At 68.8% G+C, this 55,047-nt stretch carries 55 protein-coding genes and 1 pseudogene (2 of these 56 running past the window's edge); 23 read left to right on the forward strand and 33 right to left on the reverse strand.

Going from position 1 to position 55,047, the window contains the following annotated elements; translation table 11 throughout:
- From ACU4E7_RS02260 to ACU4E7_RS02270, 3 genes are all read left to right on the forward strand, one after another.
- Positions 1-898: the 3' portion of an acyl-CoA dehydrogenase family protein gene (locus ACU4E7_RS02260; protein ID WP_447020506.1), read on the forward strand. It extends 230 nt beyond the left edge of the window; the window shows 898 of its 1,128 coding nt (coding positions 231-1,128); the start codon falls outside the window, past its left edge; its stop codon occupies positions 896-898.
- A 432-nt stretch (positions 899-1,330) separates the two neighbouring features.
- Positions 1,331-2,512, forward strand: coding sequence for a CaiB/BaiF CoA transferase family protein (locus ACU4E7_RS02265; RefSeq protein WP_447020507.1), 1,182 nt, complete (start codon positions 1,331-1,333; stop codon positions 2,510-2,512).
- 270 nt (positions 2,513-2,782) lie between these two features.
- Entirely contained in the window at positions 2,783-3,430 is a 648-nt protein-coding gene (locus ACU4E7_RS02270; protein ID WP_238120662.1) for an FABP family protein, read from the forward strand.
- 32 nt (positions 3,431-3,462) lie between these two features.
- Here ACU4E7_RS02270 and ACU4E7_RS02275 read toward each other — a convergent pair whose 3' ends face one another.
- The 4 genes from ACU4E7_RS02275 to ACU4E7_RS02290 all read right to left on the reverse strand — a co-directional run bounded on the left by ACU4E7_RS02275 (position 3,463) and on the right by ACU4E7_RS02290 (position 7,497).
- Positions 3,463-4,563 (reverse strand): NAD(P)/FAD-dependent oxidoreductase, encoded by a 1,101-nt coding sequence (locus ACU4E7_RS02275; protein WP_447020508.1) that lies wholly within the window; start codon positions 4,561-4,563, stop codon positions 3,463-3,465.
- A gap of 74 nt (positions 4,564-4,637) precedes the next feature.
- Positions 4,638-5,414 carry an ABC transporter ATP-binding protein gene (locus ACU4E7_RS02280; RefSeq protein ID WP_447020509.1) on the reverse strand — a complete coding sequence of 259 codons (777 nt, stop codon included), beginning with the start codon at positions 5,412-5,414 and terminating at the stop codon, positions 4,638-4,640.
- Positions 5,415-5,416: 2 nt separating this feature from the next.
- The gene (locus ACU4E7_RS02285) at positions 5,417-6,442 is read right to left on the reverse strand and encodes a FecCD family ABC transporter permease (protein ID WP_447020510.1); all 1,026 of its coding nucleotides are present in this window, start codon (positions 6,440-6,442) and stop codon (positions 5,417-5,419) included.
- Positions 6,439-7,497 carry an ABC transporter substrate-binding protein gene (locus ACU4E7_RS02290; RefSeq protein ID WP_447020511.1) on the reverse strand — a complete coding sequence of 353 codons (1,059 nt, stop codon included), beginning with the start codon at positions 7,495-7,497 and terminating at the stop codon, positions 6,439-6,441. The genes ACU4E7_RS02285 and ACU4E7_RS02290 overlap by 4 nt, the downstream gene beginning before the upstream one ends.
- 333 nt (positions 7,498-7,830) lie before the next feature.
- On the opposite strand from ACU4E7_RS02290, the gene ACU4E7_RS02295 reads away from it, so the two are divergent.
- Positions 7,831-9,873, forward strand: a complete 2,043-nt coding sequence (locus tag ACU4E7_RS02295) for a TonB-dependent receptor domain-containing protein (RefSeq protein WP_447020512.1) — start codon at positions 7,831-7,833, stop codon at positions 9,871-9,873.
- A 16-nt stretch (positions 9,874-9,889) separates the two neighbouring features.
- On the opposite strand, the gene ACU4E7_RS02300 is transcribed toward ACU4E7_RS02295, so the two are convergent.
- The 5 genes from ACU4E7_RS02300 to ACU4E7_RS02320 form a co-directional block, all read right to left on the reverse strand.
- Positions 9,890-10,648 carry an iron ABC transporter ATP-binding protein gene (locus tag ACU4E7_RS02300; RefSeq protein WP_447020513.1) on the reverse strand — a complete coding sequence of 253 codons (759 nt, stop codon included), beginning with the start codon at positions 10,646-10,648 and terminating at the stop codon, positions 9,890-9,892.
- A complete protein-coding gene (locus tag ACU4E7_RS02305) occupies positions 10,645-11,628 on the reverse strand; it encodes an iron chelate uptake ABC transporter family permease subunit (protein WP_238120655.1) in 984 nt (327 codons plus the stop codon). The genes ACU4E7_RS02300 and ACU4E7_RS02305 overlap by 4 nt, the downstream gene beginning before the upstream one ends.
- Entirely contained in the window at positions 11,621-12,637 is a 1,017-nt protein-coding gene (locus ACU4E7_RS02310; protein ID WP_447020514.1) for an ABC transporter permease, read from the reverse strand. The genes ACU4E7_RS02305 and ACU4E7_RS02310 overlap by 8 nt, the downstream gene beginning before the upstream one ends.
- A 7-nt stretch (positions 12,638-12,644) precedes the next feature.
- Positions 12,645-13,604: a siderophore ABC transporter substrate-binding protein gene (locus tag ACU4E7_RS02315; protein ID WP_447020515.1), complete on the reverse strand. Its 960-nt coding sequence runs from the start codon at positions 13,602-13,604 to the stop codon at positions 12,645-12,647.
- 366 nt (positions 13,605-13,970) lie between these two features.
- Positions 13,971-14,168 carry a DUF2934 domain-containing protein gene (locus tag ACU4E7_RS02320; protein ID WP_238120652.1) on the reverse strand — a complete coding sequence of 66 codons (198 nt, stop codon included), beginning with the start codon at positions 14,166-14,168 and terminating at the stop codon, positions 13,971-13,973.
- 494 nt (positions 14,169-14,662) lie between these two features.
- Between ACU4E7_RS02320 and ACU4E7_RS02325 the strand changes: the two genes are divergently transcribed.
- Both ACU4E7_RS02325 and ACU4E7_RS02330 read left to right on the forward strand, forming a co-directional pair.
- The gene (locus tag ACU4E7_RS02325) at positions 14,663-15,490 is read left to right on the forward strand and encodes a DUF2092 domain-containing protein (RefSeq protein ID WP_447020516.1); all 828 of its coding nucleotides are present in this window, start codon (positions 14,663-14,665) and stop codon (positions 15,488-15,490) included.
- A complete protein-coding gene (locus ACU4E7_RS02330) occupies positions 15,490-16,119 on the forward strand; it encodes a hypothetical protein (protein ID WP_447020517.1) in 630 nt (209 codons plus the stop codon). The genes ACU4E7_RS02325 and ACU4E7_RS02330 overlap by 1 nt, the downstream gene beginning before the upstream one ends.
- Before the next feature lie 101 nt (positions 16,120-16,220).
- On the opposite strand, the gene ACU4E7_RS02335 is transcribed toward ACU4E7_RS02330, so the two are convergent.
- Positions 16,221-17,015, reverse strand: coding sequence for a TetR/AcrR family transcriptional regulator (locus ACU4E7_RS02335; protein WP_447020518.1), 795 nt, complete (start codon positions 17,013-17,015; stop codon positions 16,221-16,223).
- A 142-nt stretch (positions 17,016-17,157) separates the two neighbouring features.
- Here ACU4E7_RS02335 and ACU4E7_RS02340 point away from each other — a divergent pair, with 142 nt between their 5' ends.
- The 3 genes from ACU4E7_RS02340 to ACU4E7_RS02350 all read left to right on the forward strand — a co-directional run bounded on the left by ACU4E7_RS02340 (position 17,158) and on the right by ACU4E7_RS02350 (position 21,609).
- Positions 17,158-18,354: an acyl-CoA dehydrogenase gene (locus tag ACU4E7_RS02340; protein WP_447020519.1), complete on the forward strand. Its 1,197-nt coding sequence runs from the start codon at positions 17,158-17,160 to the stop codon at positions 18,352-18,354.
- Positions 18,355-18,525: 171 nt separating this feature from the next.
- Positions 18,526-19,746, forward strand: a complete 1,221-nt coding sequence (locus ACU4E7_RS02345; protein WP_447020520.1) for a CaiB/BaiF CoA transferase family protein — start codon at positions 18,526-18,528, stop codon at positions 19,744-19,746.
- 219 nt (positions 19,747-19,965) lie between these two features.
- Positions 19,966-21,609, forward strand: coding sequence for a cisplatin damage response ATP-dependent DNA ligase (locus ACU4E7_RS02350; RefSeq protein ID WP_447020521.1), 1,644 nt, complete (start codon positions 19,966-19,968; stop codon positions 21,607-21,609).
- On the opposite strand, the gene ACU4E7_RS02355 is transcribed toward ACU4E7_RS02350, so the two are convergent.
- A complete protein-coding gene (locus ACU4E7_RS02355; protein ID WP_238120901.1) occupies positions 21,590-22,264 on the reverse strand; it encodes a S24 family peptidase in 675 nt (224 codons plus the stop codon). The genes ACU4E7_RS02350 and ACU4E7_RS02355 overlap by 20 nt on opposite strands.
- A 252-nt stretch (positions 22,265-22,516) precedes the next feature.
- Between ACU4E7_RS02355 and ACU4E7_RS02360 the strand changes: the two genes are divergently transcribed.
- The gene (locus ACU4E7_RS02360; protein ID WP_447020522.1) at positions 22,517-22,858 is read left to right on the forward strand and encodes a DUF952 domain-containing protein; all 342 of its coding nucleotides are present in this window, start codon (positions 22,517-22,519) and stop codon (positions 22,856-22,858) included.
- A gap of 3 nt (positions 22,859-22,861) precedes the next feature.
- Here the strand turns inward: ACU4E7_RS02360 and ACU4E7_RS02365 are convergent, their stop codons facing one another.
- Positions 22,862-24,184, reverse strand: a complete 1,323-nt coding sequence (locus tag ACU4E7_RS02365; RefSeq protein WP_447020523.1) for an MATE family efflux transporter — start codon at positions 24,182-24,184, stop codon at positions 22,862-22,864.
- A 19-nt stretch (positions 24,185-24,203) separates the two neighbouring features.
- Positions 24,204-24,476: a DUF6460 domain-containing protein gene (locus ACU4E7_RS02370; RefSeq protein ID WP_238120643.1), complete on the reverse strand. Its 273-nt coding sequence runs from the start codon at positions 24,474-24,476 to the stop codon at positions 24,204-24,206.
- A 191-nt stretch (positions 24,477-24,667) separates the two neighbouring features.
- On the opposite strand from ACU4E7_RS02370, the gene ACU4E7_RS02375 reads away from it, so the two are divergent.
- The gene (locus tag ACU4E7_RS02375; protein ID WP_238120642.1) at positions 24,668-25,945 is read left to right on the forward strand and encodes a vWA domain-containing protein; all 1,278 of its coding nucleotides are present in this window, start codon (positions 24,668-24,670) and stop codon (positions 25,943-25,945) included.
- 12 nt (positions 25,946-25,957) lie between these two features.
- Here the strand turns inward: ACU4E7_RS02375 and ACU4E7_RS02380 are convergent, their stop codons facing one another.
- A complete protein-coding gene (locus tag ACU4E7_RS02380; RefSeq protein WP_447020524.1) occupies positions 25,958-26,854 on the reverse strand; it encodes a sodium:solute symporter family transporter in 897 nt (298 codons plus the stop codon).
- A gap of 106 nt (positions 26,855-26,960) precedes the next feature.
- Positions 26,961-27,536 (reverse strand): annotated as a pseudogene (locus ACU4E7_RS02385) (sodium:solute symporter family transporter); the annotation flags it as partial.
- A 226-nt stretch (positions 27,537-27,762) separates the two neighbouring features.
- Here ACU4E7_RS02385 and ACU4E7_RS02390 point away from each other — a divergent pair.
- From ACU4E7_RS02390 to ACU4E7_RS02410, 5 genes are all read left to right on the forward strand, one after another.
- Positions 27,763-29,052 (forward strand): DUF2254 domain-containing protein, encoded by a 1,290-nt coding sequence (locus ACU4E7_RS02390; protein ID WP_238120640.1) that lies wholly within the window; start codon positions 27,763-27,765, stop codon positions 29,050-29,052.
- A gap of 177 nt (positions 29,053-29,229) precedes the next feature.
- Positions 29,230-30,777 (forward strand): signal recognition particle protein, encoded by a 1,548-nt coding sequence (ffh, locus tag ACU4E7_RS02395; protein ID WP_238120639.1) that lies wholly within the window; start codon positions 29,230-29,232, stop codon positions 30,775-30,777.
- A 105-nt stretch (positions 30,778-30,882) separates the two neighbouring features.
- Entirely contained in the window at positions 30,883-31,257 is a 375-nt protein-coding gene (rpsP, locus tag ACU4E7_RS02400; RefSeq protein WP_238120638.1) for a 30S ribosomal protein S16, read from the forward strand.
- 248 nt (positions 31,258-31,505) lie between these two features.
- On the forward strand, positions 31,506-33,005 hold the full coding sequence (locus ACU4E7_RS02405) for a leucyl aminopeptidase (RefSeq protein ID WP_447020525.1): 1,500 nt from the start codon (positions 31,506-31,508) through the stop codon (positions 33,003-33,005).
- Positions 33,006-33,092: 87 nt separating this feature from the next.
- Positions 33,093-33,542 carry a DNA polymerase III subunit chi gene (locus ACU4E7_RS02410; protein ID WP_447020526.1) on the forward strand — a complete coding sequence of 150 codons (450 nt, stop codon included), beginning with the start codon at positions 33,093-33,095 and terminating at the stop codon, positions 33,540-33,542.
- A 4-nt stretch (positions 33,543-33,546) separates the two neighbouring features.
- Here the strand turns inward: ACU4E7_RS02410 and ACU4E7_RS02415 are convergent, their stop codons facing one another.
- Complete coding sequence (locus ACU4E7_RS02415) at positions 33,547-34,410, reverse strand: LysR family transcriptional regulator (protein ID WP_447020527.1); 864 nt, start codon at positions 34,408-34,410, stop codon at positions 33,547-33,549.
- Between the two features lie 113 nt (positions 34,411-34,523).
- Here ACU4E7_RS02415 and ACU4E7_RS02420 point away from each other — a divergent pair, with 113 nt between their 5' ends.
- A complete protein-coding gene (locus tag ACU4E7_RS02420) occupies positions 34,524-34,937 on the forward strand; it encodes a VOC family protein (RefSeq protein ID WP_447020528.1) in 414 nt (137 codons plus the stop codon).
- 39 nt (positions 34,938-34,976) lie between these two features.
- Here the strand turns inward: ACU4E7_RS02420 and ACU4E7_RS02425 are convergent, their stop codons facing one another.
- From ACU4E7_RS02425 to ACU4E7_RS02435, 3 genes are all read right to left on the reverse strand, one after another.
- On the reverse strand, positions 34,977-36,509 hold the full coding sequence (locus ACU4E7_RS02425; RefSeq protein ID WP_447020529.1) for an EAL domain-containing protein: 1,533 nt from the start codon (positions 36,507-36,509) through the stop codon (positions 34,977-34,979).
- A 157-nt stretch (positions 36,510-36,666) separates the two neighbouring features.
- Complete coding sequence (pyrC, locus tag ACU4E7_RS02430) at positions 36,667-37,707, reverse strand: dihydroorotase (RefSeq protein WP_447020530.1); 1,041 nt, start codon at positions 37,705-37,707, stop codon at positions 36,667-36,669.
- A gap of 160 nt (positions 37,708-37,867) precedes the next feature.
- Positions 37,868-38,887, reverse strand: coding sequence for a patatin-like phospholipase family protein (locus ACU4E7_RS02435; protein WP_447020531.1), 1,020 nt, complete (start codon positions 38,885-38,887; stop codon positions 37,868-37,870).
- Positions 38,888-39,037: 150 nt separating this feature from the next.
- On the opposite strand from ACU4E7_RS02435, the gene ACU4E7_RS02440 reads away from it, so the two are divergent.
- Positions 39,038-39,898, forward strand: coding sequence for an alpha/beta fold hydrolase (locus ACU4E7_RS02440; RefSeq protein ID WP_447020532.1), 861 nt, complete (start codon positions 39,038-39,040; stop codon positions 39,896-39,898).
- A 7-nt stretch (positions 39,899-39,905) separates the two neighbouring features.
- Here ACU4E7_RS02440 and ACU4E7_RS02445 read toward each other — a convergent pair whose 3' ends face one another.
- Genes ACU4E7_RS02445 through ACU4E7_RS02475 form a run of 7 tightly spaced genes read right to left on the reverse strand, consistent with a single transcriptional unit; the run spans position 39,906 to position 45,550 of the window.
- Entirely contained in the window at positions 39,906-41,588 is a 1,683-nt protein-coding gene (locus ACU4E7_RS02445) for a complex I subunit 5 family protein (protein ID WP_447020533.1), read from the reverse strand.
- The gene (locus ACU4E7_RS02450; RefSeq protein WP_447020534.1) at positions 41,585-43,096 is read right to left on the reverse strand and encodes a complex I subunit 5 family protein; all 1,512 of its coding nucleotides are present in this window, start codon (positions 43,094-43,096) and stop codon (positions 41,585-41,587) included. The genes ACU4E7_RS02445 and ACU4E7_RS02450 overlap by 4 nt, the downstream gene beginning before the upstream one ends.
- Positions 43,093-43,416, reverse strand: a complete 324-nt coding sequence (locus tag ACU4E7_RS02455) for an NADH-quinone oxidoreductase subunit K (protein ID WP_447020535.1) — start codon at positions 43,414-43,416, stop codon at positions 43,093-43,095. Before ACU4E7_RS02455 ends, ACU4E7_RS02450 begins: the two co-directional genes overlap by 4 nt.
- Positions 43,413-44,342, reverse strand: a complete 930-nt coding sequence (locus ACU4E7_RS02460; RefSeq protein ID WP_447020536.1) for an MnhB domain-containing protein — start codon at positions 44,340-44,342, stop codon at positions 43,413-43,415. Before ACU4E7_RS02460 ends, ACU4E7_RS02455 begins: the two co-directional genes overlap by 4 nt.
- The gene (locus tag ACU4E7_RS02465; RefSeq protein ID WP_447020537.1) at positions 44,339-44,680 is read right to left on the reverse strand and encodes a cation:proton antiporter; all 342 of its coding nucleotides are present in this window, start codon (positions 44,678-44,680) and stop codon (positions 44,339-44,341) included. Before ACU4E7_RS02465 ends, ACU4E7_RS02460 begins: the two co-directional genes overlap by 4 nt.
- Positions 44,677-44,985 carry a monovalent cation/H+ antiporter complex subunit F gene (locus ACU4E7_RS02470; protein WP_447020538.1) on the reverse strand — a complete coding sequence of 103 codons (309 nt, stop codon included), beginning with the start codon at positions 44,983-44,985 and terminating at the stop codon, positions 44,677-44,679. The genes ACU4E7_RS02465 and ACU4E7_RS02470 overlap by 4 nt, the downstream gene beginning before the upstream one ends.
- Complete coding sequence (locus tag ACU4E7_RS02475; RefSeq protein ID WP_238120623.1) at positions 44,978-45,550, reverse strand: Na+/H+ antiporter subunit E; 573 nt, start codon at positions 45,548-45,550, stop codon at positions 44,978-44,980. The genes ACU4E7_RS02470 and ACU4E7_RS02475 overlap by 8 nt, the downstream gene beginning before the upstream one ends.
- A 323-nt stretch (positions 45,551-45,873) precedes the next feature.
- Here ACU4E7_RS02475 and ACU4E7_RS02480 point away from each other — a divergent pair, with 323 nt between their 5' ends.
- Positions 45,874-46,401: a DUF1269 domain-containing protein gene (locus tag ACU4E7_RS02480; RefSeq protein ID WP_238120622.1), complete on the forward strand. Its 528-nt coding sequence runs from the start codon at positions 45,874-45,876 to the stop codon at positions 46,399-46,401.
- A gap of 103 nt (positions 46,402-46,504) precedes the next feature.
- Positions 46,505-47,797 carry a nicotinate phosphoribosyltransferase gene (gene pncB / locus ACU4E7_RS02485; protein WP_238120621.1) on the forward strand — a complete coding sequence of 431 codons (1,293 nt, stop codon included), beginning with the start codon at positions 46,505-46,507 and terminating at the stop codon, positions 47,795-47,797.
- A gap of 48 nt (positions 47,798-47,845) precedes the next feature.
- On the opposite strand, the gene ACU4E7_RS02490 is transcribed toward pncB, so the two are convergent.
- The 4 genes from ACU4E7_RS02490 to petA all read right to left on the reverse strand — a co-directional run bounded on the left by ACU4E7_RS02490 (position 47,846) and on the right by petA (position 51,183).
- Positions 47,846-48,382 (reverse strand): adenine phosphoribosyltransferase, encoded by a 537-nt coding sequence (locus ACU4E7_RS02490; protein ID WP_238120620.1) that lies wholly within the window; start codon positions 48,380-48,382, stop codon positions 47,846-47,848.
- A 100-nt stretch (positions 48,383-48,482) separates the two neighbouring features.
- Positions 48,483-49,319, reverse strand: a complete 837-nt coding sequence (locus ACU4E7_RS02495) for a cytochrome c1 (protein ID WP_238120619.1) — start codon at positions 49,317-49,319, stop codon at positions 48,483-48,485.
- A 20-nt stretch (positions 49,320-49,339) separates the two neighbouring features.
- Positions 49,340-50,617, reverse strand: a complete 1,278-nt coding sequence (locus ACU4E7_RS02500) for a cytochrome b (RefSeq protein ID WP_238120618.1) — start codon at positions 50,615-50,617, stop codon at positions 49,340-49,342.
- A 38-nt stretch (positions 50,618-50,655) separates the two neighbouring features.
- Positions 50,656-51,183, reverse strand: a complete 528-nt coding sequence (gene petA, locus ACU4E7_RS02505) for a ubiquinol-cytochrome c reductase iron-sulfur subunit (protein WP_238120617.1) — start codon at positions 51,181-51,183, stop codon at positions 50,656-50,658.
- Positions 51,184-51,442: 259 nt separating this feature from the next.
- Here petA and ACU4E7_RS02510 point away from each other — a divergent pair, with 259 nt between their 5' ends.
- The 3 genes from ACU4E7_RS02510 to ACU4E7_RS02520 all read left to right on the forward strand — a co-directional run bounded on the left by ACU4E7_RS02510 (position 51,443) and on the right by ACU4E7_RS02520 (position 53,176).
- Positions 51,443-51,904, forward strand: coding sequence for a tRNA (cytidine(34)-2'-O)-methyltransferase (locus ACU4E7_RS02510; RefSeq protein ID WP_447020539.1), 462 nt, complete (start codon positions 51,443-51,445; stop codon positions 51,902-51,904).
- A gap of 63 nt (positions 51,905-51,967) precedes the next feature.
- Complete coding sequence (hemF, locus tag ACU4E7_RS02515; RefSeq protein ID WP_447020540.1) at positions 51,968-52,885, forward strand: oxygen-dependent coproporphyrinogen oxidase; 918 nt, start codon at positions 51,968-51,970, stop codon at positions 52,883-52,885.
- Positions 52,886-52,951: 66 nt separating this feature from the next.
- Positions 52,952-53,176 (forward strand): YodC family protein, encoded by a 225-nt coding sequence (locus ACU4E7_RS02520; protein WP_447020541.1) that lies wholly within the window; start codon positions 52,952-52,954, stop codon positions 53,174-53,176.
- Positions 53,177-53,251: 75 nt separating this feature from the next.
- Here the strand turns inward: ACU4E7_RS02520 and ACU4E7_RS02525 are convergent, their stop codons facing one another.
- The 3 genes in view from ACU4E7_RS02525 to ACU4E7_RS02535 are tightly spaced (each overlapping or abutting the next) and all read right to left on the reverse strand, a layout consistent with a single transcriptional unit that may run on beyond the window.
- Positions 53,252-54,490 (reverse strand): CCA tRNA nucleotidyltransferase, encoded by a 1,239-nt coding sequence (locus ACU4E7_RS02525; RefSeq protein ID WP_447020542.1) that lies wholly within the window; start codon positions 54,488-54,490, stop codon positions 53,252-53,254.
- Positions 54,487-54,747 (reverse strand): DUF6111 family protein, encoded by a 261-nt coding sequence (locus ACU4E7_RS02530; protein ID WP_238120612.1) that lies wholly within the window; start codon positions 54,745-54,747, stop codon positions 54,487-54,489. Before ACU4E7_RS02530 ends, ACU4E7_RS02525 begins: the two co-directional genes overlap by 4 nt.
- Positions 54,747-55,047 carry the 3' end of a CoA pyrophosphatase gene (locus ACU4E7_RS02535; protein WP_447020543.1) on the reverse strand. 380 nt of this gene lie beyond the right edge of the window, so the window shows 301 of its 681 coding nt (coding positions 381-681); its start codon lies off the right edge, out of view — the gene reads right to left on this strand; its stop codon occupies positions 54,747-54,749. The genes ACU4E7_RS02530 and ACU4E7_RS02535 overlap by 1 nt, the downstream gene beginning before the upstream one ends.

Below are 55,047 nucleotides of genomic sequence, written 5' to 3' on the forward strand. Positions count from 1 at the left end.
GGAAGGGGCCACCTCCACCATCGTCTCGGTGCATTCCTCGGTGGGCTGCGGGCCCATCGTGAAGTTCGGCACCGAAGAGCAGAAGCAACGCTTCCTGCCCAAGCTCGCCTCGGGCGAATGGATCGGCGGCTTTGCCCTGACCGAGCCGCACACCGGCTCGGACGCCGCCGCCATCCGCACCCGCGCCCGCCGCGACGGCGATTCCTATGTGCTGAACGGCGCCAAGCAGTTCATCACCTCCGGCAAGAACGGCCAGGTCATCATCGTGTTCGCGGTGACCGATCCCGAGGCCGGCAAGAAGGGCATTTCCGCCTTCATCGTGCCCACCGACACCCCCGGCTATGAGGTGGTGCGGGTGGAGGAGAAGCTGGGCCAACATGCCTCCGACACCTGCGCCCTCGCCTTCAACGACATGCGCATTCCCGCCGAGCTGCGGCTCGGCGCCGAGGGCGAGGGGCTGAAGATCGCCCTCGCCAATCTGGAGGGCGGGCGCATCGGCATCGCCTCCCAATCGGTGGGCATGGCCCGCGCCGCGTTCGAGGCCGCCTGCGCCTATGCCAAGGAACGGGTGACGTTCGGCAAACCCATCTTCGAGCACCAGGCCATCGGCTTCCGCCTCGCCGACATGGCCACCCGCATCGAGGCCGCGCGGCAGATGGTGCTGCACGCCGCCGCCCTGCGCGTGGCCGGCCGGCCCTGCCTCACGGAAGCTTCCATGGCCAAGCTGTTTGCCTCGGAAACGGCGGAACAGGTGTGCTCGGCCGCCATCCAGATCCACGGCGGCTATGGCTATCTGAACGATTTCCCTGTGGAGCGGATCTATCGCGACGTGCGCGTCTGCCAGATCTACGAGGGCACCAGCGACGTGCAGCGCATCGTCATCGCCCGCGCCCTCTGATCGCGAGGAGCGCGGGCGCAGCCTGTCATGCGCACCGCCCCTCGCAACCGCGCCCTAAAGCCCTCCCCCGCACGCGGGAGAGGGAGAGCGGCGTCGGGTGGAAGACACGTTCAAAACGAAAGCCACACGGACCGCCCGGAGGGCCTGCCATGACCGACACGCGACGCCAGCGCTGACATCCAACCCAAGGCCGGCGACGGCGCCGCCCCGTCATGCGCGCTGCCGTCGCCACCCCGCCCCAAAGCCCTCTCCCGCCTGCGGGGGAGGGTTGGGAGGGGGAAAGCGACGCTGACGCCCGACCACCGCCGGAGCACGCCGCACCGGCCGGCTGCCCCCTCCCCGGCCCTCCCCCGCACGCGGGAGAGGGAGAGCGGCGGCGGATGGAAGACACGTTCAACTCCCAATAAACATAAGTCTTTCCGAGGACACGCCATGACCGAGACGCCGACGCCCACTCCGACCGTGCCCGTCGTGCCCCGCTCCGGTCCCCTTCAAGGGCTGCGCGTGGTGGATCTCTCGCGGCTGGCGCCGGGCCCCTATTGCACCATGCTGCTGGCTGATCTCGGGGCCGAGGTGATCGTGGTGGGCGGCGGGCGCGCCGGGGTGGCGATCCCCGAATTGTCGCGGGGCAAGCGCTTCATCGCCCTCGATCTCAAGGCCCCGGCCGGCCGCGCCGCGCTCCATGCCCTGGTGAAGAGCGCCGACATCCTGGTGGAGGGCTTTCGCCCCGGCGTCGCCGAGCGCATCGGTGCCGGTTATGAGGAACTGTCCGCCCTCAATCCGAAGCTGGTCTATTGCTCGGTCACCGGCTTCGGCCAGGAGGGGCCGCGGGCGCTGGAGGCGGGGCACGACATCACCTATCTCGCCCTGTCCGGCGTGCTGGGCGGGCTCGGCCCGAAGGCGGCGCCGCCCACCCCACCCCTGAACCTGGTGGCGGATTTCGCCGGCGGCAGCCTGATGGCGGCGCTGGGCATCCTCGCCGCCGTCATCGAGGCGCAGCGCTCCGGCCAGGGCCAGAAGATCGATGCCGCCATGGTGGATGGCGCCCTCTCCCTGATGGCCATGCACTGGCCCCTGTGGCAGACGCCCCACTGGCCCGCCCGCGGCGACGGGCTGCTGGCTGGCGACAAGCCCTTCTATCGCACCTATCCCTGCGCCGATGGCCGCTTCATCGCCGTCGGCGCCCTGGAACGAGGCTTCTTCGAGACCCTGTGGCGCACCCTCGATCTCGGCCCCGTGCCCGACCACATGGCCCGCGCCAACTGGCCGGAGATCGAACGCCGGCTCGGCGAGACCTTCGCCGCCCGGCCGCGCGACCATTGGTCGGCGCTGTTCACCGGCACCGATGCCTGTGTCGCCCCGGTGCTGGAGCCCCACGAGGTATGGCGCGACCCGCATATCGCCGCCCGCCATCCCACCTCCGGCCCCCATGCGGTGCCGGCGGTGCCGGTGCTGTCGCGCACGCCGGCCGTGGCCCACCCGTTGGATGAGACCGACCAGACGCGGGAGGTCCTGACGGCCCTGGGCCTCGCCCCCGCCGTGGTGGAGGCGGCCATCGTCCCGCAGGCCCCCGACCAGCGCACCGGCCTCGACTGGCCGCCCGCCCTGCGCTGACCCGCACCCAGGACGGGCAGCGCCAGAAGACAGACCGGTGCCGGCGCACCATGCCCGCCCGCCATTCGGCAACTCTTGCTTGTATCGACTTTTTCCTGATGGCCGCGGCCGCCCCACCGGCATCGGACGGGTTGTCGGCGCGGGGCTGCACAGCCTAAACAAGCTGAGGCTTGAGCGGATGCCCATCCGCACACGCCTTCACTCGGCAGAGCCACAGGCGCGTGCCCCGGCTCTGGTGAGGATGCCTCAGCTCTTTTGGGATGTTGTTCGATGTCGCAGATACTTGACGACGTTTTCACCGAACCGGATTTCTCGCCCGACACCCTGGCCAACCTCGGCCCGCTGCAGCGCCTGGCCGGCGTATGGCAGTCCGACACCGGCATGGACGTGAACCCGAAGGCCGACGGGCCGGAGCGGCGCGCGTTCAGCGAAGTGGCGAAGATGGAGCCCATCGACCCACAGACCAACGGGCCGCAGCTGCTCTATGGCCTGCGCTACCACATCCACATCACCGCCCCGGGCGAGAGTGGCACGTTCCACGATCAGGTGGGCTATTGGCTGTGGGAGCCGGCCACCGGCCTCATCATGCAGACCATCGCCATCCCCCGCGGCCAGGTGGTGCTGGCGGGCGGCACCGCCAAGCCCGGCGACAAGACGATCACCGTGGAAGCGCGGCGCGGCGACACCCGCTTCGGCATCAGCTCCACCACCTTCCTGGAAGAGGCCTTCCGCACCGATTACTATCGGATCGACATCACCTTCAACGACGATGGTTCGTGGACCTATGTGACCCGCGTCGACCTCGCCGTCCGCGGCCAGGAGCCGGTGTTCAACCACACCGACACCAACACCCTGCGCAAGATCCTGCGGCCGCGCCCCAACCCCATGTCGGCGTCGACCCTGGAAAGCGCGGACTGAGTCCCTTGGCCCCGGCCTTCGACCGGGGCCTTTCAGCCCGCCATTTCGGCCACCCGATCACCGATGGCGAGGCAGCTGGTGAGGCCGGGGGATTCGATGCCGAACAGGTTGATGAGACCGGCAACCCCGTGCGCCTCGGCGCCCTGCAGCACGAAATCCGGCGTCGCGCCCTCCGGCCAATTGAGCTTGGGGCGGATGCCGGAATAGCCCGGGCTCAGATCCTCCGCCCGCAGCTGCGGCCAATAGCGCTGGATGGAGGCGAGGAACGGCCCCTTGCGGGCCGGATCCACCTCATAATCGCGGCTCTCCACCCATTCCACATCGGGCCCGAACCGAGCCTGTCCGCCGAGGTCCAGCGTGAGGTGGGTGCCGAGCCCGCCCGGCTCCGGCACCGGATAGATGAGGTGGCGGAACGGCACCTTACGGGCGCAGGTGAAGTAATTGCCCTTGGCGAACCTCGGCGTCGGCACCTGCCGCGCGTCGAGCCCCGAGATGCGCGCGGCCACCGCCGTGGCGTCGAGGCCGGCGCTGTTCACCAGGAGGCTGCAGCCCAGTGTCAGCGGGTTGTCACCGCCGGCGCGCACCGCGAAGCCCGTGCCCGTCACCTCCGCGCGCTCAAACGGGGCGGCCAGCGCCACCATGCCGCCGGGGGCTTCCAGATCGCCTTGCAGCGCCAGCATGAGGCCGTGGGAATCGACGATGCCGGTGGAGGGGGAGAGCAGCGCCGCATGGGCCGTCAACGCCGGCTCCAGCGCGTGGACCTCGGCCGCGTCGAGCAGGCGCAGGTCGTCCACCCCGTTGGCGTGGCCGGTGGCCTGCAGCTTTTCGAGATAGGCCACCTCATCCGGCCCATTGGCGACGATGAGCTTGCCGAGCCGCGCATGGGGCACCCCATGGCTGGCGCAGAAATCATAGAGCGCGGCCCGCCCGGCCACGCACAGCTGCGCCTTGAGGCTGCCCGGGGCATAATAGATGCCGGCGTGGATCACTTCCGAATTGCGGGCGCTGGTGCCGGTGCCGATGGCGGTCTCCGCCTCCAGCACAATCACCTCCCGCCCCGCGCGCGCCAGCGCCCGGGCCACCGCCAGCCCCACCACGCCGGCGCCGACGACAATGCACTCCACCTGATCCATGCGCCCCATCCGTCTGTGTCACCGGCCCGGCACAACGGGCATGGGGCCGATGTCGCCCACCCGCGCCGTGGCGGTCAAGAGCGATCGGCGCGGGTGAAGCAGACGGTGCGGCCCTCCACCTCGCCCACCACCACGGAGCGGTCGTAGAGGTGACCAAGGGTCGCCGCGTCCAGCACGCGGCCCACCGGCCCGGCGGCCATGAGCACGCCGTCGCGCAGCATCGCCACATGGCTGCCGATGGCGAACACCTGATCGGGATGATGGGTGGAGAACAGCACCGCCAGCCCCTCCCCCGCGAGCTCGGCCAGGAGGCTCAACACCCGGTCCTGATTGGCAAAATCGAGGCTGGCGGTGGGCTCGTCCAGCACCAGGATGCGCGGCTCCTGGGCCAGCGCCCGGGCGATGAGCACCAGCTGCCGCTCGCCGCCGCTGATGGCGGTGAAGGGTCGTTCCGCCAGCGCGCTGATGCCGACGCGGGCGAGCGCCGCATCCGCCGCCGCCAGATCGGCCGCGTCCGGCCGCGCGAACAGGCCGTGGCGGGCCACCCGCCCCATGAGCACCATGTCGCGCACCGGAAAGGCGAAGGCGGCCGGCGCGCTCTGCGGCACGAAGCCGAGCACGCGGGCGCGGCGCGCCGCATCCCACTGCTCGAGCCGGGCGTCCTCCACCCACACGGCGCCCGCCAGCGGCCGGCGCAGCCCCACCAGGGTCTTCAAAAGCGTGGTCTTGCCTCCGCCATTGGGACCGAGCAGGCACAGCACCTCACCGGCATCGAGCGCCAGGTTCACCCCATGCCCCACCGACCGGCCGTCATAACCGTAGGCGAGATCGCGTGCGCGGAGCAGAGCCATGCTCACCCCCATCCCCGGCGCGAGGTGGCCAGCAGCCACAGGAACACCGGTGTGCCCACCAGCGCGGTGAGCACGCCGAGGGGAATCTCCACATCGCTGGCGCCGCGCGCCACCGTATCCACCAGCAGCAGGAAGGCGCCGCCCCCGAGCGCCGCCGCCGGCGCCACCCGGGCAAACGCCGGGCCCACCACCAGACGCGCCAGATGGGGCACCACCAGCCCCACCCAGCCGATGATGCCGGCGATGGAAACGGCGGTGGCGGTGAGCAGGGTGGCGGCGCCGATCACCATCAGCCGCACCCGGCGGGCATCGACGCCGAGCGCCCGCGCCTCCTCCTCGCCCAGGGTCATGATGTCGATGCGCCAGCGCAGCAGCAACAGCGGCAAGAGGCCGATGACGAGCGCCGGCGCCAGCAGCGCCAGCTCCTTCGCCTGCACTCCGGCGAGCGAGCCCAGCAGCCAGAAAGTAATGGCGGGCAACTGGTTATAGGGATCGGCCAGCACCTTCAAAATGGAGATGCCGGCGGAAAACAGCGTGCCGATGACAATGCCCGCCAGCACCAGCACCAGCAGCGGCTCGTGGCCGCGCACCAGATGGGCGACGCCGTAGACGGTGGCCACCGCCAAGAGCCCGCCAGCGAACGAGGTCGCCTCCACGCCGGCCACGGGCAGCGCCAGGAAAATGCCGATCACCGCCCCGAGCGCCGCGCCCGAGGAGACGCCGAGAATGTCCGGCGACACCAGCGGATTGCGGAACAGGCTCTGGTAGGCGGCCCCGGCGGTGGCGAGGGCGGCGCCGACGCCGGTGGCGGCCAGAATGCGCGGCCCGCGGATGTTCTCGATGACCGCCACCACTACCGGCGCCGGCGCGGGGCCGAGGTCGAGCCGCCAGCACGCCCAGGCCCAAAGCCCCGCGCCGCCGATGGGGTAGGCCCCCACCGCGAACGCGCCCGCCGCCAGCAGCGCCAGCCCCGCCGCGCAGCCCACCCAGAGCCAGACCGAGCGCCCGGAGCGCGTCGACAGGCTCATCGAAAGGCGGCCTTCGCCAAAAGCGCATCCAGCTCGGCGCCGCTGAGCGTGTGGTGGTAGAACAGGCGATAGAAATCGCGCGCCTCGGCAGGGATATCGAACCGCATCTGCGCAGGGAACAGCAGCTGCGCCAGCCAGATCACGCCCATGACCCGGTTCACCGAGGGCGGATAATCCACCCAGGGGAATGGCAGCTGCGGGGTCAGCACCACCTTGCCCTCCCGTACCGCGCGCAACGCACCCCACAGGGGATCATCGCCCATGCGGGCGAACAAAGCCGGGTCGAGCACCACGATCACATCGGGATCGAAGCGCAGCAGCTGCTCCATGGAAACGGTGACGAGGCTGCCACCGCCCAGCGCCTCCCCCACCACATTGCGGCCGCCGGCGGCCTCCACCGCCTCCACATTGATAGCCCCGGCCCGGGCGCTTTCGAGCCCGGTGGTGCCGCGCGCCAGATAGACCTTCGGCCGCGCCGCCTCCGGCACCCGCGCCAGCCCGTCCGTCACCGCGCGCAGGCGGTTCTCGATCCACGCCGCCCGCGCCTCCGCCAGCGCCGGCACGCCCAGCGCCCGCCCCAGGGTGCGATAGGAGGCGGGCAGAGCCGCCAGATGCCCGTCGAGCAGCAGCACCGGCACGCCGGTCGCGCCCTGCACCCGTTCGGCCAAGGACACATAGGTGCCCGATGTCATGCCGACATCGACGACCAGATCGGACCTGAAGCGCAGCAGTGTCTCCAGATTGGCATCGCCCCCCCGACCCCCGAGCCAGCCTAGCGACGGCTTATCCGCATGCGGCCCGAGATAGACCAGTGCCTCCGGCGCGGGCGTGCGGGTCCAGCCGAGCAGCCGCTCGGGCACGAGGGAATAGAGCACCAGACCGGCCGGCGGGCCGGCGGGAAAAACCCGCATCACCGGCGCAGGCACCTCCACCCGGCGACCGGCGCCATCCATGAGCTCCAACGCCGCGACGGTCCGGACCGACTCGAGACAGCACAGCAGACCCACGACCGCCAGCGCCACGCCCACCCGCTGGACCCGAGCGAAAATCGCCAAATGACCCTCCACCGCGAAAATGACAAAATTTTATCATTGTTTTACATGTAGATATAAAATTCAGACACAATTGTTACCCCAAGGTTATTGCCCGATGCAAGCGCTTCGCTATATATCATGAAACATAGCGTAGGCCGGAAGTTCGTACCGCGCGACAGGCGCTCCGGTCCTCACCGCCACATCGTGAACATGCGGCTCGCCCCTCTCGACCGCAGTCTTTCAGCTATGGGATTTGGGATGCGAAGGATTGCTCTTTGCGCGTCGGCGTCGGCGCTTGCTTTGTCCGCCTCCTGGACCGCTGCGCATGCGCAGCAGGCGGCGGACACTAACTCCATGGTGTTCGAGCTCGGCCAGATCAATGTCGTCTCCCCCACCAGCAGCGAATATTGGCAGAGTACCGGCGCAGCCATCTCTGAGACCACGGTCACCAACCAGGAAATGTACACATTCAACCGCAATCGACTGGACGATGCCTTGACGCTGGTGCCCGGCGTCACCGTCTCCAGCGGCGGTGCGCGCAATGAGCCCAGCGTCTCCGTGCGCGGCTTCAACATGTGGCAACTGCCGCTCTCCATCGACGGCGTGCGCGTCTACCTGCCCTATGACAACCGCCTCGACATCGGCCGGTTCCTCACTCCCGACCTGTCGGAAGTGCAGGTGGAGAAGGGCTATGTCTCGGTCCTCAATGGCCCGGGCGGCATGGGCGGCGCCATCAACCTCGTCACCCGCAAGCCCACCAAGGCGCTGGAAGGCGAGTTCCGGGCCGGCGTGGGCCTGGGCAATACGGGCGCGTACACGGACTTCAACACCACCGCGTCGCTCGGCACCAAGCAGGAGAAATACTATCTCCAGGCCACCGGCACCTTCGCGGATTCCGACGGCTTCTTCCTACCGCTCGATTTTTCCCCGCTCAATCCTGCGGCGGAAGACGGCGGCCGGCGCGACTTTTCCGATTCCCGGGACTGGCGGGTGAATCTGAAGGCCGGCTTCACCCCTAACGATACCGACGAATACACCCTGAACTATACGGTCCAGCAGGGCGAGAAGGGCAACCCCTACGACATCTACCACAATGTGCGCACGCCCAATGGCTGGGAGGGGCATGCCGATGCCCGCCAGGGCCGCAACTGGACCTGGCCGGAGTGGAATTATCAGACGGTCTATTTTCTCTCCAAGACCGCCATCGGCACCAACACCTATTTCAACACACGCTTTTATTACACCTGGTTCGACAACACCCTCTCCGCCTATGACGATAACGCTTTCCTGACCCAGTCGGCGCGCGGCTTCGACAGCATCTATAATGACGAGAGCTTCGGCACCGATCTGGAGCTGGTGCATCAGATCAATGAGAAGGACACCCTCAAGGGCGTTCTCACCTATCGCCGAGACAGCCATGCGGCGAGCAATGTGAACACTCCGGGCATCGGCACCGCACAGCGGGACCCCACCTACAAGCAGTCCGAAGCGGTCATGTCGGTGGGCGCGGAAAATACCTATCACATCACCCAGAATTTCGATTTCGTGGCCGGCGTCAGCTACAATTACCGCGACCTGCTGCTGGCCCAGGACTATGGCGACATCGACGGCAGCGGCGTGGATGTGCTCTACAATCAGCCCCTGACCAGCGACGACGCCATCGACTGGCAGTTCGCCCTCATCTACCGCTATAGCGACAAGGGGCAGCTGAACGCCAGCGTCTCCAGCCGCACCCGCTTCCCCACCCTGTTCGAGCGCTTCAGCTCGCGCTTCGGCTCGGCCATCTCCAATCCCTATCTGGCGCCGGAACGGGCCACCAATTACGAGATCGGCTGGCACGACACCTTCTATGGCTCCCTCGCCCTCGGCGCCTCGGTGTTCTACAGCCGGGTGGAAGATCTCATCCAGAGCGTGGATACCGACCAGTGGAGCGTCGACAACGACACCTGGATCACCCAGAACCAGAACGTGGGCGACAGCGACAATGTCGGCTTCGAGCTGAAGGCCGAGTGGAAGGCCTCCGACACCCTGCTGATCGGCGGCAATTACACCTTCATCAATGTGGACATCAGCTCGCCCGTCGTCGGCACCCAGCCGCTGGGCACGCCGAGCCAGTACGCCTTCCTTTATGCCAAATGGAAGGCCTGGGAGAACATCACCCTCATTCCCAGCCTGCAGATGTCCTCCTCCCGCTGGACCAACCCATCCTTCGGCGCGCTCAATTACGTGAAGACGGCGGGCTTCACCCTGGCCAATTTCAGCCTGGAATATAATTTCAACGCCAGCACCACCATCTCGGCGGGAATCCAAAATATATTCGACACACAGTATGAGACCGAATGGCTCTATACCCAGGCTGGCCGCAACTACTTCATCAACGGGCGGATCGTCTTCTGATCTCCTGCGACCGCGCTCAGCGGTAATACAGGCCGACCTTGTCGCCGGCCGCCTCCACCACCTGGATCTCCATGTCGTAGATGGCATGGAGCACCTCCGGCCGCATCAGCTCGGACGGCGCGCCCTCAAAGGCCAGCCGCCCGGCCTTCATGGCCACCACGCGATCGGCGTGGCAGGAGGCGAAATTGATGTCGTGCAGCACCACCACCACGGTCTTGCCCAGCTCGTCCGCCGCGCGCCGCAGCAGGCGCATGGTGGCGGCGGCATGCTTCATGTCGAGATTGTTGAGCGGCTCGTCCAGCAGCAGGTAGTCCGTATCCTGGGCCAGCACCATGGCGATGAAGGCGCGCTGGCGCTGGCCGCCGGACAGGGCATCCAGCGGGCGCGCCTTGAGCGCGCCAAGATCCACATAGCCGATGGCGGCGGCGATCTTCTCCCCATCCTCCCGGGTCAGCCGCCCCCGCGAATAGGGAAAGCGTCCGAACCCCACCAGTTCCTCCACCGTGAGGCGCGGCGTGATGGCATTCGCCTGCCGCAGAATGGCCAGCCGGCGCGCCAGCACATCCCCCTTGATGCGGGTCACATCCACACCGTCGAGGCGCACGCTGCCGCCGCTCGCCGGCAGCAGCCGCGCGGCGATGGACAGCAGCGTCGACTTGCCCGCCCCGTTGGGGCCGATGAGGGCGGTGAGCCCGCCCGGCGGCAACTGCAGCGAAACAGAATCGAGCACGCGGGTCGCGCCATAGGATTTCGAGAGATTGCGGATCTCGATCACGCGCGCTCCCTCCGCATGAGCAGGATGATGAACAGAAGGCCGCCCACGAACTCGATGACCACGCTCAAGGTGGCGGCGAGGCCGAGCAGCCGCTCGAGAACCATCTGCCCGCCGGCGAGGCAGATGACGGCGATCAGCCCGGCAGCGGGCAAGGTGTAGCGGTGACGATCGGTGCCGACCACGTGATAGGCGAGGTTGGAAACCAGCAGCCCAAAGAACAGCACCGGCCCCACCAGGGCGGTGGACACAGACACCAGCACCGCCACCAGCGCCACCAGCACCGCCACCATGCGGCGGTAGTCGACGCCGAGATTGATGGCCGCCTCACGGCCCAGCGCCAGCACGTCGAGGGTGGAGGCCAGCCGCAGCGCCAGCGCGCAGGCGGCCAGGATCACCGCGCCGGCCACCGGCAGCAGGCTGGTGTCCACCGCATTGAACTGGGCGAACAGCATGCCCTGCAGCACGGCGAAGGCATTGGGATCGAGGATGCGCTGGAGCAGCCCCGCCAGCGAGCGGCACAGCACGCCGAACACGATGCCCGCCAGCAGCAGCAGGTGCAGGTCGCTGCGCTCGGCGGAGAACAGCACGCGGAACAGGGCCATGGCGGCCACCACCATGAGCCCCGCCACCAGCGCGAACATCAGGCGCGGATCGAGCATCACCGCGCCCTGGGCGCCGAGCACGAAGACGAGGGCGGTCTTCAGCGTCACGTAAAGGGCGTCGAAGCCCATCACCGCCGGGGTCAGGATACGGTTCTGCGTGAGCGTCTGAAACACCACCGTGGAGACCGCAACCGCCAGCCCCACCAGCACCAGGCCCGCCAGCTTGGTGCCGCGGAACGGCAGCACGAACCCCCAATTGCCCTTCACCCCCACGGTCATGAAGGCGACCATGGCAAGGATGGCGAGGGCCGCGAGCAGCAGCAGCATGCGTGCGGGACGGGACAGGGCGCGGACCGGGAGGAGGACGGCTTCAGCCATGTTGGGGGCGCCGCCCGAGCAGCAGATAGAGGAAGACCGCGCTGCCCAGCACCCCGGCCACAGTGCCCACCGGAATCTCATAGGGGAAACGCACCAGCCGGCCGATGATGTCGCAGGCAAGCAGGAAGCCGGCGCCGGAAACGGCGATCCACGGCAGGGTGCGGCGCAGATGATCCCCCAGCACCAGCGCCACCACATTGGCGACGATGAGCCCGAGGAACGGCACCGTGCCGGCGGTGACCACGCAGGCCGCCGTGACCAGCGAGACGATCACCAGCCCGAGGGTCACCACCTTGCGGTAGTCGAGGCCCAGATTGGTGGCGAAGGCATCGCCGAGCCCAGCCACGGTGAAGCGGTCGGCCGCCAGATAGGCGAGAATGGACAGCGGCACGCTGATCCACAGCAGCTCATAGCGTCCCCGCAGCACGCCGGAGAAGTCGCCCGTGGTCCAGGCGGCCAACGCCTGCAGGAGATCGAAACGATAGGCGAGGAAGGTGGAGGCCGCATCGATCACCCCGCCCAGAATGAGGCCCACCAGAGGCACGATGAGGGTGGTGCGCAGGCTCAGCCGATCGACGATGCGCAGGAACAGGAAGGTGCCGGCCAGAGCGAAGGCGGAGGCCACCAGCATCTTGCCGAACACCGGCAGGTCGGGCGCCGCCAGCATCACCACAACCAGGCCGAGGCGGGCGGCCTCGGCGGTGCCGGCGGTGGTGGGCTCCACGAAGCGGTTGCGGAACAGCATCTGCATGATCACCGCGGCGACGCCCATGGAGAGGCCCGCGAACAGCAGCGCGAGGGTGCGCGGCACGCGGCTCGCCATCAGCACCAGCAGCGCCTCCTGGCCCGCCGCATCCGCCGAGAACAGATCCGCCGGCGCCAGATCGCCGACGCCGATGAGGAGGCTCGAGGCCACCAGCAGCGCCAGCACCAGCAGCGCCGCCAGGAACGCCCGCGGGGCCGCCACCGGCGCGAGGAAACCGGCCCCGGCGCGGGCCGCGGGCGCCATCACAGCGCTACCGGGCCTTGGGCGCCGCCTCGAAGGCGGTCGCCAGGTCCTCGATGGTGATGGCCAGCGCCCGCCCGCCGCCATTGGCGATATACCAGCGCGGCGCGTCGAGATAGACGATGTGGCCGGCCTTGGCGGCCCGGGTGGCGGCGACGATGTCGTTGTCGAGCACCTTCTGGGCGGCGGCGGCCGCGCGGCCGATGGCCACGTCGCGATCGAGCACCAGCACCCACTGCGGATTGGTCTTCAGGATGTACTCGAACGAGATCACGTCGCCATGGGTGTCCACGGCCTTGCCCTCGGCGACGGGCTTGAGGCCCAGTTCGTCGAAGATCCAGCCATAGCGCGAGCCGGCGCCGTAGGAGCTGAGCTTGCCACCGTTCACCATCACCATGAGCACCGGCCCGAGATCGGGCGCGACGGCGCGCACCCGCGCTTTGGCGGCTTCGAGCCGCGCATCCAGCGCCTTGGCCTCTTCTTCCTTGCCGAAGATGCGGCCCAGGGTGTCCACATGGGCCTCTGCGCTGGCCAGGAACGACTTGGGATCGATGGTGAGATCAATGGTGGGCGCGATCTTGGCGAGCGCGTCATATTTCGGCGCCGAGCGGCCACCGATGATGATGAGATCGGGCTCCAGCGCCGCCACCGCCTCGTAATCGGGCTCGAACAGGGTGCCGACCTTGGCATAGCGGGCATCCTGATACTTGGCGAGGAAGGCCGGCATGTTGGTGCCGGGCACGCCCGCCACGTCGACGCCCAGGGCATCGAGGGTGTCGAGGCTCGCCACGTCGAAGACCACGACGCGCTTTGGCATCTGCGGCAGCACCAGCTCGCCGCGCGCGTGGCTGACGGTCACCGGCGCGGCGCGGCCGGCCGCCGGCGCCCACACCACCCCCCCCAACAGCAGGGCCAGCCCCCAGGCCAGAACGCGAAATGACTGCGGCAAGGAACGCAGCGCCATACCCATGACATTCATCCTTCACAACCAAGGCCCGCGCCGATGCAATTCAGATCTCCGCACGGGGCTGTCCGCCCGCCGCACGCAACGGCGAGGTTGGGAAATAAAGAAGCAGACCTGAACGCACACTGGCCTGAAATCAGCAAATCACGATCATCAAAAACTCACCACAGCGGCGCCGATCATTTCACCACTGACAAATTTGAACGATTCTAAACAGATGATCCTGAGACGATGATCTCTTCCATCCTCTTCTTATACATCGCCGAGCCCGTCAAGCGATGTGCGGCGGCGCCGCAGCACCGCCGCGCAAACGCAATCGGCCGGGGCGTGTGACGCCCCGGCCGATGAGACGGGATCTGCGATCAGCTGCGCTCACATGTGCGGGCGGGTCTTCAGAACCTCCAGCTCGGCCCGCGCCCACAGCTCGCGATCGCGCCCCTGCGGGCACCCCTCCTCCCACCAGATGGCATGGGCGCGCCGGCGGATCTGATCCCGCTCAAAGGCATTCAGCCCGGCGGCGCCGTCATCGCGCGATCCGCTCACTGTCTTGGCCTTCATGGTCTCGCTCATGGTCGTCCTCCGTCTGCACCTGTCACGACGGGAGCCGGCGCGGAAGCCGCGCCGCCTGCGTCGCCTTGCAGGCGGTCAACGCCGCCATCGGCGCGGTGGTTCCCATCTGCCGGCGGCGCGTGGCGGCACGCCGTCCGCGATCTCGTATTTTTGCGCATTTCGCCCGGCAGAGCTTTGCATTAGCCTATTGGGGTGCGTCGGCGCGATCAGGGCGAAACGGCCATCCCAGGCCACAGAGACGCGACGCACGGATCATCGGTCTCCAAAGGGGGCGGCCATGTTCGTTGCGGAAGCTCGGAGCCATGGGCCGGGCTATCGTCGATCATCATCAGGCGCCACCAGATCACGCGGCATCTGGCGACATGAGATGACGAGACACGGCCGCAACGCCCGTGGACCCTAGCGCCCTCGGTGCGGTCACGTCGCCGGCGTGACCCCGCATCCAGAGCCCACGTCTGTTGCGTTTTCCTTTCCAACAAGAAAGGCCCATCTTCATGCTGTATTCCACTCGCCTGATCAGAGCCGTGGCGGCCATCGCCGTCGCCGGCCTGGTGTCGGGCGCCGGCATCCGCCTGGCAGCCGCCGCGCCGCCCGAGGCGGAAGATCGCGCGGCGACCAGCGTCGACCCCGCAGCCACCGCCGCCCTCACCCGCATGGGGACCTACCTCGCCAGCCTGAAGACATTCGAGCTGACCGCCAAGACCACCATCGAGGTGGTGCTGCGGGCCGGCCATCAGGTGGAGATCGGCGGCGTTGTGCATTATTGGGCCAAGAAGCCCAACATGCTGCGCATCGACAGCGACACCGACACCGTGTCGCGCCAGTATGTCTTCGACGGCAAGACCTTCACGGTGGTGGCGCCGGTCGATGGCTTCTTCGCCCAGGCTCCGGGCCAGGCCGGCATCCGCGAGACGCTGGCCTTCGCCGCCCAGACCCTCAATATCGAGGTGCCGCTGGCCGACCTGTTCGATTGGGGCACCCCCCACGCGCCCCTGAACCTGTTCGACCGCGGCTTCTTCGTCGGCACCGCCAAGATCGAAGGCACCGAGACCGAGCATTACGCCCTGATCGGCAAGGACTTCGATTTCGAGGTGTGGATCCAGCGGGGTGAGCAGCCCCTGCCCCTGAAGATGGCCCTGGTGGACCACAGCACCCCCGGCAGCCCGCGCTTCTCGGCCCTGCTGAGCTGGAAGCCCGACGCCGCCATTGCCGACGACGTGTTCACCTTCACCCCCGGCAAGGATCTGGCGAAGATCGACTTTGCCAAGCCCGCGGCGGCGCCCCCCGCCCAGCCGGCGACGGACAAGAAGGGAGCAAAGTGATGACCTCTTCGCGTTCGCGCACCCCGCGTCACCATCTGGCCACGGCGGCCACCCTCGCGCTCGGCGTCGCTCTGGCCGCCACCGCGGCCGATGCCCGCGGCTTTGGCGGCGGCTTCGGCGGCTTTCACGGCGGCGGCGGCTTTGGTGGCTTTCATGGCGGCGGCGGCTTCGATATGGCCGCGCCCCGCATGAACATGGGACCGCATTTCAATGCCGGCCCCGGCTTCAACCAGCCGATCCCGGCCGGACATCCGTTCGGCCCGCCCGGCCCGATGCCGGGTCCGCACCCCATGCCGGGCCCCGGCCCGGGGCCGCATCCCTTGCCACCGCCTGGCCCAGGGCCGCATCCGCTGCCGCCGCCCGGTCCCGGTCCCTATCCGCCCTATCATCCCGGCTACTGGCCCGGCCCCTATTATCCGGGCGGCTGGTGGGGACCGGCCGCGGCCGGCGCCGCCGTGGGCGCGGCCATCACCGCCGCGGCCATCGGCTCCTACGCCTATTCGCTGCCGGCAAGCTGCGCGCAGATGATCGTCAACGGCATTGCCTACCAGCAGTGCGGCCCCAACTGGTACCTGCCCCAGTTCCAGGGCGGCCAGGTGGTCTATCAGGTGGTGGCGAACCCCAACTGATGCCGACTTGGGTCAAAGACCCGTGTGGACGGCGCCTTCGGGCGCCGTCCACACGGCCTCCCACAATTCGAAGAGACAGCCCCTGATCCGGAACAACGGGCTCAAGGTAGCAAGCCGCGCACCAAGAGGTCGTGATACTCCTGCGCCACTTCCTCGGCGGACTTGCCGCGGCCGGGCTTGAACCAGCGCACCATCCAGCTCAGCAGCGACAGCACCGCGCGGCCCGTCATGGCGGCGCCCACCGGGCGGAACGAGCCATCGGCCACCCCATCGGCGATGATCTGGCGCAACAGGCCCTCATGGGCATCGCGCAAGGCGAGGGCATCGTCCTTCAGCCGGGTGCTGGCCATGCCGGAGAAGCCCACCAGCATGGTGGCGAAGCAATCATAATTGTCGGCCAGGAACCGGGCGTGGGCCATCATGTAGTGGCGCAGCTGCTCCACCGGCGGATCCTTCTTGTCCACCGCCGCGGCGGCGGTTTCATAAAGGCCGGTGAGGGTGAAGATGATGATGGCGTCGTAGATCTCCTGCTTGGAGGAGAAATAATTGTAGATGGCGCCCTTGGAATAGTTCATCGCCCGCGCCAGCTCGCTGAGGGAGCCCGCGGAAAAGCCCTTCTCGGCGAACAGGCGAGCCGCCTGCTGCAGGATCTCGGCGCGGGGGTCGTCGATCATCCGCGGGCGCCCCACCGGGCGGGCCTTTGCCACGGACGGAGCCGCGCGCGCCTCACCCATCTGCGGCTCGTCCGCATGCCCGCGTCGAACCCGCGCCACCGGACGGACCGCCGCGCCGTCTCCGCCGGCACCGGTTCCGCCGGCGACGCGACGCCGCCGCACCGGCGCGACAGCCCGGCCTCCGCGCGCCGCCCGTGCCGGCTTTTCGGTGTCTTCGCTCACCCGCTTCCTCCCGGTGCGGGCCGTTCGCCCGCCATCATTTCTCAAGTGTTCATTTTGAGGACTTGACCGGCGCCGTCAAGTTATATACCGACTGGTCGGAAACTAAATCACGCCAACCCAGATCCGCGAGGAGGCACGTCCCATGGCCGCATCGTCCGCCAAGCCGAAGTTCGATTGGAACGACCCTTTCAATTTCGAGAGCCAGCTCACCGAGGAAGAGCGGCTGGTCCGCGACACCGCGCGCGACTATGCCCAGGAAAAGCTCCTGCCGCGCGTGACCTCGGCCTACCTGGAAGAGCGGTTCGACCGCGAGATCATGAACGAGATGGGCGAGCTCGGCCTGCTCGGCTGCACCATCGCGCCGGAATACGGCGGAGCCGGCCTCAACTACGTGTCCTACGGCCTGGCCGCCCGTGAGGTGGAGCGGGTGGACAGCGGCTATCGCTCAGCCATGAGCGTGCAATCCTCGCTGGTGATGCACCCCATCAACGCCTATGGCACCGAGGAGCAGAAGAAGAAGTATCTGCCCAAGCTGGCCACCGGCGAGTGGGTCGGCTGCTTCGGCCTCACCGAGCCGGACGCCGGTTCCGACCCGGCCGGCATGCGCACCCGCGCCGAGAAGATCGACGGCGGCTATCGCCTCAAGGGCGCCAAGATGTGGATCACCAACTCCCCCATCGCCGATCTCGCGGTGGTGTGGGCGAAGTCGGCGGCCCATGATAATGCCATCAAGGGCTTCGTGGTCGAGCGCGGCACCAAGGGCTTCTCCACCCCCAAGATCGAGGGCAAGCTCTCCCTGCGCGCCTCCATCACCGGCGAGATCGTGCTCGACGACGTGGAGATCCCGGAAGAGAACCTGCTGCCCAACGTCTCCGGCCTCGCCGGCCCGTTCGGCTGCCTCAACCGCGCCCGCTACGGCATCGGCTGGGGCGCCATCGGCGCGGCGGAAGCCTGCTACGTCCAGGCCCGCCAGTACACCCTGGACCGCAAGCAGTTCGGCCGCCCGCTGGCCAACACCCAGCTGGTGCAGAAGAAGCTCGCCGACATGGCCACCGAGATCGCCCTCGGCCTCCAGCTCGCTCTGCGCGCCGGCCACCTGATGGACGAAGGCCAGCTGCCGGTGGAGACCATCTCCTTCCTGAAGCGCAACAATTGCGGCAAGGCCCTCGACATCGCCCGGGTGGCCCGCGACATGCACGGCGGCAACGGCATCTCGGCCGAGTTCCACGTGATCCGTCACGCGGCCAACCTCGAGACCGTCAACACCTATGAGGGCACCCACGACATCCATGCCCTCATCATCGGCCGGGCCATCACCGGCCTGCAGGCGTTCTTCTGAGCGCCTGATTATCCTCAAGTCCCCCTTGTGCCCTCTCCCCCTCCCGGGAGAGGTTCGGGTGAGGATGGCGCCGCCCGGTTGAGCGCACCCTGCGCTCCGGCGGCCCGCCTCGCCCCACTTCCCCCTCTCCCTCCGGGGAGAGGGGCTCTTCTTCTGTCCTGGAAAAGTGCCATGTCCGCTGCTGAGTCTTCTCCTGCCTCCTCCGCCGCCGATACCCCCGCCCCGCTCGCGGGCCTGCGCGTCCTTGAGCTTGCCCGCATCCTCGCCGGCCCCTGGTGCGGCCAGATGCTGGCGGATCTCGGCGCCGAGGTGATCAAGGTGGAGCGTCCCGGCGCCGGTGACGACACGCGCACCTGGGGCCCGCCCTTCCTGAAGGGGGCCGACGGCGCTGATCTCGGCGCGGCCTATTTCCACGCCACCAATCGCGGCAAGCGCTCCGTCGCCGTGGATTTCGAGACCCCCGAAGGCCAGGCGGTGATCCGCGCCCTGGCCGCCCGCTGCGACGTGGTGATCGAGAATTTCAAGCTCGGCGGCCTCAAGAAGTATGGGCTCGATTACGAGAGCCTGAAAAAGGTGAACCCGCGCCTCGTCTATTGCTCGGTCACCGGCTTCGGCCAGAACGGCCCCTATGCGCCACGCGCCGGCTATGACTTCCTGGTGCAGGGCATGGGCGGCATCATGGACCTGACCGGCGATCCCGAGGGTGAGCCGCAGAAGGTGGGCGTGGCCTTCGCCGACATCTTCACCGGGCTTTACGGCACCATCGGCGTGCTGGCGGCGCTGCGGCGGCGCGAGACCACCGGCGAGGGCGGCTATGTGGACATGGCCCTGCTCGACACCCAGGTGAGCGTGCTCGCCAACCAGGCCATGAACTATCTCGCCTCCGGCAAGGCACCCAAGCGCATGGGCAATGCCCATCCCAATATCGTGCCCTACCAGGTGTTCCCCTGCGCCGACGGCTATTTCATCGCCGCCGTGGGCAACGACGGCCAGTTCACCCGCTTCTGCGGGGTGCTGGGCGCCCCCGAGCTCGCCACGATCCCGGATTTCAAGACCAATCCGGAACGGGTGGCCCATCGCGCCACTTTGGTGCCCCAGCTCTCCGCCCTCACCTCCAGCTTCAAGCGCGACGAGCTCCTGGCGGCGCTGGAGAAGCAGGGCGTGCCGGCCGGCCCCATCAACACCGTGCCCCAGGTGTTCGCCGATCCGCAGGTGGAGTATCGCGGCCTCAAGGTGGACCTGCCCGAGGCGGGCGGCGGCACCGTACCGACCGTAGCGAGCCCCATCGTGTTGGACGGCGAGCGGCAGGTGGCCAAGACCGCCAGCCCCCGCCTCGGCGCCGACACCGAGGCGGTGCTGGCCCTCATCAAGGACCAGATCGGACAAGTCTGAACTGCAAGGGCTGACCGGCCGGGGCTGGGGCCAAAGGCTTGAGCCTTTCTCATGGGCCGTTGGACCAGCCTGCGCGGCCCTTGAGCGAACCCGGTTGGGACAGGTCGAAGACCGGGACCGATGGTCTGACGGCATGCGAACGGCCCCCGCGCGGGGCCGTTCCGCTTTGGGGCTGCCGCCTTGCTCCGGCCACCGGAAGGTGAGAGGGGTAAGGTTCCCATGAACCGCTTCGCCGCTCTCATCGACCGGCTCGGCTACGAGGCCGGCCGCAATGCCAAGGTTCGCCTGATGGCGGACTATTTCCGCGCGACGCCCGATCCCGAGCGGGGCTTCGCTTTGGCGGCCCTCACCGGCGCCTTCTCCTTCGCCAATGCCAAGCCGGCCCTGGTGCGCGCCCTCATCTCCGAGCGCACCGACCCGGTGCTGTTCGACCTCTCCTATGATTATGTGGGCGACCTCGCCGAGACCGTCGCCTTGATGTGGCCGACACCCGAGGGGGCCTCGGCCCACGCCCCGCTGCTGTCCGAGATCGTCCACGACCTCTCCACTCTGTCCAAGAGCGCCCTGCCCCGGCATCTGGCCGGCTGGCTCGATGGCCTGGACGAAACCGGCCGCTGGGCGCTCCTGAAGCTCATCACCGGTGCCCTCAGGGTGGGCGCCTCGGCGCGGCTCGCCAAGACCGCTGTGGCGAGCCTCGGCACCCTCACGCCAGACGATGTGGAGCTGGTGTGGCCGGGCCTCACGGCGCCCTATGGGGATTTGTTCGCCTGGGTGGAGGGCCGCGGCCCGCGGCCGGAAACCACCAATCCGGCGCCATTCCGCCCGGTGATGCTGGCCCATGCCATCGAGGAGGCGGATTTCTCCACCCTCGCCCCGGCCGACTTTCGCGCCGAATGGAAATGGGATGGCATCCGCGTGCAGGCGGTGGCCGGACGCGGCGACGCCGGCGAACGGGTGACGCGGCTTTATTCCCGCACCGGGGAGGACATCTCCGCCGCCTTTCCCGATCTTCTGGAGGCCCTCGATTTCGAGGGGGCGCTGGACGGCGAACTGCTGATCGTGCGCGCGGGGCGGGTGGAGCCGTTCAACGTGCTGCAGCAGCGGCTCAACCGCAAATCGGTCACCCCCAAGCTGCTCAACGAATTCCCCGCCCATATGCGCGCCTACGACCTTCTGGCCGAAGGGGCGGAGGACCTGCGCGACCAGCCCTTCACCGCCCGCCGCGCGCGGCTGGCGGCGCTGGTGGCGCGCCTCGCCTCCCCCCGGCTCGATCTCTCCGCGCTGGTGCCCTTCAGCAACTGGGACGACCTTGCCGCCGCCCGCGCCGATCCGGGCGCGGCAGGGGCCGGCGCCGATGGGGATGCGGTGGAAGGGGTGATGATGAAGCGGGCCGACAGCCCCTATCTGCCCGGCCGCCCCAAGGGCCCGTGGTGGAAGTGGAAGCGCGACCCGCGCACGGTGGATGCCGTGCTCATGTATGCCCAGCGCGGCCACGGCAAGCGCTCCTCCTTCTATTCCGACTACACCTTCGGGGTGTGGACGGCGGGCGAGGACGGCGATGTTCTGGTGCCGGTGGGCAAGGCCTATTTCGGCTTCACCGACGAGGAGCTGAAGGCCATCGACGCCTTCGTGCGCAAGTTCACCATCAACCGCTTCGGCCCGGTGCGCGAGGTGGTGCACGAGAAGGAGGCGGGGCTGGTGCTGGAGGTGGCGTTCGAGGGCATCGGCCGCTCGCCGCGCCACCGCGCGGGCCTCGCGCTGCGCTTTCCCCGCATCGCCCGCCTGCGCTGGGACAAGCCGCCGGGGGAAGCCGACCGGCTGGAGGCGCTGGAGGCGCTGCTGCCTACTGGCTCGCCCAGATGATGCGGGCGATCCACTCCACCTGATCCAGCGGAATCTGCCGGTCCTCATGGGCCGGATTGAGCGAGCGCAGCTCGATATGGCGGGCGGTGCGGCGGGCCAATTCCTTGGCCATCACCTCCCCACCGCGCGTCTTCACCACCACCCGGTCGCCCTTGCGGATGGAAGCGCCGGGGGAGACCACCACCACGTCCCCGTCGCGATACACCGGCTGCATGGAATCACCGGCGATCTCCAGGGCATAGGCGTGCTGGTCCTCCACCTCGGGAAACACGATCTCGTCCCAGCCGGCGCCGGCGGGAAAGCCGGCATCGTCGAAGAAGCCGCCGCTGCCGGCCTGGGCGAAGCCGATCTGCGGAATGGCGTGCAAGGCCCCCTTCATGGGAGACGGGTCCTCGGCGAAGCCGTCGTCCCGCGCACCGCCCCGTTCCGGCTCCAGCAGCGCCAGGAAATGCTCGACGCTGGCGCCGGTGGCGGTGAGCGCCTTGGCGATGCTCTCGGTGGAGGGCCAGCGCGGCCGCCCGTCGGTGGTGATGCGCTTGGAGCGATTGAAGGTGGTGGGATCGAGCCCGGCCCGCTTGGCGAGCCCGGACGTGGACAGCCCATGCTCGACGGCGAGCTGGTCCACCGCCCTCCAGATCTGCCCATGAGTGAGCATGGTCATGTTGCGTCCTCGCCGCCTCTTGCGCGGAACATAAGAATTTGTTCCCTATTTGTCCAGGAATGAAATCCCCACACAACTCTGATACAATCTCAGGGTGTACACGACCCACAAGCGGGCGTCCGGGCTATGCACCGAAAATTGCGTCACCGGCACGCCGCCGGTGACATCCCCCCGGCAACGGCGCTAAAGCCCTCACGAGGTTCGCCGCGCCGCCTCCATGGTGGCGCCGACATCCGGGAGGCTCTCATGTCCGCCATCTACAAGATCAGCCCCGCCACCCTGTGGGCGACCGCGCAGGCGGAAGGCGTCTTCACCGGCGCGCCGGTGGATGTGGCCGATGGCTTCATCCATTTTTCCACCGCCGCCCAGGCGCGTGAGACCGCGGCGAAGCACTTCCAGGGGCAGGACGGGCTGAAGCTGGTGGCCATCGATCCTGCACCGCTGGGCGCCGCGCTCAAATGGGAGCCCTCGCGGGGCGGCGCGCTGTTTCCCCATCTCTACGGGCCGCTGCCGCTGACCGCCGTGCTGTGGGTGAAGGACCTGCCGCTGGGGGCCGATGGCCTGCACCTTTTTCCCGACCTCGATTGAGCCTCACGCCGGGCCGAAGGTGCGCCGCATCAGCGCCGGCAGCCGCAGGCCCTGCAGCACCCCGCGCGCCGCCAGGAACACCATGAGCGCCGCCCACAGGCCATCATTGCCGAAAGGCCGCAACGCCCACCAGGCAGCCATATAGATGCCCACCGCCAGCAGCATCAGATTGCGCATGTCGCGGGACCACAAAGCGCCGATGAACACCCCGTCGAACGCGAACGCCAGCACGCCCGCCACCGGCAACAGCGCGGCATAAAGCAGGTAGGTTCGCGCTTCCGCCTGCACCGGCGCGCTGGTGGTCATCAGGTCGATCAGCTGCGGCCCGGCCAGCAGATAGAGGCCGGCGGCAGCGAGGGCGAAGCCGAAGCCCCACAGCAGCACCAATTGCACCCCGCGCAGGAAGGTGGCGCGCTGGCGGGCGCCCACCGCCGCCCCGCATACCTGCTCGGCGGCAGTGGCGAAGCCATCGAGGAAATAGGCGGCGACGAGCCCGAGATTCTGCAGCAGCGCATTGGCCGCCAGCGTGACGTCGCCGGAACGCGCGCCCTGGGCCGCGAAAAAGAAGAAGGCGAACATGAGCACCGCGGTACGGATCATGATGTCGCCATTAAGCAGCACCGCCTGGCGCACCCGCGCCCGATCCAGCAGCACCGCACGCGGCACCTCAAAGCGGAAGCCCAGCAGCTGGCCGCAGATGACGAGACCCGCCAGGGTGCCCACCATCTCCCCCACCAGCGTGCCCAGCGCCGCGCCTGCCACGCCCCATCCCGCGCCCAGCACCAGCGCCGCCGTCAGCCCCATGTTGACGACATTCAGGCCCACCTGCACCGCCAGCGCCCGCCCGGTGCGGCCGAGGCCGGTGAGCCAGCCCAGAACCGCATAATTGGCGAGGGTGAAGGGGGCGGCGAAGATCCGCACATGGAAATAGGTGGCCACGGCGCGCTCCACCTCGGGGCTCGCCCCGGCGAGCTTCAGCGCCACCATCAAGATGGGCACCTGCAGCAGCACCAAAGCACCTCCGCACAGGGCCGCCAGCAGCAGCGCCCGCGCCAGCACCGCCCGCGTCTCCAGGCGATCGGAGCGCCCCACCGCCTGCGCCGCCAGCCCCACCGAGCCCATGCGCAGGAAGCCGAACACCCAGAACAGCATGTCGAAGATCACGGCGGCCAGGGCCACGCCGCCCAGCAGCGCGGCATCGCCCAGCCGCCCCACCACCGCCGCATCCACCACCCCGAGCAGGGGCGTGGTGAGATGCGCCACCGTCATGGGCAGCGCGATGGCCAGCACCCTTCGGTGGGTGACGGGCCCGGTTCCAGCGCTCATGGGAGCCTCGAGGGATGCCTCAGCGGCGGGCGTTGGCGATGCGCAGCACAATCCACAGCGGTACGACGATGACGGCGCCCAACAGGAAATAGCGCCACAACCGCTCCACCGCCTCGAAGCCGAACGAGAACAGGTTGCGCACCAGCCGTTCCAGGCTCTGGAAGATGTTCATGGGATCAAGGCCGAGCGCGGCCATGATCACCCCCACCACCACGGACAGGATGACGAGACGCACCAGCACCCAGGCGGGGGATCCGCCGAAGAATCGGGTGAGCTCGTTATTGTCCGCCATGCCGGCCTCCTGTGATGGGGGCAGGTCTAGCATGCCCGCCGCCAACGTGGAATCACTCCGGCCCGTCGCCGGATGGGCGCTGTGTGGAAGGCTCGACACGGCGCGGGAATGCCGCTACGGCAATTCCACCGGATACGCTCCGGCGCGCGGGGGCGCAACGGATCCGGACGGCCAGCTGGAGACGACCGCCCATGCGCCTTTGCGACCTCATCCGCCCATTGTCCCTCCCGCTTCTGGCAGCTACCCTGCTCGCCATCTGGACCGGCGCGCCCACCGCCGCCCGAGCCGAGCCGGCGCCGCGCACCATCATCGTGCTCGATGGCTCGGGCTCCATGTGGGGCGAGATCGACGGTCTCCGGAAGCTCGACACCGCCCGCGAGGTGGTGGGCCAGGTGGTTTCCAGCCTGCCCGCCGACCGCGCGCTCGGGCTGATGGCCTATGGCCACCGGCGCAAGGGCGACTGTTCCGACATCGAGCTGATCGTGCCGCCAGCGCCCGGCACCGCGCCGGCGGTGCTTCAGGCGGTGCGGTCCATGCGGTTCGTGGGCAAGACGCCGCTGTCCGAAACGGTGCGGCAGGCGGCCGAGGCGCTGGACTACACCCAGGCTCCCGCCACCGTGGTGCTGGTGACCGACGGGCTGGAGACCTGCGCCGCCGATCCCTGCGCGGTGGCCACGGAGCTGGAGGCCGCCGGGGTCGGCTTCACCGCCCATGTCATCGGCTTCGGCCTCACCCGCACCCAGGGCGCCCAGGTGGCCTGCATCGCCGAAAAGACCGGCGGCCGCTACCTGCCGGCGCGCGACGGCGCGGCGCTGGCGGAAGCGCTCACCGCCACCGTCGGCACGCCCCCCACGGCGGCACCGCCCGCCGCGACGCCGCCGGCCAAGACCTATTTTCCGGGCGCGCCGCTGATGCCGAATGTGGCCCTCGAGCCCACCGGCCAGACCACCAACCAGGAGGGCAAGCCCCTGGCGGAAAAGCCGTTCCCGCCCACCGGCACCATCGCCCAGTGCCAGGCCGCCTGCACCGATGACACCGCCTGCCTGGCCTGGCGCTACGAGCCCAAGGGCAGCTATTTCGTCGATCACGCGCGCTGCTTCACATTCCCTGCCAGCAGCGAGTTCGATCTGCGCACCTTCCCCGCCGAAGAGGGGTGGGCCTCGGGCATCAAGGATGGCCACAGCCCGCTGGTGCGGCCCTATCTCATCACCGTGACCTTCAGCGCCGAAGCCGACGGCGCGCCCATTTCCTGGTCCGCCGCCCCGATGCCCGGGCCGCAGGCCCTGCCACCGGAAGCCTGGGCCGCCGAGGAGGAGCGCGTGGAGCCAGTGGAGGCCGCCCTGCTGCCCGGCGCCTACCGGGTCACCGGAACCGTCACCGAGGGGCCGTTGAAGGGGACGGTCTTTTCCGCGCCGATCACGGTCGCGCCCACCGGCGCGGTGGCCTTCCCCATTCCGCGCACGCCGTAGGGCGCCGCCGCCTCAGCGGAACACCCAGACGATGACGCCGACGGCGACCAAGATGGCCACCGCCATCACCCGATCGTCGCCGAGGCCCCGCAGCCGTCCGCCGGCATCGCCGCGCACCCACAAGGTGCCGGCATGCCCGGCGGCGGGAGGCGCGGGGCATGCACGGCTCACCGCCGCGCCGACCCCGACGCAGGCCAGGGTGGAGAGACCCGCGACCACCGTGAAATGCGGCAGCGGATCCGCAACGCCGGCCCGGGCGAGGCCGAGGCGAAGACCCAGCAGGGCCAGCCCGAGACCATGGCCGAAGAGCAGCGCCGCCCATGCTCCGGCCCGGGTGGCCCGCCGCCAGAACAGGCCCATGAGGAACACCGCCACCACCGGCGGCACCGCATAGGAAAAGACCTGCTGAATATAGTTGAAGAGGCCGGGAAACTCGCGAATCACCAGCGGCCACAGGGCGGCGATGACGATGAAGCCCGCCGTCACCAGCCGTCCCAGCGTTACCGCGTGCGCCGGGCTCCACTGGCGCCGATCGGCACCGGCGAAATCGTACATCACCAGGGTGGCGGCGGAGTTCAGCGTGGAATCGATGGTGGACATGATGGCCGCCAGCAGGCCGGAGAGCACCAGCCCCACCATGCCCACCGGCAGGAAGTGGCTCACCATCATGGGGAACACCTGGTCGCCATTGTCCAGCGGCGGCAGCAGCGCCAGCGCCATGGCCGCCGGCAGGGCCATCATGAACAGCGGCAGGATCTTCAGCGCCGCCGCCAGCATGGCGCCCCGGCGCGCGGACTCCAGCGAGCGGGCGCCGAGCACCCGCTGCATGATGTACTGGTTGGCCCCCCCAATAATAAAACCCCAGCACCGGCAGGCCGATGAGCACCCCGGTCCAGGGCATGGCGTCATCCGACGCCGGGCGGATGAGGCTCAGGTGATCGGCCGGCACCGCCGCCACCACCGCCGCCCAGGAGAAGTCGAACCGTGCAAACACCGCATAGCTGAGCGCCAGCGACCCCGCGATGAGCACCAGGGCCTGGATCACATCCGTATAGACCACGCCGCGCAGGCCACCGGCCATGGTGTAGGCGCCGGCGAACAGCGCGAGGCCGATGCAGGCCGGCACGAACGGCACGTCCGGCACCAGCACCTGCAGCACCAGGATGCCCGCATAGACGCTGCCGGCCGCATCCACGAAAATGGACAGGAAGATGGTGAGCGCCGACACGTAGCGCTGCACCCCGCGGCCGAAGCGGCGACCGAGATATTCGGGAATGGTGGTGATGCGGGTGCGCAGCAGCACCGGAATGGTGAACATCGCCATGAACACCAGGATCAGCGCCGCCCACAATTCATAATGGGCCACCGCGATCCCCTGCCCATAGGCGGCGCCGGCAACGCCGATGAGGGTGGTGGAGGAGATGTTGGATGCGAACAGCGACAGGCCAATAGCCAGCCCGCCCAGGCTGCGCCCCGCCAGGAACAATTCCTCACTTGAAGTCGACTTGCGCGACACCGCGATGCCGATGACGGCAACGACCGCGAGATAGGCGACAACAACGATAATATCCAGGGACTGAAGCGCAATCATGAGGGGCGGACCTGTGTCCCTTCGTCAGCGAAGATATGGCGACATCTTCGGCCAATGGACAGCGATGCCGGGCTCGACAGACACTGAAAGGAGGATGCTCTTGGATAACATGTAGCCTCCCACATGAGAACCGCCGCAGCGGTTTTCGGCCCACGGCTCCATCCGCCCTCGCGCAACGGCCGCAGCTTGGCCTACCATGGCCCATCGTCAGTTCCACGGAGGCACCATGCGACGCTGGCAATGGATCTTGCTGCGAACCGCGCGCCAGCTCTGGTTCCGCGCCACGCTGATCGGCGCCCTCGGGGTGGCGGCCGCCGGGCTGGCGCTGCTGGCGGACCGTTTCATACCCGGTCAGCAGCAGCTGGACGTGGGCGCTGACGCGGTCAACAGCGTGCTCTCCATCATCGCCTCGAGCATGCTGGCGGTCACCACCTTCTCCCTCTCCGTGATGACCTCGGCCTATGGCGCGGCCGCCAGCACGGTCACCCCCCGGGCGACGCCGCTGCTGCGCCAGGACCGGGTGACGCAGAATGTGCTCTCCACCTTCCTCGGCTCGTTCCTGTTCAGCATCGTCGGCATCGTCGCCCTGAAGGCCGGCGCCTACGGGCCCCAGGGCCGGGCGGTGCTGTTCGTGGTCACCATCGGCGTCATCGTGCTGGTGGTGGTCGCGCTGTTGAGCTGGATCGACCACCTCACCCGCCTCGGCAACGTCCGGGAAACCACCGATCGGGTGGAGGAGGCCACCCGATCGGCGCTCGCGGCCCGGCTCGCTTGCCCGTTCCTCGGCGGCATCCCGCGCGACGAGACAGCCACCCCGCCCCCCGGCGCTGTGACGGTGCGCGCGCAGGTGACGGGCTATGTGCAGCATGTGGACATGGGGGCACTGGACGCCTGCGGGGCCCGGCTGGAAACGCCGATTTGCCTTGCCGTGGTGCCCGGCGCCTTCGTCCATGAAGGCACGCCCCTCATGGTGCTCCCCCATGCCGGCGCCGCCACGGCGGAAGCGCTGGAGGAGACGGACCAGAAGGGCATGGCCCAGACCCTGCGCGATGCCATCACCATCGGCGATGCCCGTAGCTTCGACCAGGACCCGCGGTTCGGCCTCTCGGTGCTGAGCGAGATCGCCTCACGGGCGCTGTCGCCGGCGGTCAACGACCCCGGCACCGCCATCGACGTGATCGGCCGCGCGGCTCGGCTGCTCACCCTCTGGGCCAAGGGACACGCGGAGGACGCAGCAGAACCGCCCTGCCCCCACGTGCAGGTGCCGCCATTGCTGGCCGCCGACCTGTTCGACGACGCCTTCCGCCCCATCGCCCGCGACGGCGCGGCCTTGATCGAAGTTCAGCTACGACTCAGAAAGACCCTTCTTGCGTTGGCCGGCATGGGCGACGACGCATTCCGTGCGGCCGCCCGCGCCACGGCGGACCTCGCCCTCGCCCACGCGGAAGCGGCCCTTCGCATCGAGGCGGACAAGAGGCTGCTGCGCGGCGGCGCACCGGTCGGAGGCGGCCGCTGAGAGGCCGGTGATTTGCCTCGCACGGCCAAACCTGATAAGCACCGCCCCTTCACGAGGACGGCCACGCCGATCCGCCGACCGGACCTGAGGGTCCGGAGGTCACCGCCCGACAGCGCGTTGCGCTCTCGGGCGCGTTTGGCGTTGTCCTCATGCTCGTGAGACCGAAACGGGACGCTCATGTTCGATACCCTCTCCGACCGCCTCGGCGGCATACTCGACAAGCTGAAGCGGCGCGGTGCGCTCACCGAGGCCGACGTCGGCGAGGCCATGCGCGAGGTGCGCCGCGCCCTGATCGAGGCCGACGTCGCCCTCGACGTGGTGCGCGCGTTCATCGACCGGGTGAAGGCGCGTGCCGTGGGCGTGGAGGTCATCAAGTCGGTGACCCCCGGCCAGATGGTGGTCAAGATCGTCCATGACGAACTGGTCGCCACCCTCGGCTCCGATGCCGACCCCATCGATCTCAATGCCCCCGCCCCCGTCGCCATCCTCATGGTCGGCCTGCAGGGCTCGGGCAAGACCACCTCCACCGCCAAGATCGCCAAGCGCCTCACCGAGCGGGCCAAGCGCAAGGTGCTGATGGCCTCCCTGGACACCCGGCGTCCGGCGGCCATGGAGCAGCTGGCGACCCTCGGCACCCAGGTGGACGTGGCGACCCTGCCCATCGTCGCCGGCCAGTCGGCCGTGCAGATCGCCAAGCGCGCCATCGAGGCGGCCAAGCTCGGCGGCTACGACGTGGTGATGCTCGACACCGCCGGCCGCGTCACCCTCGACGAGGCGCTGATGGCCGAGGTGGCGGAGGTGAAGGCCTCCACCGGCCCCCATGAAGTGCTGCTGGTAGCCGACAGCCTCACCGGCCAGGATGCGGTGAACACCGCCAAGGCGTTCGACGAGCGCGTGGGTCTCACCGGCATCGTGCTGACCCGCGCCGACGGCGATGGCCGTGGCGGCGCCGCCCTCTCCATGCGCGCCGTCACCGGCAAGCCCATCAAGCTCCTGGGCACCGGCGAGAAGATGGACGCGCTGGAGGATTTCGATCCGCAGCGCGTGGCCGGCCGCATCCTCGGCATGGGCGACGTGGTGGCCCTGGTGGAGAAGGCCGCCGAGGCCATCGACCTCGAAAAGGCGAAGATCACCGCCGAGCGCATGCGCAAGGGCACCTTCGATCTCGAAGACCTGCGCGGCCAATTGGAGCAGATGGCCAAGATGGGCGGCCTCGGCGGCCTCATGGGCCTGCTGCCGGGCGTCGCCAAGTTCAAGAACCAGATCGCCTCCGCCAATCTCGACGACAAGGTATTCAAGCGCCAGATCGCCATCATCGGTTCCATGACGGCGAAGGAGCGGTCCCACCCCAAGCTTCTGGACGCCTCCCGCAAGCGCCGCATCGCCGCCGGCTCCGGCACCAAGGTGGAGGACATCAACCGCCTGCTGAAGATGCACCGGCAGATGGCCGACGTGATGAAGGCCATGGGCGGCAAGGCCGGCAAGCGCGGCCCGCTGGCGGGCCTTGCCGGCATGATGGGCTTCGGCGGCGGCGCCCCCTCGCCGGAAATGCTGCAGGATATGGCCGAGAAGATGGGCGGCATGCCCGGTGGCGGCTCCCTGCCCCCCAACTTCCCCGGCCTTCCGGGGGGTCTTCCCGGTGGCCTGCCCGCCAAATTCCCCGGCGGCCTGCCCGGCCTGCCGAAGGGTCTTCCTGGATTGGGAGGGCCGACCAAGAAGAAGTAAGCCCTCTTCCCCGCTGCGCCGCAGCCGACCCCAGGGCCGGCGCCCCCCGCGGCGGCAGCCGCCGTTTCACCCATTCACCGCCTTTCGAACCCTAAGGAAAACACCATGTCCCTGAAGATCCGCCTCTCCCGCGGTGGCGCCAAGAAGCGCCCTTACTATCGCATCGTGGTGGCCGACGCCCGTTCGCCCCGTGATGGCCGCTTCATCGATCGCATCGGCTCGTTCAACCCGCTGCTGGCGAAGGATGCCGCCGAGCGCGTGGTGCTCGACACCGAGAAGGCCAAGGCCTGGCTCGAGAAGGGCGCCCAGCCCACCGATCGCGTCGCCCGCTTCCTGGACGCCGCCGGCCTGCTGAAGCGCGAAGCCAAGAACAACCCCAAGAAGGCCGAGCCCGGCCAGAAGGCCCAGGAGCGCGCCAAGGAGAAGGCCGACAAGGCCGCCGCCGCTGCCGCCCCGGCCGAAGGCGCCTCCGCCGAGTGATTGCGGCCGCGGGCTTCAGCCTGCGCCGGACATCCCTTCAGGGCGCCGCATCCGTGCGGCGCCCTTTTTCGTGCGCTTTTGCGCCGCCTGGCAGCCGTCACCACCGCTCTTGACCTTTGCAGCGGGGCTCCGCGCTCCTATCTAGGGGGAAAGCCCGCTCCGCGCTGCCTCCCCGACGGCGTGCCCGCATCTGGACAAAGGCGCTCTCACGCCTCATTCCTTCACCTCCTTTCTGCCTGGAGCCTTGCATGTCCGAGCCCATGACCCTCTCGTTCGCCAAACTCACGTCCGCCCCCAAGGGCGTGGTGATCGTGCTCACCGACGAGACCCTGGCGTTCGGCTCCGCCACCCAGAAACTGCTGAAGGGCGCCGACCGGGCCATCACCCGGGCGTTCGACGCCGAGCGCTTCAAGGGCAAGGCCTTCTCGAGCGTGGACCTGCTCGCCCCCACCGGGCTCGATGCGCCGCGCCTGATCGTGATCGCCCTGGGCAAGCTGGCCGATCTCAAGGCCACCGATTATCTCAAGCTCGGCGGCGTCATCGCCGGCAAGCTGCCGGCCAGCGCCCGCGAAGCCAGTGTGCTGCTCGACCTGCCCACCGGCAAGATCACGCCCGAGGCGGTGGCCGAGGTGGCCCTGGGCGCCACCCTGCGCGGCTACAGCTTCGATCGCTACAAGACCAAGTCCAAGGACGACGCCGACCGCACCGGCGGCCTGTCGCTCACCCTGCAGGTGCCGGATGACGCCGCTGCCAAGCGCGCCTGGGCGGGCCGCGAGGGGGTGGCCGAGGGCGTGCTGTTCGCCCGCGATCTGGTGAACGAGCCTGCCAATGTGCTCGATCCGCCGGAATTCGCCCGCCGCGCCGCCGAGCGCCTCTCCAAGGTGGGTGTCGAGGTGGAGGCGCTGGACGACGAGGCCCTCGCCCGCATCGGCATGGGCGCCCTGCTGGGCGTCGGCCAGGGCTCCATCAAGGAAAGCCGGGTCGTCGTGATGCGCTGGAACGGCGGCGCCAAGGACGAGGCGCCCCTCGCCTTCATCGGCAAGGGCGTCACCTTCGACACCGGCGGCATCTCCATCAAGCCGGCCGCCGGCATGGAGGACATGAAGGGCGACATGGGCGGTGCCGCCTGCGTCACCGGCCTCCTCTATGCCCTGGCGGCGCGCAAGGCCAAGGTGAACGCCGTGGGCGTCATTGGCCTCGTCGAGAACATGCCCGACGGCGCCGCCCAGCGACCGGGCGACATCGTCACCTCGCTGTCGGGCCAGACCATCGAGGTCATCAATACCGATGCCGAGGGCCGGCTCGTGCTGTCCGACGTGCTCTGGTACACGAAGGAGCGCTTCAAGCCGAAGTTCATGATCGATCTCGCCACCCTCACCGGCGCCATCCTGGTGGCACTGGGGCAGGAATATGCGGGCCTGTTCTCCAACAACGACGCCCTCGCCGGCCTCATCGCCAAGGCCGGCACCGACACCGGCGAGCGGGTGTGGCGCCTGCCGCTGGGCCCGGAATATGACAAGCTCATCGATTCCAAGTTCGCCGACATGAAGAACACCGGCGGCCGCAACGCCGGCTCCATCACCGCCGCCCAGTTCCTGCAGCGCTTCGTGGACAAGACCCCGTGGGCGCATCTGGACGTGGCCGGCACCGCCATGTCCTCCCCCGCCTCCGACATCAACAAGAGCTGGGCCTCGGGCTGGGGCGTGCGCCTGCTGAACCAGCTGGTGCAGGACGCCTACGAGGATTGAGGCTGGCGAGCCCTTCTCCGCTCGGGAGAGGGGCTCCCGCGCAGCCTGCGGATCCAAGCCCCGGATCGCCATGACCCCGACACCGCCATGACCGAAGTCCTCTTCTACCATCTCGAACGGCGCCCGCTGGAGCAGGTGCTGCCGACGCTGCTGGAGAAGTCCCTGGAGCGGGGCTGGCGGTGCGTGGTGCAATGCGGCTCGGCGGAGCGGCGGGATGCGCTCGATTCCCACCTGTGGACCTATAGCGAGTCGTCCTTCCTGCCCCACGGCACCGAGGCCCAGCCCCAGCCCGAGCGGCAGCCGGTGCTGATCGCCACCACCGAGGCCAATCCCAACGGCGCGCAGATCCGCTTCCTGGTGGATGCGGTGCCCCTCGCCGACGCCGGCGGCTACACCCGCATCGTGCATCTGTTCGACGGGCGTGACGGTGAGCAGGTGGCCGCCGCGCGCGAGCGCTGGCGCGAGGCCAAGGCCCAGGGCCATGAGCTGACCTATTGGCAGCAGGAGGACACCGGCCGCTGGGTGCGCAAGGCCTGAGCGCCTACACCCCCTGGGGCAGCGCCTCCAGCAGCGCGGCGATGGCCCGCGCCCGTGGCGGCAGGGCCGGATGCAGAGCGACGATGCGCCGGGCGTAGGGCGCCCCATCGGGCACCGGGCAGAGCCGCACCCCCTCGCCGCCGAGGCCCGGCCACAGGGGCACCAGCGCCCGGCCCATGCCCCGCGCCACCAGGAGCTGGATGGTCTCCAGCGCGTCGAGATCGCAGCGCACATCCGGGAACAGGCCGTGAGTGGCGAGATACTCCGCCGCCAGCCGCCCGCCCCAGGAGCCCGCGTCGTAGCGGATGAAGGGCACATCCAGGATGGCCGCCGCCACATCGGCCGGCGCCACCTCTTCGCGGGCCAGCAGCACCAGCGGTTCCACCCGCAGCAGATGGGCCTCCAGCCCCTTGGGCAGAGCGAACGGCGGCTCCACTAGGATGGCCGCATCGAGGCCGCCGTGGCTCAGCATCTCATAGAGCTGCAGCGAGCTGCCCGGCACCAGTTGCAGGCGCAGCTGCGGCGCCGTGCGGCCGAGGGCGTCGAGGGCTTCCGGCAGAAGCCCGGTGAGCATGGTGGAGATGGCCCCCACCCGCAGCTCGCCGGAGAGCTCGCCCCCCGCCACGTCATCCCGCAGCAGCGCCGCCTCGCCGATCAGCCGGCGGGCCCGCGGCAGCAGCGCGAGGCAGGCGGGCGTCGGCCGCGCCGCATGGGCGCTGCGCACCAAAAGGGCGCAGCCCAGTTCCCGCTCCAGCGCCTGGATGCGCTGGCTCACGGCGGCGGCGGTCAATTTTTCCCGCCGCGCCGCCCCGGCGATGGAGCGGGCCTCCACCACCGCGACGAGGCTTTGCAGGAAGCGGATATCCAATAGAATCTCTTATGCTGAGAGACGAAATTATATAGTTTTTATATTGTATAGCCTGGGCTAAGCAGGGGTCAAACGCGCTGGCGCGTTGCCCTCTCCCGCTTTGGAGCACCCCGATGAAGCCCCTGTTCCACCTCGCCTATCACGTCACCGACCTCGACGCCGCCCGCAAGTTCTATGGCGGCGTTCTCGGCTGCGCGGAGGGGCGTTCGACCGACACCTGGGTGGATTTCGACTTCTTCGGCCACCAGATCTCCCTGCACCTGGGCACACCGTTCCCGGTCACCCGCACCGGCAAGGTGGGCGATCACATGGTGATGATGCCGCATCTGGGCGCGGTGCTGCCCCTCGACGACTGGTTCGCCCTGGCCGACCGGCTGACCAAGGCCGGCATCGCCTTCGACATTCCCCCGGTGGTGCGGTTCGAGGGCGAGCCGGGCGAGCAGCGCACCATGTTCTTCTTCGATCCCGCCGGGAACCCCATCGAAATCAAGGGCTTCAAGGATTTCGAGGGGGTGTTCGCGCACTGAGGCGATGCCGGCCGGTCCGGCGGCGAACGCCGCCGGGCCTCACAGCTGATCGGCCGGCACCGGCTTGCCGAACAGCCAGCCCTGAGCGATGGCATCGGGATTGAGGGCGAGCACATGATCCGCCTGCTCGCGGGTCTCCACGCCTTCCGCCACCAGCTCCAGATCGAGCTCGCTGGCGATCAGGCAGATCTTCTCGACGATGGTGGAGCTTACCGCCGCCTTGCCGATGGCCTTGGTGAACATCTTGTCGAGCTTGATACCGGTGATGGGGAGCTTCGCGAGATAGGCGAGGTTGGAATAGCCGGTGCCAAAATCATCGATGAAGAAGCGGTATCCTTCCTTGCGGAAATGCTCCACGCCCTGCCGCAGCTCGGTGTGGTCGGCCGTGGAGCGCTCGGTGATCTCGAGCACCACCCGGTCCCGGGGAATGCCCAGGCGATCCACCTCCCCATTCAGATCGTCGCACAGGCTGGGATCGAGCACGTCCGCCACCGCCAGATTGATATGGACATGAAACGGCGGTGTGCCCCTCAGGCGGGGCCTCATCTCTCTTAGCGACAAGTGGATCACCTGGCGGGTGATGGTGGGCATCAGCCCCATGGACTCGGCGGCGGGAATGAAGATCTCGGGAGAGATCGCTTCGTTATGTTCGTCGGTCAGCCGCGCCAGCGCCTCCACGCCCACCGTGTGCTCGTCCTGCAGGCGCACAAGCGGCTGATAGACGACCCGAAGACGGCCGCGCGCCACCGCACGGCGGACCCGCTGCGGCAACGACGACTGGCTCCGCCACCGCAGAACGAGAGCGACACCCAGAAGGCCAAGGGTCAGCCCGCCGGAGCCGGCCGCGCCCGCCCAGATCGGGACCTCCTGCTGCAGGATGCTGACATTGGACAGCGCCGCCACCACGCAGACATCGATGGCGGGGTCGCAGCGCGAAGTGGTGAGCCGTGGCCCCAGTTCCAGGTCCGGAGCCCCTTCGGTAAAGCGCTGGCGCAGCCCCGCCGTGTCTCCGAACGCACGGAAGATGTGCTGGCCGTCGGCGGTGAGCAGCAGGGCGCTCAGCCCCACTGCCGGCTTCTCATAGAGCTTGAATGCGGTCGGCGCGGTGAATGTGACCGCCGAACCGAAACCGGCCATGTCGACCATGACGCGATGATCGGCCAACCCCTCGATATTCACCCACAGCCGATCCCCATTAGCCTGCTGCCGCTGTGGGGGCGGCAGGCTGATCGGCTCCTTGAGGCGCCCCCAGATGGCCGAGCACACCAAGTATCCGTCGCGGATGCGGCCGATGTCATGCAGATACTCGTTCTGAAACAGGAGATAGCGCAGATCTGTCAGATTGGCGTCGGAGCAGAAGGGCTCGCGGCCGGCTTGGACGATGCGCAACACCCGCATGTTCTGGCTCGCCACGATGACGCCGTGGGCCAGGACATCGTCGGCGTAGTCCTCCAGCCGGTCGCGCGAGAGCTCCAGCAGCACCAATTGTCCAACGACAAGCGACAACGCCGCGCCAAGCAGCGCCAGAGCCAGGACAAAGAGGCCTTGAAGGGTCAGAGTCCCCAATTTCATCTGATCGCGCATGCCCCCGGTTGTAGTGCCCTTACCACAAACCCGGAAAAGATGCCCTCTTAGGTATCATCCTAACGGCACGACGCACAGATATGCCCCAAGGGCGAGAACCGAAAGGCGGCGGCGCCGACGGGCGCCGCCGTCCGATGCCGTGCCCTTACGCCACCTGCCAGTGCAGCGGGAAGGTGGGATCGAACACCGTGAGCAGCCCTTCCGCGGTGGCGATCTTGCGCGGATAGGCCCAGGGCTCGCCCTTCTTCAGGGTGAGGCGCTCCTCGTTCGGCGGCAGCCGGTAGAAGGCCGGGCCGTTGAGGGAGATGAAGGCTTCCAGCTGGTCGAGGGCCCCATCCTGGTCGAACACCTCGGTCACGGCCGACAGGGCATTGGTGGCGGTGTAGCAGCCGGCGCAGCCGCAGGCGCATTCCTTGGCCGGGTCCAGGTGGGGGGCGCTGTCGGTGCCCAGGAAGAAATGGCGATCGCCGGAGGTGGCCGCCGCCCGCACCGCCAGCCGGTGCTCTTCGCGCTTGGCCACCGGCAGGCAGTAGTAATGGGGCTTGATGCCGCCCACCAGAATGTTGTTCCGGTTGATGATGAGGTGCTGCACCGTGATGGTGGCGGCGATGTCGTCGCCGCCCTGGCGCACATAGTCCGCCCCCTCGCGGGTGGTGATGTGCTCCAGCACCACCCGCAGGCCCGGGGTGCGACGGCGCAGCGGCTCCAGCACCCGCTCGATGAACACCGCCTCGCGGTCGAACACATCCACCGCCGGGTCGGTCACCTCGCCATGCACGCACAGCGGCAGGCCGATCTCGGCCATGGTGTCGAACACCTTCTGCACCTTGCCGAAATCGCGCACGCCGGAGGCGGAATTGGTGGTGGCGCCGGCCGGATAGAGCTTCACCGCCGTGACGAGGCCGCTCTCGGCCGCGGCCTTCAGGTCGGCCGGATCGGTCTCCTCGGTGAGATAGAGGGTCATCAGCGGGGTGAAGCTCATGCCGGCGGGAATGGCGGCAAGGATGCGTTCGCGATAGGCGGCGGCCTGGGCGCCGGTGACCACCGGCGGCACCAGGTTCGGCATCACGATGGCGCGGGCGAAGTGGCGAGCGGTCTCGCCCACCACCGACTGCAGAACCGCGCCGTCGCGCAGGTGCAGGTGCCAGTCGTCCGGGCGGCGGAGGGTGAGGGATGCGTCGGCCATGAGGGTTCCTTCGGCGCCCGGCGGGTCGCAAGCGGCACGGCGGGAGGAGACAGGGGAAAAGGGGCACAAGCCCTTGTTGCGCCACTCGCCACGGACCGGCGCGCGACGCAAGTCCTATTTGTGCAGCCCGCCCTATTTGCGCAGCCCGCCTCTGCGCCGCCTAGAGCTGGGCCAGGAGGGCGTCGAAATCGAGGCTCTGCCGCTGCCCCAGCGCCGCGCCATGGGCATCGAGGAAAGCCTGCGCCGCCTTGCGCCCCTCCGTATGCAGCATGGAGACGAACGACCATTCGGCATTGAGCTTGGAGGAGAAGTCGAGCCCGTTCATGAGCGGATTGCGCACCACATGCAGGCGCAGCCGCGCCCATTCGCGGGCCGCCAGGTCTCCGCCGGCGCTGGCGCCGTCCCGCTGCAGCCGCTCGATCATGTAGAGCTCCTTCACCAGCACCGCATTGAAGGACACCTCGTTGAGGCGGTTGAGAATATCCGTAGGGGTGCGCGGCGTGCCCGCCCGCTCCAGCGGATTGACCGGCACCAGGATGATGTCATCGGCGGTGAGCGCCTCGGCGAGCGGGGCGAGGGTGGGATTGCCCGAATAGCCGCCGTCCCAATAGGGATCGCCGTCGATCTCCACCGCCTGGAACAGGGTGGGCAGGCATGCGGAGGCCATCAGCGCATCCGGGGTGATGTCGGCATTGCCGAACACGCGCGGCCGGCCGGTGCGCACATTGGTGGCGGTGATGAAGACCTTGATCGGCGAGGTGCGCAGGCGCTCGAAATTCACCTGCCGGTCGAGGATCGGCTGCAAGGCGTTGTGGCCCGTCGGATTGTACTGGTAGGGCGAGAGCATCCGCGACATGAAATCCATGAGCAGGTAGCCCGGTGACTGGTCCAGCGACCAGCGGCCCAGCAGGCGGTCGAGGGGCGAACGCTGGAACGGGCTCAAGTGCGCGGCATCCGACACCTGCCGCCAATAGCGGGCCAATGCCGCCTTGGCGCCGGCGCGCCCGTTATGCGCATAGCCATCGGCCAGCACCACCGCATTCATGGCGCCGGCGGAGGTGCCGCAGACCCCCTCGATGTCGATCCACTCCTCCTCCAGCAGGCGGTCGAGAACCCCCCAGGTGAAAGCACCGTGGGAGCCGCCCCCCTGCAGCGCGAGATCCACCGAAACCCGGTCCATCGACACCTCCTTCGTCGCAGTGCAGCAACGGCCGCCTTATACCATTGCTCGTGACGGGGATATGGACTTCGCTGAACGGGCATGGCTAGAAGACACCAACCGGGGCGTGCCGAGCGCCCCCAAAGGTCCGCAGGAACCATGGGAGGGGGCATGGAACGGGTCGCGGTGAATGGCATCGAGCTCGCCTATCGCACCTGGGGCGAGGGGGACGTCACCGTCCTGTTCATCCACGGCAATCTCGCCAGCAAGGAGTGGATCTCCCTGGCGGCGCCGCACTTTCCCCGCGGCATCCGCACCATCGCCATCGACTGGCGCGGCTGCGGCGACAGCGACAAGCCGGCGCCCCTGCCCGATTTCGCCAATTATGCGGTGGCCCAGCACGCCCGCGACATGCTGGCGGCGCTCGATGCCCTCAACGTCTCCTTCTGCCACCTTGCCACCCATTCCGCCGGCGGCCTCATCTCCACCCGCATGCTGCTGGAGCAGCCGCAGCGGTTCGGGCGGGTGTTCTCTTTGTCTCCGGTGGCGCCCCAATCCATCCTGTTCCCGCCGGAGAAGGTGGCCTTCTTCGGCGAGATGAAGAAGAGCAAGCCCCTCACCCGGCAGATCATGGCCGCCACCTGCATGAGCCTGTTCGAGCCCGACAGCTTCGCCAAGGGGCCGGTGCGGTTCGTGGCCGATGTGGGGGCGCGCGGGGCCTTGTTCGACACCATCGTCGAGCAAACCTTCGCGGTCTCCGACGGCATCTGGTTCGGCACCCCCGACACCCTCACCAAGGAAGCCCAGAGTGGCGAGCTGAAGGGGCGGATGAAGGAGATCATCCATCCCCATCTCGTCGCCTGGGGCATGCTCGACGCCGTCATTCGCGAGCAGGACCTTCAGGTCATGACCGAGGAGATGCCCGATTGCCGCCTTGTGGCGGTGCCGGGCGTGAGCCACTCCATGAATGTGGAGGCCCCGGAACTCTACGCCGGCTATTTCGGCGCCTGGTTCGGCGGCCTCGCCTGCTGAAGCCGCCTCACGGCCACAGCGGTTGGAGCCATTGCGGCTCGCCCATGGCCACCGCCAGGGCCACCATCACCAGCACCAGCGCGAGCGCCGCGCTGGACCAATGCCGCAGCCCGGCATCGAGCCGCACCGCCGCGCTCAGCAGTCCACGCAGCGCCGGGCCAAGCCCCTGGGTGAGGGCCAGAATGTCGCCGGCGGGGATCTCCGAGACCTTGGGCGGCTTCTGATAGAGCAGCGCCGCCACCGCCAACCCCAGGGCCACCGGCCACAGCCCCTTGATGATGCCCTCGAGGGAGAACAGGCCGCCGAGCCCAAGGCCGGTCACCGGCGTAAACAGGGCAAAGGGAAGCAGCACCGCCACCCCGCTCAGCACGGCCCACGGCACCAGCAGCGCCGGCGGCGCCTCCGCCTCGCCGGCCGCCGGGTCGGCCCCCTTGCCACGCGCCGCCAGCAGCAGCACATAGCGCGCCATCAACAGCGTGGTGCCGCCGGCGGACAGCGCCAGCAGTATCCCGGCGCCCCCCTCGCCCACCGGCGCCTTCACCGCATATTTGGCGAGGGCACCGCCGGTGAAGGGCAAGCCGGCGAGGCTCAGCCCGAGCACCGCCGCGCCGATGAGCACGAGGCGCAGGTGGCGGGGCCCGCTGGCCATGGCTACCCCCACCGCCAGGAACATGGCGCCCTTCAGCAGCATGTGATTGAGGGCATAGAAGGCCGCGAGACTGGGCGCAGCGGCATCCCCCGCCGCCAGGCCGGCGCCCAGCACCGCCGCGACCACCCCCATCTGGCTGACGGTGGAATAGGCCAGCGCCCGCTTGGGATGGCTCTGGGTGAGTCCGATGGCGACCCCGTAGAAGGCCGTGAACAGACCTGCCGTCAGCAGCGCCATGCCCCATTGCGCCAGCGGCAGGTCCGCCGGCAGGAAGCGGATGAGGCCGATGACACCGGCCTTCACCACGATGCCCGACAGCACGGCTGAACCGGGCACCGGCGCCACCGCATGGGCCAGCGGCATCCACACATGCAGCGGGAACAGCCCCATCTTCATGGTGAAGCCCACCAGCAGCAGCCCCAGGATGGCCCCCCGCCAGGGCGATTGCGCCAGGCCCGCCACCGCATCGCGGATCAGTGGATTGGCGCCGCTGACGCTGGAGGCCAGCATGACGAAGGCGGCGATCAGCAGCGCCTCGCCCAGCACCGTGAGGGCGAGATAGACCCGGCCGGCCCGCCGCGCCTCGGCCGTGTCGTCATGGGCGGCGAGCCCGTAGGCCGCAAAGCTCACCAGCGCATAGGCCAGATAGAAGCTCGCCACATCCGCCACCAGGAACACCGCGAACGCCCCGGCCATGGTGAGCAGCCACCAGACGCTGAAGGCACCGCGCTCCGGATCATCCTTGAGATAGGCCCGCGCATAGATGCCGGCCAGCAGCCACAAAAGGGCGGCCCCGCCCAGCAGCAGCGCGCCGGGGGCATCGAGCGCCAGGGTTAGGCGAAACGGCGCCGGCACCAGCAGCACGCTCTGCCCCACCGGCACCAGCAGCACCGCCGCCAGCGCCGGCGCCGGGGCGACCAGCGCCAAGGTCGGCCCCCACCGCCGCACCCAGGGTTTCAGCGCCGCGAGGCCCAGCACCAGAGGCACCAGGATCGCCGACAGCAACAGCAGATCGGAACCGCCCAGCGTGCCCGCCGTCATGGTGCCCCCTCCGCCCAGCTGGCGGGCCGGCCGATGGCAAGATAGGCGGACGGCTCCAAGGGCAGGAAGCCCAGCCCCACCGCCACCAGCGCCAGAGCGAGCGCCACCCACTCGCGCCAGCCGGCCACCGGCCGCAGGGCCAGCGGCGCGGCGGGCCGCTGCAGCGCCGGCACCACCACCCGCAACACATAGCCCCCCGCCAGCAGGCCGCCGATGAGGATGACCAGCGCGATCCACCAGTTGCCCAGATGCACCGCCGCCGACAGCAGCATGACCTTGGCGACGAAGCCGCCGGCCGGTGGCAGCCCCATCAGCGAGAGGCCGCCGAGGCCGAAGGCGGCCACGCTCACCGGCAGCGCCCGGCCGAGCCCGGTGAGCCCCTTGATGCGATCGTGGCCCACCGCCTCGGCGATCAGGCCCGCCGCCATGAACATGGCCGCCTTGGAGAAGGCATGGGAGGCGAGGTGCAGTGCGCCACCGGTCCAGGCCAGGGCGCTCCAGGCGCTGGCCGCCGCCGCCAGCGGAAACATCAGGAACAGGTAGCCGATCTGCGCCGCCGTGGAATAGGCGATCAGCAGCTTGAGACGGGGCTGCGCCAGCGCCACCAGGCTGCACATGAGAATGGCGGCGGCACCGAGCCCGGCCAGGATCGGCCCCACCTTCACCGCCAGGCTCTCCGGTGCCAGATCGAGCCAGAACCGCACCAGGAGGAAGATCGGCGCCTTGATCACCACCGCCGACAGCATGGCGCTGGCGGCGGGCGGCGCGCCTGAATGGGCCGGTGGCAGCCACAGATGCAGGGGGAACAGGGCGGCCTTGGCCATCATGCCGGCGGTCATGGCCGCCAGCGCCACCACCAGGCCCGGGCTGACACTGGCCTTGCGCGCCACCAGGATGATGTCGAGGCTGCCGTAAAGGGCGTAGATGAGCACCGTGCCCAGCAGGTAGAGCACCGAGCCGAACAGCGCGAACACCAGATAGCGCAGTGCCGCCTCGATCTGCCCTTCCTTACCGTCAAGGCAAACCAGCGGCACCGCCGCGAAGGTGAGCAGCTCCAGCGCCACATAGAGGGTGAACAGGTCTTCCGCGACGAACACCAGATTGAGCGCGCTCCACACGCACAACAGCAGCATCCAGAAGGCCGCCGGCATGCGCTCGCCCGCCGCCCGTGGCGTCGCCGGGCCGGTCATGGCGTAAAGGCCGGTGGCGCACAGCACCACCGCCGTCATCACCAGCATCACAGCCGAGAGGCCATCGGCCCGCAGGCCCACCCCCAGGGGCGGGCGCCAGCCGCCGATGAACGCAGCGGCCGCCTGCCCGGCCGCCCCCACCTCCGCGCCGATCCCCAGCGCCACGGCCAGGCCCGCCGCCAGCACCAGCAGCGTGAGCCGCTCGGCCAGGCGCGGCCCCAGCAAAAGCAGCGGCAGCAGGCCGAACAGCGGCAAGATCACCGCCAGCACCAGCAGCATGTCGGCCGGGGGCAGCCCCGGGAATGCTCCCCCGCTCACGTGTCCGCCTCCGGCTCCTCGGACGGCGCGCCGGCCTTCGCCCGCAACTGCGCCAGGCGCTCCACCAGCGCGGCCCCCAGGGCGGTGGCCGAGAAGGCGACGACAATGCCGGTGATGACCAGCGCCTGCGGCACCGGATCGCCGCCGAAGCCCGCGCCGGCCCCCCGTCGCGCGACCACGCCGAACAACACGAACACACCGCCGCCCAAAAGGTTGAAGGCGATCAGCCGGGCCAGGGCGCCGCGCCCCACCATCAGGCCATAGATGCCGATGGCGCACAGGGCCGCGGCGGCGAAGCCGAACAGGGTCTCGGCGCTCATTCCGTCTCCTCCGCGACCGGCGGGCCGAGCACCAGCAGCGCCAGGGTCACCGCGATGGACAGGGTGATGGCGGCTTCCACCAGAATGATCACCGCTTTTTCCACACCCGGCGGATAGGCCAGGAAGGCATCGGCGAACACCCAGCCGAGCACGCCCACCAGCAGGAAGCCGAACGGCCCCGCCAGCAGCAGCGCACGCAGCCGCCGGCGCGCCAGCACCGGGCGCGGCAGCAGCCCCGCGGCGATGGCCATCAGGGCCATGGCCGCCAGCACGGCACCGCCCTGGAAGGCGCCTCCGGGTACGTCCGCGCCGGCCCAAAACATGTAGAGCCCCACCAGCACGCCCACCGGCACCACCACTCGCGCCAGGAATTCCAGCGCCCCCGACCAGGGGGCCGGCAGCAGCACCGCCGGACGGCCGGCCCAAGTGCGGTCGGGCGAGAGGGCCCATACGCCGATGAGGGCGAGCAGCAGCACCACCGTTTCCAGCAGCGTATCCAGCGCGCGGAACACGATGAGCACGCCGGTGATGGGATTGCCGAGATCGGTGGCCGGCAGGTGCCGCGCCACCTCCGGCGCCAGGCTCGGCGCCGGCTCGGGCAGCAGCAGCACCACAGCGGCTAGCCCCGCGAACACCAGCAGCGCCACCGCCCCAGCCAGCAGGCGATAGGCGAGCCCGGCCGCGAGCGGGGCCGGCGCGTCATCCCGCGCCACCGCCCGCAGCAGCACCAGACCGGTGACGCCGCTGCCCACCGCCACCTCGGTCAAGGCCACATCCACCGCCGCCAGCCGCACCCAGACGAGGCCGAGGATCAGCCCATAGGCCATGAAGGCGGTCACCCGCGAGAACCCCTCCCCCGCCGCCACCGCGCGCAGCGCCGCCAGCAGGGCGAGAAGACAGAGCAGCGCATCAAAGGCCAGGCTCATGGCTCGCCCGCCTCCGCGGCCGCACCGTCCGGGTCATCGGCGCCGGTCTCGCTGTCCCGAAACGCCACTTCGGCCAGCAGCTGCGCCACCGCGCCGGAGGAAAGCTGCAGCAGCAGCCAGATGGCCACCACCTTGGCGGCGGCCAGCACGGCGCCGCTGGCCACGAGCTGCGGCAGCACACCGAGGGCGATCAACCCCAGGCCGATATTGTCCGCCTTGGCCAGCGCATGCAGGCGCGTGAGCGGATCGGGCAGGCGCAGGAGACCGACGGTTCCGGCGGCGAAAAACACGAGGCCAGCCAGGACACACAGGCCGGTGAGCAGATGGAGCGCGATCATCGGCGCCCCTCGCCGCCCGCCCCGTCCGATGGCGCGGGGCGTTTCAGCGCCAGCCCCCGCAGCGCCATGGCCGCCACCGCAGCCAGAAGGGCCAGCAACAGCGCCACATCGAGCGTGGCGACATCGCCGCTGGCGAGGGTGAGCAGCAGCAGCACCCCGATGCCCCCGGACCCCAGCAACTGCACCCCCATCATCTGGTTCGCCATACCGCCGCGCAGGCCCATGGCCACCAGCCCGATGGCGGTGATGAGCAGCAACAGAGCCGCCGCCACGAACAGCGCCTCCCCCATCACCCCCTCAGCCATGCGCCGGCCCCTCCGGCTCGAGCAGATCGTCGGGCGGGAGCGCCTCATCGACCGCCGCGCCCACGGCCTCCAGGTAGAGGGTAGCGTCCTCCTCCAACTCGTCGAGCACCGGGCCTTCCACGTCCAGGGCATGGAGCAGCAGCGCATCCTCCTCCGCACCGAAGGGCAAGGTCCCCGGCTGCAGGCTGATGGTGGCGGCGAACCCCTGGCGCAGCAGCCCTTCCGACATGCCGCAATCCACCGCGACGATGCCCGGGGCGATGGGCAGCACCGGCGCGGTGACGCGGCGCAGCAGGTCCACGCCCGCGAGAGCGGAGCGGCGCAGGAAATGGGCGAGAAATATGGCGATCGGCCGTACGCGCAGCACCCGCCGAGAGGGGGGCAGCAGGCGCAGGCTCAGTTCCGCCACCAAAACGCTGCCCAGGGCCCCCGCCAGCAGATCCACCGGCCCCACCCGGCCGAGCGCCACCCACACGGCGAAGACGCACAGAAAGCGCACCGCGCGCTGCCGCAGGCTGAAGCCGGAAGCCCCATGCTCGAGGTCCGGCGGCGGAAGAGCCGTCATGACGCCTGATCACCCCATCCTTGCAGTGGCCGCCCCGCGCGACAGCGGGCAGGACACCCGCCCCGCACGTGCAGCGGAACCTTGTGACCGGACGAATCATGGCGTTGAACAAGCAGAACCAAAGCTTCAACGGCAGGATACGTTGTGGTTCGGTTCTACTGCCGGCCGTGCCGCGTTGCAACGTGGCCGCGGCCGCACAGGCGGGCCCTGCACAGCGGTGCCCGTACCGCAGCGCGTCTTGCCTCTGTCGCGGATTCGGCCCAAGGTCCGGCGCCTGCAACCGGGCCCTGCGCGGTTCTGCGCCCACCACACAGAGGATGACCATGAGCGATCTCGTCGTATTCGGCTTCAGCAAACTTCACGAGGCCGACGAAGTCCTCAACAAGCTTCGCTCCATGCAGAAAGAGCACCTCATCGACCTGGAAGATGCCTGCGTGGTGGAGCGGGAAGCCGACGGCAAAGTGCATGTGAAGCAGGCGGTAAACCTCACCGCCATGGGCGCCGCCCAGGGCGGCACCATGGGCGCCCTGTGGGGCGGCCTGGTGGGCCTGTTGTTCCTCAACCCGCTGGCCGGCATGGCGCTGGGCGCGGCGGCCGGTGCCGGAGCGGGCGCGCTGTCCGGCTCGCTGGCCGATTACGGCATCAACGACGATTTCGTGAAGCAGCTGGGCGCCACCATCCCGGCCGATTCCTCGGCCCTGTTCGTGCTGGTGAAGAGCGTCACCTTCGACAAGGTGCTGCCGGAGATCGAGCCCTATAATCCCCGCGTGCTCAAGACCTCCCTGTCCAACGAGGCGGAAGCCAAGCTGAAGGCGGCCCTCATCGGCGGCGGCGCGCCCGCCGCGTCCTGAGCGGCGGTCCACCCGCGACCATACGGTGGCCCGCGCCGGCGCGGGCCCATCCATCCGCGCCCCGGCGGCCCACCGTCGCCCGGGCGCCAGCCAGACGGTGGCCATGACCGACATCGCGACCCGCGTCTATAACCACACCTGGAAGATCGACCCCATCATCCGCTCGGTGCTCGACACCGATTTCTACAAGCTGCTGATGGGTCAGCTGATCTTTCGCCGCCATCGCGACACCCGGGTCACCTTCGGCATCCACAACCGCACCGCCCGCATCCGCCTCGCCGACATCATCGACATGGGCGCCCTGCGCGAGCAGCTGGACCACGTGCGCACGCTCAGTCTCAGCCGGGGCGAGAGCACCTGGCTGCGCGGCAACATGTTTTACGGCCGGCGCCAGATGTTCGCCCCCGATTACCTGGCCTGGCTGGAGGACTTCCGCTTTCCCGACTACGCGCTGGAGAAACGCGAGGGGCAGTATGAGCTGACCTTCGAGGGCCCGTGGCTGGAAACCACCATGTGGGAGATCCCGGCCCTCGCCATCATCAACGAGCTGCGCTCGCGCGCCGTGCTGAAGGACCTGGGCCGGTTCGAGCTGCAGGTGCTCTATGCCCGCGCCATGACCCGGGTGTGGGAAAAGGTGGAGGCGCTGCGCGCCCTCGCCCCCATCAATATTGCCGATTTCGGCACCCGCCGCCGCCATGGCTTCCTGTGGCAGGAGTGGTGTGTCGCGGCCCTGAAGGAGGGGCTCGGCGCCGGCTTTCTCGGTACCTCCAACTGCCTCATCGCCATGCGCCACGAGATGGAGGCCACCGGCACCAACGGCCACGAGCTGCCCATGGTCTATGCCGCCCTCGCCGATGACGACGCGGCGCTACGGGCGGCGCCCTATCGGGTGCTGTCGGACTGGCAGCAGGATTACGACGGCAACCTGCGCATCATCCTGCCCGACACCTATGGTACCGCCGGCTTCCTCGCCCACGCCCCCGACTGGGTGGCGCGCTGGACCGGCGCCCGCATCGACAGCAAGGACCCCATCGAGGGCGGCGAGGAAATGATCCGCTGGTGGCAGGCGCGGGGGGAGGATCCGCGCGAGAAGCTCGCCATCTTCTCCGATGCCCTCGACGTGGCGGAGGTCACCCGCATCCACGCCGCCTTCCAGGGCCGGGTGCGCCTCGGCTTCGGCTGGGGCACCCTGCTAACCAACGATTTCCGCGGCCTGGTGGCCGATGGGGCGCTCGATCCCATCTCCATCGTCTGCAAGGTCATCGCCGCCAATGGCCGGCCTGCGGTGAAGCTCTCCGACAACCCCACCAAGGCCATGGGCCCGGCCGATCTCGTCGCCCATTACCGGCATGTGTTCGCGCAGGAACAGCAACCGGCCCGGGCGGTGCTGGTTTAGAGCAGCAGCCGCGCCGCCCTGCCGTGGTGGCTCATGCCGGCGGCACGCTCAGTGGCCGGCGAACGAAACCAGGCTGCGCACCGGCACGTCGAGGTCCCGCAGCTTCTGCGCGCCACCGAGATCGGGCAGTTCGACAACGAAGCAGGCCGCCAGCACCTGCGCGCCGCATTGGCGCAGCAGCTGCACCGCGCCGATGGCGGTGCCGCCGGTCGCCACCAGGTCATCCACCAGCAGCACCGGCTCGCCGGGTGCGATGGCATCCACGTGCATCTCGATCTCGTCGTGGCCGTATTCCAGCGCATAGGCCATGCGCACCGTCTCGTGCGGCAGCTTGCCCTTCTTGCGGATCGGCACGAAGCCCGCCGACAATTGATGGGCGACCGCGCCGCCGAGAATGAAGCCGCGCGCCTCGATGCCCGCCACCTTCGCCACCCGGCCACCGGCGAACGGCTGAACCAGCTCGTCCACCGCCCGGCGGAAAGCGCGCGGGTTGCCGAGCAGGGTGGTGATGTCGCGAAACAGAATGCCGGGCTTGGGATAATCGGGAATGGTCCGGATCGTGGCGGCGAACTCATTGGGCGTCATGACGGTCTCCGGAGCGAATGAGGCCGGCGCGGCCGCGGCGACCCTCAAAAAGAAAAAGGGCCCTCGCGGACCCTTCTTCGTGCGTGACGTCAGGGCGACCTCAGTGAGGCACCTTGGACCACACCTTCTTCTTGGTGAAGTACAGCAGGCCTGACAGGACGATCAGGAAGATCACCACCTGGAAGCCGATGCGCTTGCGCGCATCGAGATGGGGTTCGGCCATCCACATCAGGAAGGCGGAAACGTCCGTGGCATACTGGTCGACCGTCTGCGGCGTGCCGTCGGTGTATTCCACCTGGCCGTCGCTCAACGGAGCCGGCATGGCGATCTGATTGCCCGGGAAATACTTGTTGTAGTGCAGGCCCGACTGCACGTGCACGCCTTCCGGCGGCTCGGCATAGCCGGTCAGCAGCGCGTGGATATAGTCCACGCCGTGCTCCTGATACTGGATGAAGGCGTCGGTCACGAAGCCCGGGAAGCCCACGTGGTAGGAGCGGGCCTTGGCCAGCACCGACATGTCCGGCGGCAGCGCGCCACCGTTGGAGGCGCGGGCGGCCTGATCGTTGGGGAACGGCGCCGGCCAGTGATCCGACAGTCGGCCGGGCCGCTGGAACATGTCACCGGAATCGTTGGGACCATCGGTGATCTGGTATTCCGCGGCGATCTGCTTGGCCTGTGCCTCGCTGAAGCGGGGACCGCCCGGCTGCACCAGATTGCGGAAGTAGAAGAAGTTCGCGGAGTGGCAGGAGCTGCACACTTCCTTGAACACCTTGAAGCCGCGCTGCAGCTGCGCCGTGTCATACATGCCGAACGGGCCGGCGAACGACCAGCTGAGCCGCGCCGGGCGGTCATCATGACCGCCCTCCGCCGCCGAGGCGGGCGCCGCGAACAGCAGCGCTGCCGCGGCCGCGCCGAAGAGAATGCTACGAATGGTCATGCTGTTCTCTCCGCCCCGGGTCACTTGGTCTCGGGGGCGGCCGCACCGGCCACCACCGTCGCGCCACCCTTCGCGTGCCTCGCCAGCACCGCGTCGGCGATGGAGGCGGGCAGCGGCTTCGGCTTCTCCACGAAGCCCAGCAGCGGCAGAATGATGAGGAAGTGAACGAAATAGTAGACCGTGAAGATGCGCGACACGATCACATAGATGCCCTCGGACGGCTGCGAGCCGAGGTATCCGAGGCCCACCGCCACCACCGCGAAGATCCAGAAGAAGATGCGGTACATGGGCCGATAGCGGGCCGAGCGCACCTTGGAGGTGTCGAGCCAAGGCAGGAAGGCGAGCACCGCGATGGCGGCGAACATGGCCAGCACGCCGCCCAGCTTGTCCGGGATCGACCGCAGGATGGCGTAGAAGGGCAGGAAGTACCATTCGGGCACGATATGCGCCGGCGTCGACATGGGGTTCGCCGGGATATAGTTGTCCGAATGCCCGAGGTAGTTCGGGATGTAGAAGATGAACCAGCAGAAGAAGAGCAGGAACACGCAGGTGGCGAACACGTCCTTCAGAGTCGCGTAGGGCGTGAAGGGCACGGTGTCCTTGCTCACGCTCTTCACGTCGATGCCGTCGGGATTGTTCTGGCCCACGTGGTGCAGCGCCCAGATATGCAGGCCAACCACGCCAGCGATCATGAACGGCAGCAGATAATGCAGCGCAAAGAAACGGTTCAGGGTGGGATCACCGACCGAGTAGCCGCCCCACAGCCACTGCACGATCACCTCGCCCACCACCGGAATGGCGGAGAACAGGTTGGTGATCACGGTGGCGCCCCAGAACGACATCTGGCCCCAGGGCAGCACGTAGCCCATGAAGGCGGTGGCCATCATCAGCAGGTAGATGATGACGCCGAGGATCCACAACACCTCGCGCGGCGCCTTGTAGGAGCCGTAATAGAGGCCGCGGAAGATATGGATATAGACGGCGATGAAGAACATCGAGGCGCCGTTGGCGTGGATGTAGCGGATCAGCCAGCCGTAATCCACATCGCGCATGATGTGCTCGACGCGGGCGAACGACACCGGCGCATAGGCCACATAGTGCATCGCCAGCACGACGCCAGAGACGATCTGCACCACCAGCATGAAGCTGAGGATGGCACCGAAGGTCCAGAAATAATTGAGATTCTTCGGCACCGGGTAAGCGATGGCGGAAGAATGGACCAACCCGACGATCGGCAGGCGGCTCTCGAACCACTGCGCGACCTTGCTCTTGGGCTGGTAGGTGGAGTGTCCTTCCATGGGATCCAACCTTTATTGAGTTCAGCGACGGTCGAGCGTCAGCCGATCACGATCTTCGTATCGGAAGTGAAAGCGTAGGGCGGCAGCGCCAGGTTGAGCGGCGCGGGTCCCTGCCGGATGCGGCCGGAGGTGTCGTAGACCGAGCCGTGGCAGGGGCAGAACCAGCCGTCATAGGCGCCCTGGTGGCCCAGGGGCACGCAGCCGAGATGGGTGCAGATGCCGATCACCACCAGCCATTCGTCCTTGCCCGGCTTCACGCGGTCGGCGTCGGGCTGCGGATCGCGCATGGAGGCGAGATCGGCCTTCTGGGCCTCCTCGATCTCCTTCTTGGTCCGGTGAGAGATGAAGATCGGCTTGCCGCGCCACTGCACGGTCACGATCTGCCCCTCGGCGATGGGAGAGATATCCACCTCGGTGGTGGAGAGCGCCAGCACCGAGGCATCGGGCTGGAGCTGGGAGATGAAGGGCCACACCATGCCGGCAACGCCCACCGCGCCCACCGCTCCGGTCGCGATGTAGAGAAAGTCCCGACGCGATGCCTTCTGTGACGTCTCCGTATGTGCCACGGCGCTGATCCCCGTCTATGGTCTGCCCGCCGCTCGCACCGGGATCCTCACCATTTGGGCTCAGACATCTGCGGGCGAATGTGGCGGGTCAGTGAAGCCACAAGTGTCCATCTTCGAGCGCCTCTAATTGCACCCCCGCCCGATCTTGTCCAGATGATGGCCATGCGGCACGCAGCCCATTCGTATGACGACGCAAGGTCAGCGCGCCGATGATGGTGCCATAAAACCTCCCGAATTTCCGTTTCCGAGAGCCTGTTTCATGATCCTCGCGCTCTACTGCCCCGACATTGCGCAAAACGCGGGCACCTGCCTGCGCACCGGCGCTTGCTTCGGCGTGCCCGTCCACATCATCGAGCCCACGGGCTTTCCCCTTGGCTCCGCAGGGTTTCGCCGCGCCGGCATGGACTATATCGACGCCGTCGAGTGGCATCGGCACACCACCTTCGCGCATTTCACGGAGCAACTGCATGCACGGCGGCAACGCCTCGTCTTGTTCACCACACAGGCCGAACAAATGTTCACCGATTTCCGATTTTCACCCGATGATGCCCTGCTGTTCGGCCGGGAATCGGCCGGCGTCCCGGCCCATGTCCATGCGGCAGCCGATGCCCGGGTCACCATTCCCATGCGGCCGGGGCTGCGTTCGCTGAACCTCGCGGTGAGCGCGGGAATCGGCCTGGCCGAGGCGCTGCGCCAGACCCGCGGCTTTCCAACCGGCTGAGACCGCGCCATGGTGCCCGCCGCTACCCGGCCGCGATGCCCTGAAGGGCCAGAAGGAACAGATATGACCGCCGACACCGCCGCCCACGACCCCGCCCTCGCCGAGCGTCAGGCCCACGCCCGGAGCTGGTTCGAGGCGTTGCAGGGCCGCATCATCGCGGCGTTCGAGCAGTTGGAGGACGAGGCCGCCGCCGATCTCTATGGCGCGGAGCCCGGGCGGTTCGCCCGCACCCCCTGGGCCCGCACCGACCATTCCGGCGTGCCCGGCGGCGGCGGCACCATGGCGCTGATGAGCGGGCGGCTGTTCGAGAAGGTGGGGGTCCACACCTCCACCGTGTTCGGCACCTTCGCCCCCGAGTTCCGCGCCCAGATTCCCGGCGCCAGCGAGGATCCGCGCTTCTGGGCCTCGGGCATCTCGCTGATCGCCCACATGGCCAATCCCCATGTGCCGGCGGTTCATATGAACACCCGCTTCGTGGTCACCACCAAGGCCTGGTTCGGCGGCGGGGCCGATCTCACCCCGGTGCTGGAACGCCGGCGCAGCCAGGTGGATCCGGACGCCCGGGCCTTCCACGCCGCCATGGCGAGCGCCTGCGCACCCCACAAGGTGGCCGATTACGACCGCTACAAGGCCTGGTGCGACGAGTATTTTTTCCTGAAACATCGCAATGAGATGCGAGGTATCGGCGGGATCTTCTACGACTATCTGGACAGCGCCGCCCAGGGCACCGGCGACTGGGCCGCCGACTTCGCCTTCACCCAGGATGTGGGGCGCGCCTTCCTCGACATCTATCCCCGGCTCGTGCGCGCCAACATGGCCACCCCCTGGACCGCCGCCGATCGCGAGGAACAGCTCATTCGCCGCGGCCGCTATGTGGAATTCAACCTGCTGTACGATCGCGGCACCATCTTCGGGCTGAAGACCGGCGGCAATGTCGACTCCATTCTTTCCTCCATGCCGCCGGTGGTGAAGTGGCCGTGATGGCAGCGTCATCAAGCCCCGCTAAGGCTTTCTCCGCACAGCCCCACGGCAAGCGGAGAGACAGCCATGGCGTTCAACGCGGGAGACATCGTTCAGCTCAAGTCCGGCAGCCCGGCCCTCACCGTGGTCGAGGTGATTGGCGCTGACGTCAAGCTGGTCTGGTATGCCGACGAAGTGGGTGAGTTCCGTAACGAAACCCTGCCCGAGGCGGCCCTGGAGATCCTCGACCTGACGGATTTCGAGGACGAGGAAGAGGACGGCGAGACCGAAGCCGAAGCCGACGAGGACTGAGCCCGTCGCCCGAACCTGTTCGGGCCCGGCCTTCCCGGGCGCGGCGGCGCCGCGTCCGCACCTTTTATCCCCGCCTTAATCCCGGCTCGCCAGCACCTGCGTCACCAACGCGGCGCAACTGTCCGCATCAAGGGGGAAGTCGGCGGCGATCCACGCAGCCTCCACCCGGGCCAGGGCCTGCCCCAAGGCCCGGCCGGGGCGCAGGCCGCGGGCCATCAGGTCGGCAGCGGTCACCGGCAGGCGCGGCGAGGTCCAGCTCTGCGCCATCGCCAGCAGCCGGGCCGTCTCGCCCCGTCGCTGCGGATCGCGGGCCGCGCTCAACAGCGCCCGGTCCCGCGCCGTCTCCACACCCGCGCGATAGAGGAAGGCCCGCAGATCACGCTCCGGCGCCCGCGCCTGCGGCACCGGCGGCTGGGCGGCGGCCAACGCCTCCAGATGCCGGGTTTCTCCATTGGAGAGGCGCAGCCGTTCGCGCAGGCGCATCACGCTGTCGCCCGTCCAAAGCGCCAAGGCGGCAAGGCGGCGCATGGCCTCCGGTGCCACGTGGGCGGTCGCTTCCTCCGCCACCAGATGGTCGAAGGCGGCCAGATCGGCGATGCCAGCCAGAAGCGGCTGCAGCAGGCCGGTGTCGCTCATCACCCGTAAGGTCTCCGCCGCCCCCTCGGCCACCAGCAGCTTCAAGAGCTCCGCCCGCACCCGCTCACGGGAGAGGCCGGCGAGCCCGGCCCGGCCGCGGATGACTGCGCTGAGCGCGGTCGGGTCCACCGGACCTGCCCCATAGGCCGCATGAAAGCGGAACAGCCGCAGAATGCGCAGATAATCCTCGGCGATCCGCGCTTCGGCAGCGCCGATGAAGCGGACCCGGCGCGCTCTGAGATCGGCGAGCCCCCCCACCAGGTCGATCACCCGCCCATCGGCATCGGCATAAAGGGCGTTGATGGTGAAATCCCGCCGCGCCGCGTCATGCGCCCAGCTGCGGCCGAACCGCACCACGGCGCGGCGTCCGTCGGTCTCCATGTCCTCCCGCAGGGTGGTGACCTCATAGGCCGCATGGTCCACCACCACCGTCACGGTGCCATGGTCGATGCCGGTGGGCACCGGCTTGAGGCCGGCCGCCTGGGCCCGCCGGCTGACCTCCTGGGGTAGCGCGGTGGTGGCGATGTCCACATCGGTCACCGGCCGGTTGAGGAGGGTGTTGCGCACCGCGCCGCCCACCACCCGCGCGGTCTCGCCATCGGCATTCAGCACATCGAGAAGCCGGCGCAGGCCGTGCCGCTCCCAGAAGGCGGCCCCGGCCAGGGCGGGCGCGGTCATTCAAAATGCCCGGGAACGAAGGTGCCGTCGCGGGTCTGCGCCGGCACATAATGGCTGCCGGGCGGCGCGCTGCGCCCCCCCTCGAACAGCAGGAGGCCGGCCACCACCAGCGCCAGGGCGGCCACCACCAGCGCCACCAGCGCCCGCGGCGACCAGTGCCTGGGCACCACCGAGCCCTTGGTGGCGATGAGCAAGGCGGCATAGAGCACGAACGGCGTGAGAAACAGCGCCAGTTCCACCAGGATGGTCCGCAGCATCAGGCGTAGACCCGTTCGTAGAGGTTGCGCAGCATGCCGGCGGTGGCGCCCCAGATGAAGCGCCCCTCGAACGGCATGGCATAGTAATGGCGCAGGGTGCCCTTCCATTCCCGCGACTGGCGCTGGTGGTTGGCCGGGGTCATCAGGAAGTCGAGCGGCACCTCGAACGCCTCCTCCACCTCCGCCGGATTGAGGGTGAGCGCGTAGCCGGGGTCCACCAGCCCCACCACCGGCACGATCCAGAAGCCGGTGCCGGAGAGATAGCCATCGAGATAGCCGAGGTGCCGCACCCAATGGGCA

The sequence above is a fragment of the Xanthobacter sp. ZOL 2024 genome, from assembly GCF_052932325.1.

Coding starts and splice junctions, on each gene's coding strand:
- ACU4E7_RS02265 (WP_447020507.1), top strand. CDS start 1,331: ATGACCGAGACGCCGACGCCCACTCCGACCGTGCCCGTCGTGCCCCGC.
- ACU4E7_RS02270 (WP_238120662.1), top strand. CDS start 2,783: ATGTCGCAGATACTTGACGACGTTTTCACCGAACCGGATTTCTCGCCC.
- ACU4E7_RS02275 (WP_447020508.1), bottom strand. CDS start 4,563: ATGGATCAGGTGGAGTGCATTGTCGTCGGCGCCGGCGTGGTGGGGCTG.
- ACU4E7_RS02280 (WP_447020509.1), bottom strand. CDS start 5,414: ATGGCTCTGCTCCGCGCACGCGATCTCGCCTACGGTTATGACGGCCGG.
- ACU4E7_RS02285 (WP_447020510.1), bottom strand. CDS start 6,442: ATGAGCCTGTCGACGCGCTCCGGGCGCTCGGTCTGGCTCTGGGTGGGC.
- ACU4E7_RS02295 (WP_447020512.1), top strand. CDS start 7,831: ATGGTGTTCGAGCTCGGCCAGATCAATGTCGTCTCCCCCACCAGCAGC.
- ACU4E7_RS02305 (WP_238120655.1), bottom strand. CDS start 11,628: ATGGCTGAAGCCGTCCTCCTCCCGGTCCGCGCCCTGTCCCGTCCCGCA.
- ACU4E7_RS02310 (WP_447020514.1), bottom strand. CDS start 12,637: ATGGCGCCCGCGGCCCGCGCCGGGGCCGGTTTCCTCGCGCCGGTGGCG.
- ACU4E7_RS02315 (WP_447020515.1), bottom strand. CDS start 13,604: ATGGGTATGGCGCTGCGTTCCTTGCCGCAGTCATTTCGCGTTCTGGCC.
- ACU4E7_RS02320 (WP_238120652.1), bottom strand. CDS start 14,168: ATGAGCGAGACCATGAAGGCCAAGACAGTGAGCGGATCGCGCGATGAC.
- ACU4E7_RS02325 (WP_447020516.1), top strand. CDS start 14,663: ATGCTGTATTCCACTCGCCTGATCAGAGCCGTGGCGGCCATCGCCGTC.
- ACU4E7_RS02330 (WP_447020517.1), top strand. CDS start 15,490: ATGACCTCTTCGCGTTCGCGCACCCCGCGTCACCATCTGGCCACGGCG.
- ACU4E7_RS02340 (WP_447020519.1), top strand. CDS start 17,158: ATGGCCGCATCGTCCGCCAAGCCGAAGTTCGATTGGAACGACCCTTTC.
- ACU4E7_RS02345 (WP_447020520.1), top strand. CDS start 18,526: ATGTCCGCTGCTGAGTCTTCTCCTGCCTCCTCCGCCGCCGATACCCCC.
- ACU4E7_RS02350 (WP_447020521.1), top strand. CDS start 19,966: ATGAACCGCTTCGCCGCTCTCATCGACCGGCTCGGCTACGAGGCCGGC.
- ACU4E7_RS02355 (WP_238120901.1), bottom strand. CDS start 22,264: ATGCTCACTCATGGGCAGATCTGGAGGGCGGTGGACCAGCTCGCCGTC.
- ACU4E7_RS02360 (WP_447020522.1), top strand. CDS start 22,517: ATGTCCGCCATCTACAAGATCAGCCCCGCCACCCTGTGGGCGACCGCG.
- ACU4E7_RS02365 (WP_447020523.1), bottom strand. CDS start 24,184: ATGAGCGCTGGAACCGGGCCCGTCACCCACCGAAGGGTGCTGGCCATC.
- ACU4E7_RS02370 (WP_238120643.1), bottom strand. CDS start 24,476: ATGGCGGACAATAACGAGCTCACCCGATTCTTCGGCGGATCCCCCGCC.
- ACU4E7_RS02375 (WP_238120642.1), top strand. CDS start 24,668: ATGCGCCTTTGCGACCTCATCCGCCCATTGTCCCTCCCGCTTCTGGCA.
- ACU4E7_RS02380 (WP_447020524.1), bottom strand. CDS start 26,854: ATGACGCCATGCCCTGGACCGGGGTGCTCATCGGCCTGCCGGTGCTGG.
- ACU4E7_RS02390 (WP_238120640.1), top strand. CDS start 27,763: ATGCGACGCTGGCAATGGATCTTGCTGCGAACCGCGCGCCAGCTCTGG.
- ffh (WP_238120639.1), top strand. CDS start 29,230: ATGTTCGATACCCTCTCCGACCGCCTCGGCGGCATACTCGACAAGCTG.
- rpsP (WP_238120638.1), top strand. CDS start 30,883: ATGTCCCTGAAGATCCGCCTCTCCCGCGGTGGCGCCAAGAAGCGCCCT.
- ACU4E7_RS02405 (WP_447020525.1), top strand. CDS start 31,506: ATGTCCGAGCCCATGACCCTCTCGTTCGCCAAACTCACGTCCGCCCCC.
- ACU4E7_RS02410 (WP_447020526.1), top strand. CDS start 33,093: ATGACCGAAGTCCTCTTCTACCATCTCGAACGGCGCCCGCTGGAGCAG.
- ACU4E7_RS02420 (WP_447020528.1), top strand. CDS start 34,524: ATGAAGCCCCTGTTCCACCTCGCCTATCACGTCACCGACCTCGACGCC.
- ACU4E7_RS02425 (WP_447020529.1), bottom strand. CDS start 36,509: ATGAAATTGGGGACTCTGACCCTTCAAGGCCTCTTTGTCCTGGCTCTG.
- pyrC (WP_447020530.1), bottom strand. CDS start 37,707: ATGGCCGACGCATCCCTCACCCTCCGCCGCCCGGACGACTGGCACCTG.
- ACU4E7_RS02435 (WP_447020531.1), bottom strand. CDS start 38,887: ATGGACCGGGTTTCGGTGGATCTCGCGCTGCAGGGGGGCGGCTCCCAC.
- ACU4E7_RS02440 (WP_447020532.1), top strand. CDS start 39,038: ATGGAACGGGTCGCGGTGAATGGCATCGAGCTCGCCTATCGCACCTGG.
- ACU4E7_RS02445 (WP_447020533.1), bottom strand. CDS start 41,588: ATGACGGCGGGCACGCTGGGCGGTTCCGATCTGCTGTTGCTGTCGGCG.
- ACU4E7_RS02455 (WP_447020535.1), bottom strand. CDS start 43,416: ATGAGCGCCGAGACCCTGTTCGGCTTCGCCGCCGCGGCCCTGTGCGCC.
- ACU4E7_RS02460 (WP_447020536.1), bottom strand. CDS start 44,342: ATGAGCCTGGCCTTTGATGCGCTGCTCTGTCTTCTCGCCCTGCTGGCG.
- ACU4E7_RS02465 (WP_447020537.1), bottom strand. CDS start 44,680: ATGATCGCGCTCCATCTGCTCACCGGCCTGTGTGTCCTGGCTGGCCTC.
- ACU4E7_RS02470 (WP_447020538.1), bottom strand. CDS start 44,985: ATGGCTGAGGGGGTGATGGGGGAGGCGCTGTTCGTGGCGGCGGCTCTG.
- ACU4E7_RS02475 (WP_238120623.1), bottom strand. CDS start 45,550: ATGACGGCTCTTCCGCCGCCGGACCTCGAGCATGGGGCTTCCGGCTTC.
- ACU4E7_RS02480 (WP_238120622.1), top strand. CDS start 45,874: ATGAGCGATCTCGTCGTATTCGGCTTCAGCAAACTTCACGAGGCCGAC.
- pncB (WP_238120621.1), top strand. CDS start 46,505: ATGACCGACATCGCGACCCGCGTCTATAACCACACCTGGAAGATCGAC.
- ACU4E7_RS02490 (WP_238120620.1), bottom strand. CDS start 48,382: ATGACGCCCAATGAGTTCGCCGCCACGATCCGGACCATTCCCGATTAT.
- ACU4E7_RS02495 (WP_238120619.1), bottom strand. CDS start 49,319: ATGACCATTCGTAGCATTCTCTTCGGCGCGGCCGCGGCAGCGCTGCTG.
- ACU4E7_RS02500 (WP_238120618.1), bottom strand. CDS start 50,617: ATGGAAGGACACTCCACCTACCAGCCCAAGAGCAAGGTCGCGCAGTGG.
- ACU4E7_RS02510 (WP_447020539.1), top strand. CDS start 51,443: ATGATCCTCGCGCTCTACTGCCCCGACATTGCGCAAAACGCGGGCACC.
- hemF (WP_447020540.1), top strand. CDS start 51,968: ATGACCGCCGACACCGCCGCCCACGACCCCGCCCTCGCCGAGCGTCAG.
- ACU4E7_RS02520 (WP_447020541.1), top strand. CDS start 52,952: ATGGCGTTCAACGCGGGAGACATCGTTCAGCTCAAGTCCGGCAGCCCG.
- ACU4E7_RS02525 (WP_447020542.1), bottom strand. CDS start 54,490: ATGACCGCGCCCGCCCTGGCCGGGGCCGCCTTCTGGGAGCGGCACGGC.
- ACU4E7_RS02530 (WP_238120612.1), bottom strand. CDS start 54,747: ATGCTGCGGACCATCCTGGTGGAACTGGCGCTGTTTCTCACGCCGTTC.